The sequence below is a fragment of the Enterococcus sp. VV15 genome, from assembly GCF_005236045.1.
Lineage (GTDB): Bacteria > Bacillota > Bacilli > Lactobacillales > Enterococcaceae > Enterococcus_B > Enterococcus_B durans.
The window spans coordinates 1-52,219 of sequence record NZ_QPTY01000019.1; the positions used below are offsets into that span (position 1 = coordinate 1).

Here is a 52,219-nt window from a genome sequence, read left to right on the forward strand (position 1 = left end):
AATGTTTGTTGTCTTGAATCAATCAAGACGCCCTACACATTTGGTTTGTCTTACTTTGTTCAGTTTTCAAAGGTCTACTTGAATTGCCGTAGCAACTTTTACATCATATCAGAGCGACAAGTGAATGTCAACTGTCTTCTTAAAAGTTATTTCGATTTCGTTTTTAGAAATCTTTCAGCAACTCGTATATCATAACTTATCTTTTGTTATTTGTCAAGAACTTTTTTGAAGTTTTTCTTGATTAGATCAAGCTTTTCAATAGGTTCTTTTCAAACGACTTAGTTATCTTATCATGTGGTCACCCACACGTCAAGAACTTTTTTTAGTTATTTGTGAAGTGTTTCGCGCTCTTTCGAACACATAATAATATACCAACATCAAAATAGAAAGTCAATAAGAAAATGCTGTTTTATCAACATTCATAGCATATTCGACCATTCCCCTCTAATTGCTTTTCAATGTTCGTATTTTCGTTTTTTTTTAGCCTTTATTTACCTTGATTTCCATTAAATGTTCAGGTTTTGTTTTCCTTGGTACATAGTTATTTCCTGAACCTTCTAAAATTTTTGTTAACAAAGCGTTGCTTTTATCTATTTACGCTTTTTTTTGCTAATATATATAGTAAATAGCTACATTATAATCTTGGAGGAACGATCAATGAAAATATTAATTGCTGATGACGATAAAGAAATCGTTGAATTACTAAGTATCTATATTCACAACGAAGGCTATGAAGCTGTGAAAGCTTACGACGGAAAAGAAGCCTTATCAAAAATCCGTACCATTCCCGATATCGAACTGCTTATCTTGGATATCATGATGCCTGAAATGGATGGAATGCAAGTAGTAAAAGAATTGCGTAAAGAATCACAGATCCCGATCATCATGCTTACAGCTAAAACTACAGATATGGATAAAATCAAAGGTCTGGTAGCAGGTGCTGATGATTATGTAACTAAACCATTCAATCCTTTGGAAGTGATGGCTCGTGTAAAATCATTACTTCGTCGGACAAAAATGCAAGTTACCCCTGACCAACCAGATATATTAGAAGTAAATTCTTTGATCATCAATAAAGATTCACATGAAGTAAAAACGATTGATGGTACAGAGATCCAATTAACAGCACTAGAATTTGGAATCCTCTATTTATTAGCAAGTCACCCAAACCGCGTATTCAGCGCAGATGAAATTTTTGAACGTGTGTGGAAACAGGAAAGTATTGTTTCTGCTAAAACAGTCATGGTACACGTAAGTCACTTAAGAGATAAAATTGAAGAAGCAACTGGTGGAGAAAAAGTCATTCAAACCGTTTGGGGAGTGGGCTATAAAATTGATGCACGATAAAACAAGAGGTACAGAAAAGCGTCGGCGGATCAACTTAACTTCTAAAGAAATCAGCGAATTATTAGCAGAAGGAATCATCACAGTTATCTTACTTCTTCTATTAAATGTCGCAATATTGGTTGTTCTTAGTTCAGTAATCAGTAGTTCCCCTTCATTGACAAATGCCATTTGGGATTCAAAAAACATTTTTGCTGAACGTTTGAATAGCGATTTATTTTGGAATGGCCGAAACTTTATCTTCCCTCTCTTCTTTCTTTTAGATATTGGTGTCTTATATTGGCGACTGATTCGTCGGTATCGTCAAATGCAGCTGCGACACATCATCAGTGAACTGCATTATATCGCAAATGGTAACTATGACCACCGAATTCCTTTTGAATTGAGCGGTGACCTTAGTCGGGTAGTCACTAGTATCAATGGTTTAGTAGACAGTACTGTCGCAGCCATTGAGGATGAACGCAAAATCGAAAAATCAAAAGATGAATTGATTACCAACGTCAGTCACGATATACGCACACCTCTAACATCGATTATTGGTTATCTTGGTCTGATCGAAGACGGGCAATATCAAACAGAAGAAGATATTTTAAAATATACACACACAGCTTACATCAAAGCTAAACAAATGAAATCACTGGTAGACGACCTCTTTGAGTACACAAAGGTTCGGCAACCAGCCGTTCCTATTAATTTTTCTGCTTTTGATTTGATCCAACTAATCGAGCAATTAGCAGCTGATTTTGAATTAGAGGCTTCCAAAAAACATATTCAAATCGTTGTGACAAGCCAAGTGGATTCTCTGATCATGGATGGAGATACTGAAAAATTAGTCCGCGTCTTCAATAATTTACTGACGAATGCTTTAAAGTACGGAAAAGGTGCAACAAAAATCGTGATTGAGGTTGAAAAGATCGGTTCAGAAGTGGTTGCAACTGTAAAAAACAATGGGGCGATGATTCCTCAACAAGCGATCGATAACCTTTTTGACCGCTTTTACCGTGTTGAAGAATCACGTTCACAAGAAACTGGTGGAACAGGATTAGGCCTTGCGATCGCCCAGAGCATCGTTGCTCTACACGGTGGGTACATCTATGCCAAATCAGATGAACATTGGACCTCTTTTATCATGCACTTGCCACTAAGAAAAAATGAAAAGTTACCCATTGAAAGCTAGGAAACCATTGACGAACGCTAAAATATCCGATATTCTTATTACAATCATGGATAATTGATGAAACACAGAACCCAGTACATTTTATTTTTTTCAAGAGAGCTGATGGCTGCTGAAAATCAGTAAAAAATAATTTGGAAGTTCCAGTTCTATGACGTGTACCTTTCGAAATAAGAAAGGTCGGCAAACAGCCGTTATCTGTTAGCAAGAGCAACACTGATCATGTGTTGAACTCGGGTGGTACCGCGAATGTTAGACTGATTCGTCCCAAGAATACATTGGGATGGATCGGTCTTTTTTATTTATACTAAGGAGGAATAGGAATGTTAGATGTAAAAATGATGCGCCAAAATTTTGACTATGTACAAGAAAAACTAATGACTCGTGGCGTGAAAAAAGAAACGTTAGCTGAATTTATGGAACTTGACGAAAATCGTAGAAAATTACTTGTCAAAAGTGAAGAGCTGAAGAAATACCGTAATGATGTTTCTGGTGAAATTGCACAACTAAAAAGAAATAAAGAAGATGCTACAGCTAAAATCAATGAAATGAAAGAAGTTGGGGGAAATATCAAAGCCCTTGACGAAGAAGTCGCACAAGTAGATGAAAAATTAAAAGAAATTGCAACTACTTTGCCAAACTTACCAAATGATTCTGTCCCTATCGGAAAAGATGAAGACGACAATGTCGAAGTGCGTCGTTGGAATGAACCTCGTAACTTCTCTTTTGAACCCAAACCTCATTGGGAAATCGCTGAAAATCTTGGCATCTTAGATTTTGAACGTGGAGCAAAAGTATCAGGTAGCCGTTTTGTTTATTACAAGGGATTGGGCGCTCGTTTAGAACGTGCCGTCTATAACTTTATGCTAGATCAACATATTTATGAACATGGTTATACTGAAATGATCACTCCTTACATGGTAAACAGCCGTGCAATGTTTGGTACAGGACAATTCCCTAAATTCAAAGAGGATGTTTTCCAATTAGAGGATACAGATTTGACACTGATCCCAACTGCAGAAGTTCCGTTAACGAACTATTACAATGACGAAATTTTAGACGGTCAAGACCTACCGATCTATTTCACTGCCCTTAGTCCAGCTTTTCGTTCTGAAGCAGGAAGTGCTGGCCGAGATACTCGTGGATTGATTCGCCTACACCAATTCAATAAAGTTGAAATGGTCAAATTCTCTGATGCAGAACATTCATATGAAGAACTTGAAAAAATGACAGCTGATGCAGAAGATATTCTTAAAAAATTGCATTTACCTTATCGTGTCGTTGCTTTATCAACTGGAGATATGGGCTTCTCAGCTGCCAAAACTTATGACTTAGAAGTTTGGATACCAGCCCAAGATATGTATCGTGAAATCAGCTCATGTTCAAACTGTGAAGATTTCCAAGCACGTCGCGCAATGATCCGTTACCGTGATGAAGATGGAAAAATCCATTACGCACACACACTAAACGGTTCTGGTTTAGCTGTTGGCCGAACAGTGGCAGCTATTCTTGAGAATTACCAAAATGAAGACGGTTCTGTCACAGTTCCTGAAGCGCTTGTTCCTTACATGGGGAATTTGAAAATCATCAAATAAAATTAGCCTTTAAGACAACTATTCAAGCTTGCAATGCGTTCGTGTGCTATCAAAAACGAATACACACTACGTGATATCGAAGCTACAGGCAAAGAAACGTCCCGCAAAAATCAGACCAAAAATCTAACTTTTGCGGGACATTTTAAATTATTTTCGAGTAACTCGCTTTTTATTCAATTTAAGCAGTTTAAGCAGTCGAACTGACTAAAGATAACGGTCTCCTACAAATAGCTTCTCTGAAAACGAAGCCGAGATTTCACAGAAATTCAAAAGCAACGTCTGGGAAATCCTTTCTTATGTCTTGTAGCCAATCTGTTCTGTTATGACTTAAGATTCAACTGAATAGTTTGGTGCTTCTTTTGTGATCTGTACGTCATGTGGATGTGATTCTTTCAATCCGCTACCACTCATTTGGATAAATTGTGCTTCGTCACGTAATTGTTTCAAATTGCCTGCTCCTACATAACCCATACCAGATTTTAACCCACCGATCATTTGGAAAATGATGTCTGCAACGCTTCCTTTATAAGCTACGCGCCCTTCGATTCCTTCTGGAACTAATTTATTGGCTTCATTGACACTTCCTTGGAAGTAACGATCTTTCGAACCTTTTTCCATTGCGCCTAATGAACCCATACCACGATAAGTCTTGAAACGACGTCCTTGGAAAATTTCAAATTCACCTGGTGACTCATCTGTACCAGCCAACATACTTCCTAACATCACTGCATGTCCGCCAGCAGCCAATGCTTTGACGATATCGCCAGAATATTTGATACCACCATCTGCAATAATTGCTTTTCCATATTGACGAGCCACAGAAGCAGCATCATAAATCGCTGTTAATTGTGGAACACCCACACCAGCTACGACACGTGTCGTACAAATCGAACCAGGTCCGATCCCTACTTTTACAACATCCACACCAGCATCATACAATGCCTTTGTTGCTTCGGCTGTGGCCACATTCCCTGCAATTAGCGTTGCGTCTTTGAAGGTTGAACGGATTTCTTGGATTTTACGAATGACACCAGCACTATGTCCATGTGCTGTATCAATAACGATTGCATCTACACCAGCTTCTAACAATGCGCCGGCACGTTCGAAAGTATCACTTGTGACACCTACAGCAGCAGCAACTAATAAACGTCCATGTTCATCCTTCGCTGCGTTAGGAAATTCAATCACTTTTTCAATATCTTTGATGGTGATCAAACCACTCAAACGACCTTCATCGTCAACGATCGGTAATTTTTCTATTTTATGTTTTTGCAGAATTTTTTCTGCATCTTTTAGAGAAGTACCTACTGGGGCTGTTACTAAGTTTTCTTTTGTCATCACATCATTGATTGCTATATGATAGTCAGTCACAAAGCGCATATCACGGTTCGTAATAATACCAACCAATTTTCTGTTTTCTAAAGTTTCAACGATTGGCACTCCGCTAATACGGTATTTGCTCATTAGTTCTTCTGCATCTGCTACTAGATGTTGCGGCGTTAAGAAGAAAGGATCGATGATCACACCACTTTCAGAACGTTTTACTTTACGCACTTCATCGGCTTGCTGACTGATCGTCATATTTTTGTGAATAACACCTAATCCGCCTTGTCTTGCCATGGCAATTGCCATTTTACTATCAGTAACAGTATCCATACTTGCACTGATGATCGGAATATTCAACTTAATATTTTTTGTTAATTGTACGCTCATATCCACTTCGTTTGGTAACACGTGACTTTCTGCTGGTATCAATAAGACATCGTCGAAAGTAAACCCTTTTTTCGTGAACTTTGTTTCCCAGTTGGACATTTTTAGTACCACTCCTCTGTTTTAGTTTATCTACTAAAATAATCGATTTTCTTTATTAAGTCAACAGTCTTCCCGTAATCCCTATCTTTTCTAAGAAGATATTTATTGTAATCGTTTACGTATAGATGATTTATTACTTCACTCTTAGCAGTTTTCTCTAAAAAAAACAGTCAGAATTTTTTATCCTCCCAAAAGAGACTTCAAAAATTCTGACTAATTCCTTATTTTTTGTTTATCTTCTAGGTACTGATAGACTACCAACAATACCGTATTTCTTCTTCAAGTAGTAACGTAATGCAAGTGCGAACCCGCCGATGATCACGATGATTACGGGATCTAGTAGTGGGTTCAGGACTGGTGGAAGCAACGTTGTAGCGGAAAAGGCGATAACCCAGATCAGCGTTGTTCCCCCTAAAATAAGCAATGTTTTACCCATACCTGGTTTTTTACTGCGATCTGCTCCAGGATATTCATACTGATAAATGTATTTATACATCAGATAAAATACCCAACCACCGACTGCAGAACCTAAAATAAGAGTCGAAATTCCATAAGCCGGCGTTGTTCCACGTGAAAACAATCCAGTGATCGCAACCATGATACTCAACAGACCAAGTAGTAATAATGCGTTATCTAGCCACATCAAGACTGGTTTTGCATTTACTTTTACTTCAGCTGGTTTATTGATGATTGCTTCTGTTCGTTCTGAAACAGTACCGAATAGTTGTCTCGCTGTTCTTCCGCCCTTTTGCTCAGAAACTAAAGTCGGAAGGATGTCATGAAAGGCTGTGACTTTTTCCTCTTCGGATAAGTTAGCCGCTTCTAAAGATTTTTTCAAATCAAAAATATATTGTTGGTTTCTTTTCGTCAACTTTTCTTCTAAACTATTGTTTTCTTTTACGATCTCGCGTAATTGTTCTGGTTCCATGATCTAATAGTCCTCCTTAGCCGTTACTCTAACGGTTGTCACAAAAGACATTCTAACATACTATACGTACAGTTTGATAGCCCTTTTATACATTAAAACGGAATAACATAACGTCGCCATCTTGGACTACATAATCTTTACCTTCTAGACGAACGCGACCTGCTTCTTTTGCGGCATGCATGTTGCCATAATGATCCAAATCTTCAAAAGAGACTGTTTCTGCACGGATGAAGCCTCGTTCAAAATCTGAATGGATGATTCCAGCTGCTTGAGGAGCTTTGATTCCTTTTTTGAACGTCCAAGCTCGTACTTCTTGTTCTCCAGCAGTAAAGTAAGTAGCCAATCCCAATAAATCATAGGCTGCACGGATCAATTGATCTAAGCCAGATTCTTCGATTCCCAATGCTTCTAAGAATTCAGCCTTATCTTCATCATCTAACTCGGCGATTTCTTCCTCTGCACGCGCGCTAACAACGATTACTTCTGCTTTTTCTTCTGCCGCAAAGTTACGTACTTCTTGAACGTAGTGATTGGATTCTGCTTCTGCTACTTCGTCTTCTGCCACATTTGCTACATATAAGATTGGTTTTGTTGTTAATAAGAACAACGATTTAACGATTTTTTGTTCTTCTTCTGTAAATTCGATCGAACGTGCAGAACGACCGTCTTCTAAAACAGGTTTGATTTTATCTAGCACTGCTAATTCTGCTACAGCATCTTTATCCTTTGTTTTAGCAACTTTTGCCACTCGTGTATAGCGTTTAGTAATTGAGTCAAGATCAGCTAACACAAGCTCTAAATTGATCGTATCAATATCAGCTAAAGGATCAACTCGTCCTTCCACGTGAGTGATGTTGTCATCATCAAAACAACGGACGACATGACAGATTGCATCTACTTGGCGGATATGACTCAAAAATTGGTTACCTAAGCCCTCACCTTTACTTGCACCTTTTACGATACCAGCGATATCTGTAAATTCAAAAGTAGTTGGAACAGTTTTCTTTGGATGAACTAATTCCGTCAACCGTTGTAAACGCCAGTCTGGTACTTCTACCATTCCTACATTTGGATCAATCGTTGCAAAAGGATAGTTTGCTGCTTCTGCTCCAGCTTTAGTAATTGCATTAAATAAAGTCGATTTTCCGACATTGGGTAAACCTACGATTCCAGCAGTTAATGCCATAAATTTATTCACTCTTTCTCTGCATTTTTTTCAAGTATTTTTTTTAGTTTTTTTTCAAATTCGCGACGAGTCATCATAACGATATGTCCACAATTCACACATTTGATCTTGATGTCAGCACCCATTCGAATGATCTCCCAACGGTTCGTCTGACACGCATGAGGTTTTTTCATTTCAACGATATCATGTAAGTCGTACATAAAAGTCCCCTCCTTTTTGAAAAAAATATCTGAACGCTTGCTTTATTAATCGAAGCGCAATGATGGATTCTCTATTATTGAAAGTAATAGGACAAAACCTAAGATTTTTGTTTCTCAGTTTTATTCGTCAAATTGAATATTAAGAATATCCAGGATTCTTGTCAAATCATTTTGTGACAGATATTCAATTTCGATTTTTCCTTTTCCATCTTTTTCTTGGATAGCGACACTTGTGCCGAACTTATCCATTAAACGATCTTCGCTTTCACGGATATAGTAAGGTTTTTCTTTTGCTAAACGTGGAATTTTTTTCTTTTCTTTTCCATCATTTTCATTTAATTGTGACACAATTTGTTCTAATTGACGAACAGTCAGATTCTCCGTTACTGCTCGATTTGCTAATTTTAGTATCAAGCTTTTATTTTTCAAGCCTAAGAGTGTACGTGCTTGTCCCATCGAAAGGCGTTGATCTTGGACCATTTCTTTGACAAGATCGGGTAACGTCAACAAACGCAAGTAATTCGCAATATAAGGCCGACTCTTGCCTAAGCGATTTGCCACTTCTGCTTGTGTCAATTTGAGATTTTTCATCAGCATATCATATGCTTCCGCCTCTTCTAGCGGATTTAAATCTTCCCGTTGTAGATTTTCTAGAACGGCAACTTGCATCATTGCTTCTTCATCAAAGTCTCTAACGATTGCTGGGATGGTTTCTTTTTTAGCCAATTTAGAAGCTCGAAAACGGCGTTCTCCGGCAATGATCTCATAGCCTTTTACTGATGATCGGCGAACAATTATAGGTTGAAAAACACCTGATTGCTCAATTGAATTCGCTAATTCTTGTAAAGAAACCTCTTCAAAAGTTTTCCGTGGTTGATACGGATTGGGACGTAATTCATTCAATGGCAACTGGATCACGGTCTCATCTTTTACATCTACGGTTTCTAAATTTTCTAAGTCTTGGAACAATGCGTCGATTCCTCGACCTAATCCTTTATTTTTCTTCACGATTAACCACTTCCTTTGCCAATGCTTGGTAGACTTCAGCTCCTCTAGAACGTGGATCATAATCGATAATAGGCATTCCATGACTTGGCGCTTCTGAAAGACGGATATTTCTTGGAATAATCGTTTCATACACTTTTTCACGGAAATATTTACGAACTTCTGCCACTACTTCATTCCCTAAGTTTGTACGGGCATCGTACATCGTAAGTAGCACTCCTTCGATCTCTAACTCAGGATTGAAATGCTTTTGGACAAGACGAACAGTATTCAATAATTGGCTTAATCCCTCTAGTGCGTAATACTCACATTGAACAGGGATCAAAATCGAACCACTAGCTGTAAATGAATTGATTGTCAGATGCCCTAAAGAAGGTGGGCAATCGATCAAGATATAATCATATAAGTCAGTGACTTCAGCTAATGAACCTTTTAGGCGAGATTCTCTGGCCATCATTGAGGTTAATTCGATCTCAGCTCCTGCTAATTGGAGAGTTGCTGGCACAATGCTTAGATTTTCGTGTTCCGTGACAAGTGTTGCGTCAGCGATAGGTAACTCGTTGACTAACACATCATAGATATCTTGTGTCACATCAGGTTTGCGGATACCTACGCCACTTGTCGCATTTCCTTGCGCGTCCATATCTACTAATAGAACTTTTTTCCCAAGACTAGCTAGACATGCGCCTAAATTTACCGTTGTCGTTGTTTTACCGACTCCGCCTTTTTGATTTGCAACAGATATTATTTGTGCCATCTCTTCTCCTCCTACTTGATTGGTTGCTTGTTAGGCAATCCAGGTTTTCTTGGATATTTTTTCGGTGTGACCTTCTTTTTCTGAATCATAAGAATGTGCCGTTTATCCGTTACGTTAGGTAATTCAACCGTGTATTCTTTGATGAATTTACCGCCTAAAAGAGCAATTGCCGATTTTGCTTCCAGTAACTCTTCTTCACTTTTAGCTGCTTTTAGCGCATAAAAATAGCCTTCTTGTTTTACTAAGGGTAAACACAATTCAGCTAGGACGTTCAATCGAGCTACTGCACGCGCCGTTACGTAATCGAAAGACGCACGAAATTGCGGATTTTGTCCAAATGTTTCAGCTCGATCATGGTAAAGATTTGCAGCAATACCTAACTCTTTCGTTAATTCCGTTAAAAAAGTAATCCGTTTATTCAAAGAGTCAACAATCGTGATCTGCAATTCTGGAAAAACGATTTTTAATGGAATACTTGGAAAGCCGGCGCCAGAGCCAACATCACAAAGTGTACCATCTTTTGAAAAGTCCCCATCAAACGCTAGAGTCAATGAATCATAAAAATGTTTCAAATAAACATCTTTCTTTTCTGTGATTGCTGTCAAATTCATTTTTTCGTTCCACTCTACTAACAATTGATAGTAACGTTCAAATTGAGTCATTTGTTGATCCGTTAACTGGATACCTTTTTCTGCCAAAATCTGATGAAATTCTTCTGGTGTCATAGTTTGTCCTTTCATTGTGAAACAGTTACATTGTTTCACGAAATCTCTTCTTACTTTAACGCAAAATGTCAGGAGTTGCAATCTTTCCAATAGAAATTTAAACAGAAAAAAGAGAGGAAAAATAATTTTAACTATTCCAATGTAAGTTAAAAAATGAAGAATCAAAAAAAAAGGGATATGGCAAAAAGCTTTGTCATATTTCCTCTCCAGATCACCTTATTCATTGATGGTGTACTGAATCAAACATTCTTTTCTATATTGCGTTAAAAACGTGTCAAAAAAGAGTAAGATGATGGCATACATTACAAGGGACTTTATTCATTTTTTTAATCAGCAACTAACAAGCATAAAAAAGGCTTATCATCAAGCCTTTTCCTCTGTCACTTTCGCAATCTTCCCTTATTCGATGTAGACCCAAATTGATCTATCAATAATTATCAAACTGAGTCATATAGAGACAAAAATTTCAAAAATGACCTGTTAAATGGTCATTGAATAACATTTAAAATCAATAAAACGGAGTCAGACACGGAGTCAAAAACGCTGAGAGTAAAATATACAGTCCCATAGGTAAAGTACCACAGGGCTGTATATTTTTTATTTCAGATTGCCTGAAATGATTCCATTTACTTTTTATCTCATTTTTTCCTACTAGTTAGTATCAAATACTCTCCTATTTTTTCAATAAACTATTTTTGACTACATGGTATCTGAAACAACTAAAAACTTGCTGTTACAGCAAAAAATCACTTTATCTCCGTTTCATTTCAGATACATTTCACTTAAGCGGATTCCAAAAAAGCAAAAGAAAAAGGAACCCCTAGTTAGCCCATGCTTTTTATTGGTTCCTCTCGAAACACGGTCATATACCAACGGGGTGGGGTAAATGAATGAAAAAGGTGGAGGAAACATTATTCAATAGCTGTCTTAAATACTTCGTTATAAAATGTGAACAAATAAAAGACATCCTGCAACTGCAGAATGCCTCAAGACATCTATCCCTATTTTCTACACTTCCACTTTACTACCATCTTTGAATCGTACAATTTTCTTAACTCTTCTCGTTTACCTCAATTCATTTTCAAGAGGAATCAACTTATCATCTAACATTTTACGCCATGCTCGCTTCATTTCTTGTGGGTATTTAAATGGCTTCGCTTCTGGATGTTTGGCTTTATAACCTTCGTAATCCTTACTGTTGATAATTGCTTTCATATTAGGAATTGGATCTTCACCTGGCATATATTGCAGATTAGAAGCATGTAATTCTTTCTCAGAAACAAGCCACTCATTGGAAAAGGCATGAATCAAATCATCACTTGCTTGTGTAAAATAGCGACGTTTAATGACAAAGATATCTTCATTACTATCTAAAGTCCCCACATCAAATGCATTTAAAATTTGTCGGTAAACTTCTTTGACTCCTTCTGTTTTATTCAATTTAGCCAAAGCTTTTTCAATTTCTTCTCGTGCATCTGAACTATTCGCAGCATAAGTTCCTAGTAATTGATCAATATAAGTAGAATCAATATCATACAACTTCGTGGTATTTTCACTATAAAATTCGATCGTTGAAAAATCTTCTCCTTCTTTTTCTGGTTCTTCCTCTATTAATGAACCCTTCACGGTCTCATATACACCAATTTGTTCTTCCAAAAGTTGAATTTGATTGTTCAAGGTTGGGGATTTCACCATATCATCATTATAGTCATCATAAGTCACTAACGATTCATACGCACGATTCAATTCTTGAAATGCTTTGACATATTCGATACGAGTTTCAAGTGGCGTATGTTCATCCATGGATTCCATGGATGAAACCTCTTTTAACTTACGATATGCTTGCTTGAATCTTTTTTTGGATTCCTGATAACTTGGATAAATCAAACCCGATTCTTCTTTTGCTTCTGAATACAGCTTTGTCGCATCCTCGACATTCTTCTCCATTGTGGCTGGCTTACGAAACGTCACAATCAATCCTTTTGTCTTATCAGGATACGTACGATTCGTACGTGAAAAAGCTTGGATCAATCCTGCATACTCTAGATTACGATCCACAAATAGGGTTTGAATCGTAGGGGCGTCAAAACCTGTCAATAGACGATCCACTACAATCACTAAATCGATTTGTTTCCCAAATTGTTTGAATTCCGCTCTTTTTCGTGCCAAACGATTATTGATGTCTCCGTTATAACGCTCAATGTCTGCTAATGACCAGGCAGTATCATAATACTGATTATATTCCTCAATAATTTTTTGCATTTCTTCTTGTTTGGCACTTGAATCTTGGCTATTTTCTTCTAATGAATAGGTAATAGCGATTCGTGGAAAATCAGGATCCTCCATCGTTCGTCCTTCACGAATGAGCTGATTGGGAAACTCTTTTGTTAACCAGTCAGGCTCTTTCGTCATCTCTTTGATGGCTCGATAATACTTTTTGGCCATGTCAATAGAACTCGTAGTTAAGATTGCAGACTTCGTTGGACGGCCATTTCGAAAATCAAATTTTGTATAGGCATTATCTGGACGGAACATTTTATGAATGACTTTTTGGATATGTTCATCTGCTTCAAAAACAGCAGGCTCCAAATAACTTTCTTTTTTAACAGGCTCCATTTGATCGATCATACGATTGATCTGTTCCGATGAATAATCTGCGTATGTTTCTACTTCTTTTAATTTCCGATAGATTTTATTCTCTAGTGAAGTCGGCTCCACGGTGTTTTCATGCTCTACTTGAAATCCTAAGACAGAGCCATCTTCTAGCGCATTCTTAATGGTATAGGTGTGCAAGACCTCTCCATACTGGTCATGGGTCGTGCGTGCCAATTGACCTTTTGCTTGTTTCCGATTCTCAGGGAAAATCGGTGTACCTGTAAAGCCAAACCAAGTGGATTTCGGAAACATTTTTTTGATTTCTTCCATATTTTCAGCACTTAACGCTCGATGACACTCATCTACTACAAACACGATATGTTGCCCCATTAATTTTTGGAAGCGATTGGTTCCTTTTTTCTCTTCTTGTTTCTTTGCATATTTCAATGCCGCATCTAGCTTTTGACGAGTTGTAATGATCACAACATTCGCATTGGCATCTGCCAACAGGGTTTCACTTAATTCTTTGGCACTTCCTGTTCCCACGATCAAGCTATTCGCTTTGGCGTTCCCGGAAGAAATTCCCGTATTAAATTCCGAAGCAAATTTCGTAAACTCTGTGGTGGTTTGATTATCTAAATCTTTGCGGTCCACTAACATAATCGTCCGATCGATCCCCGATTTTCGTGCTAAAAGCTTAGTAGATACAAAACTAGTCAACGTCTTTCCTGAACCAGTCGCATGCCACACATACCCTGATTGATGTTTATTTGCAGCAATAAACAAGGCTTGAATCGCATGCACTTGATAAGGATGTAACACCATGAGGGTTTTATTGTCTTGATCTTCACTGACAATCGTATAATCCGCAATCAAGCGATGGGCATCCGGGATATTTAGCACTTGTTTACAAAACTCATATAAGTTTTCTACCTTTTTATTATCTTTCGTTCGCCAACTAAATAAAAACTTAGGGTGCAAATCCTTTGGTAAGGCATTTGCAAAATAACGAGTGGTTTGTTCATTGGAAACCACAAACAACTGTAAGGTCGAAAAGATATTGTTCCGAAACATGCCTTCTTCTGCATACTTTTTGATTTGATTAAATGCCTGATAAACACCATCTTTTGCGGTTACTTGTTTCAACTCGATTTGGACAATCGGTAAACCATTGATCAATAAGGTAACGTCAAAACGTCGATCCCGTGCGTCTATGTTACTTCCACGTTTTGCAATTTGATGAACCACTTCATAAGTAGAGATTCCTCCACCAATGTCTTGATTGGAATAAAGGATAAGTGAGACAGAACCCAATTGCGAATCTTCCCGTTCAATCGTGATCCGAGCCATCCCATTTTCACCTTTTAACCATTTCGCAGCATCGAATGGGGTTTTCGTTCGCAGTAATAATTCGGTTTTGATCGTTTCAAACTCTTTATCGGTCAAGGGAGAATCATTCAACTCTGCTTGATTATTTGAGATGATTTTTTGGCGTAAATTGTCCCAAAGATCTTCTTCTGATTTTAGATCTGGACGATACGTCCACTGATTATGTCCTTCCCCCAGTACACGGATCAACTGTTCTTCGACTTCCGCTTCCTCACGATGACTAATTTTCATTTTTCTTCCCTCCTAGACAAACATTTTTTGTAAGAAGCCTTTTTTCGTTTCCTTCAGCAAATCTAACTTACGTTGATGCAGAGCGATAGTGTCGTCGAGTTGTTTGAAGAATGTGCCGATTTTTTGTTGTTCTTCTCCGGTTGGAATAGTAATTAGAGCTTCTCTAATATCATTTGATTTAATACTTTCAAATGTTGATCCTGTACTGAATCGATTCCAATAGCCAGACTCTTTCATTTTCCCAAGTTGTTGGAAAATGAAATCATTTCCTTTAATTGCTGCAACTCCACGTCCTAGAACTACATCATAATCAGTTTTTCCGATGTCTCCAACTGGAGCTCGAACACTTAAAATAAGGTCACCTTTTTCTGCTTGTTTTGTAATTTGCGTAGTCCAAACTCTTGGTACAACTCTATTGTTTTTCATATCAGCATTTCCTTGAACCAAAATATAGTCCTCTGGATTCTCTGTATAATTTTCCGAATTTGGAGATTGCCCCATGGTAATTTGAACGATTTCTCCCAACTTCCGCTGTTCCCAATCTTCCGTAAAACCAGAAAACCGAATTTCTGGCACTTTTGCTCCGTTTTTAGGGAACATTTTTTGTAAGAATCCTTTTTTCGTTTCCTTCAGCAAATCTAATTTGCGCTGATGAAGAGCGATAGATTTATCAAGCTGGATAAAAAACTGGCCAATTTGTTTTTGTTCTGATTCCTTTTTAGGATAACTTACTGAACATTGAGCTATTTCAACTAAATTTATTTTTTTTGGAAAAGCTGTATGGATAATCCTTTTGTGCAATTCATGTTTGAAATATGGAGTATTAATATATTTTTCTAAATAAAGAAAATTAATTTTTTTGGAGCGTATTAGTGCAAGACTAACATAGTAAGCCAGTGGTGAATCATTTGTGATAATAGCAGTGTCACCAATAATACCAGCAGTAATCCTAGTCATTAATATATCATTTTTTTTAGGCTTAATTTTGAAGTTAGTCTCAAAATCATCCTCAGATATATATTTGCCAGTGCCCAAAATATTTTGAATATTTTCAACAGATACAAATGGAATTCCTGATTTAGTATATTTAGGTGTTTGATGTGTTCCATCATAGTATTCAGCAACTTCCCCCAACTTACTCTGTTCCCAAGCTTCCGTAAATCCAGGAAACCGAATTTCTGGTCGTGGTCGTGTATCATTGCTCATGTTTGAACACCTCCAGCGCACCTTGTAACCACGCTTCGTTTTCAGGTGTTGTTTGCAGGGAAGAGATAGTTTCCAATAGTTCTTTTTCTAGCACTTGCTGTTCTTGTCGTATCTTCTTGATGTCATTTCCGACATGAACCATATCAATTGGTTCTTCTTCTTCGAACGTATCGACATAGCGTGGGATATTTAAGTTATAGTTATTTTCTTTGATTTCATCAAAGGTTGCCAAATGAGCGTATTTCTCGACATCTTTTCTTTCAGCGTAGGTTTCAAGGATTTTTTGAATGTTTTCTTCTGATAGTTTATTTTGATTTTTCCCTTTGACAAATTCTCGACTAGCGTCAATGAATAATACATCGCGAGTTTGACGATTCTTCTTCAATACAATCACCGTCGTTGGAATAGATGTACCAAAGAACAAGTTCGCAGGCATACCGATCACAGCATAAATACTGCCGTCTTCTAATAATTTTTGACGAATGACCCCTTCTGCAGCGCCACGGAATAAAACTCCGTGTGGCAAGACGATGGCCATGGTCCCTGTTTCCTTCAAATGATAGAACCCATGAAGAAGAAACGCAAAGTCTGCTTTGGATTTTGGCGCTAATTTCCCATAACGATTAAACCGAGAATCGTCTAAGAAAGTCGTATCTGCTGACCAGTTAGCCGAATAAGGTGGATTCATCACTACTGCATCAAATGTGTAAGGTTCATCTGTTGGCCAGTCCTTATTCAGCGTATCCCCATTGCGGAGATTCATTTCTTCGGCATCTACCCCATGTAAAATCAAGTTCATTTTTGCTAGATTGTATGTCGTTGTATTTAATTCTTGCCCATGATATTTAACGTTATCTGGGTGAGTTAAGTAGTTACGCACATTTAACATCAGTGAACCTGAACCCATGGTTGGGTCAAAGACACTAAAGAAAGGGCGTTCTTTTTGATCTAGTGTCACGATTTGTGCCATCATATCAGAAACCATGTGAGGTGTATAAAATTCTCCAGCTTTCTTCCCTGCTTCTGAAGCAAATTGACTGATTAGAAACTCATAAGCATCCCCGATCACATCCCCATCGTGACCTAAAACTTCCACGTCATTCAATTTCTTAATGACTTCGGTAATCGTCACATTTCGTTGTTGCTCATCTGTTCCTAGTTTTTTTGATTGGAGATCCACATCATCAAATAACCCATTAAATTGATTGTAGGTAGATGCCAATTGCACAAAGGCTTTATTTAAATCATTCAATTGAAAGATCGCTTGTTTTGCTTGATCTGCTAATACATTGAAAAGATACTCTGGTGCAATCGCATACCCCAAAATATCAACGATTGTGGAGATCAGATCTTCTTTTGATTCCTCATCTGAAAGTAATTCACGATACAACATCGTTTGTTTGCTTACTGTGTCATATTCCTCTAAGGATTCATCTGCTAAAAGAACCACTTGTTCCAACAAACGGTCGGATAAATATTTATAGAAAATCAGCCCCAATAAATAATTTTTATATTCTGACGCATCCATTTTACTGCGGAGATTATCTGCCGCACTAAATAACTTCTGATTTAATTCTGCACCCAAAAAGATACACTCCTATCTCTTATTTAAAGTTGCTATATACCCTCTTATTTTAGCATACTCAGTTTTATAAAAAGCAAAAAAAAAGAAAGAAGCTTATTCTTGATAACAAGCTACGTGACGTATATCCCTGACACAAAAATAGCCATATCCTTTGGTTTGGATACGGCTATTTGATATTGCTCATTTAATTGTCAGATCACAGCAGGCGTGAATTTCCTTGTACTCAACTCCTAGCGATGTCATACTTGTAAAATCACCACAAACAGAAAGACTGAAAATAGTAAAAATACATAGAATTACTAATACATTTTTTCATAACTACCACCTCTATATAACTACACAAAAATTCACGAAGAATTAGTCAACTTTACTTTTTCTCACTAAATTAATATTCCATAGCCGTAGGTATTCCTAATTACTAAAATCATTCTTTTTACTTGTAACCTAACCTCAAAGTTGGTCACTTTTTTTGATATTTTATACACTGGAAATCTGTCGAAATATCCCCTGCCCTTACCAATAATATAGATAAAACCTGTCTCTTCACCAGACTTTATGTTCTCTATCTTAGACTTAATATAGTATCACCATTTAAAGTTATTTCGTACATTTTTATACTCTATTTTAAACTGCAAACCGCCTTTCTTCTGCTAAATTATCTGTCGGCTAACAGTACCCAGTAAATCTTTGTCTTATTTATCAAAAAATACTTAGACAGAAACCTGTCGCCGGCTAAACTAATTATCATCAATCCTACAAAATAAAAAAATAAGCTGCTTTCCAAATTTTCCTTAACTATCATCATATTTGATATTTCCACTTATACGGCGGAAACCATAGAAACTCCCTAGTGTATTTGCACCTTTGGAAGTTTCTATTCGGACGGTATATATAATAAATTTAAATCAGTTTAACATTAATATCTCAGTATATGGTATCTCTACATATACGCGGTCTTTCTTTGGATAGTATTCAATATTTATATTTATTGCACTCCCATTGTCTAACGTAGCTTTAGCCCGGTATGTATTATCTCCATTTTCATGAGTGATTGTCACATCCTCACATACTAAAAGGACTCATGTTAAAAAATGAGTCCTTTAGTATCAATAATTTAAGCTTCGACTTTCTCAATCTTCCCTTGTTCGATGTAGACCATCAAAATACTTAAATCAGCTGGATTTACGCCGCTGATTCGACTTGCTTGTGCAATCGTTTCAGGTTGGATTTTTTGTAATTTTTGTTTTGCTTCGGTTGCCAAGCCGTTAATTGCCGCATAGTCGATATGTTCTGGTATCTTTTTGGCTTCCATCCGTTTTAATTTTTCTACTTTTTCAAGTGCCTTTTTGATATATCCTTCATATTTGATCTGGATTTCTGCTTGTTCGATTTCTTTGCGTGTCAATGCTTCATTCGCAGGAATAAACTGCAATAGATCCTGGTAGCTGATCTCTGGACGTCTTAAGAAATCACTTGCTAAAACACCATCTTTTAATGGAGCTGCATTAATTGTTGCTAAGAAAGCTTGAACTTCTTCTGTTGGTTTGATACGAACGCTCATCAAACGTTTGATTTCTTCTTCAACAGCGGCTTTCTTTTTCAAATATGCATTGTATTGGTCTTCTTTGACCAAACCTACTTGGTGGCCCATTTCAGTAAGACGTAGATCCGCGTTATCATGACGTAAGAGCAAACGGTATTCTGCGCGAGAAGTCAATAAACGGTAAGGTTCGTTTGTTCCTTTTGTGACTAAATCATCGATCATCACACCGATATAACCATCACTTCGTTTGATTACCAACGGTTCTTTTCCTTGCACTTTCAATGCAGCATTGATCCCAGCAATCAAGCCTTGTCCAGCTGCTTCTTCGTAGCCGCTTGTTCCATTTGTTTGTCCGGCCGTGTAAAGATTTTCAACGACTTTCGTTTCTAGTGTTGGACGTAATTGGTGTGGTTCAACGACATCATATTCGATCGCATAACCGGTACGCATCATCTCTACTTTTTCCAAACCAGCAATCGAATGTAACACATCTACTTGGACATCTTCTGGCAAAGAAGTTGATAATCCTTGTACATAGACTTCTTCCGTATGCAATCCTTCTGGTTCCAAGAATAATTGATGACGTGGTTTGTCAGCAAAACGAACGATCTTATCTTCGATTGATGGGCAATAGCGTGCGCCCACACCTTCTACGATCCCAGTAAACATCGGCGCGCGATGCAAGTTATCACGGATGATTTGGTGGGTCGTTTCTCCAGTATAAGTTAGCCAGCAAGATTCTTGATCTAAATTATATGCACTGTCAGGTGTACTGAAACTAAAATGATTGGGTTCCTTGTCACCTGGTTGTTCTTCTGTGACTGAATAATCGATCGTGCTTGATTTAACACGTGGCGGTGTTCCTGTTTTGAACCGTTCAATGGCAAAACCAAGCTCTTTCAAATTATTCGCTAAGCCAACAGAAGGTTGGGAGTTATTAGGACCAGAAGAATATTTTAATTCTCCGATGATGATTTCGCCACGTAGTGCTGTTCCAGCAGTGATGACAACAGCCTTCGCACGATAACTCGCTCCAGTAGAGGTGATTACACCACAGCAAACACCATCTTCAACGATCAATTCTTCGACAATTCCTTGACGCAAAGTCAAATTTGGTTCTTTTTCGATCGTATGTTTCATTTCTGCGGAATAAGCATGTTTGTCTGCTTGCGCACGTAATGCTCTGACAGCTGGGCCTTTCCCAGTATTCAACATGCGCATTTGAATATAGGTCTTATCGATATTTTTACCCATTTCCCCGCCTAATGCGTCGATTTCGCGGACAACGACTCCTTTGGCAGGTCCGCCAACGGACGGATTACATGGCATAAAAGCAACCATATCCAAATTGATGGTTAATAGTAATGTTTTTGAGCCCATTCTTGCTGCGGCTAATGCGGCTTCAGACCCCGCATGTCCAGCACCGACAACGATCACGTCATAGGCATCTGCTTGATAATGATTCAAAAGATTTTCCTCCTTATTTTCCTAAACAAAATTGACTAAATAATTGAGTAATCAGTTCATCTTGTACACTGTCTCCGACCACTTCACCTAAGTAATCCCAACAGCGAGTCATGTCGATTTGCACTAAGTCTACAGGCATACCAGCTGCGATGCCCTCGATGACTTCCTCTAATGAAATAGCTGCTTTTTCAAGCAAAGCGATGTGACGCGTATTTGAGACGTATGTCGCATCACGTTCTCCTGTTTGACCACCAAAGAATAAATCTGAAATTGCTGTTTCTAAACGATCCAAACCATCATTTTTAGTCACAGAGACAGCAAAGACTGGTTCATTTTCTACCCATTGTTCAAGTTTTTCTGTTTCTAATTTCGGTGGTAGGTCTGTTTTATTTAGAAGAATGATCCGTTTCAACCCCTTCGTGGCCTCTAGCAATTGTTCATCTTCTCTCGTTAAAGGTTCACTTTGATTCAAGACTAATAAAATCAAATCTGATTCAGCGAGTGCTTTGCGGCTTCGTTCCACGCCGATCCGTTCCACAACATCTTCTGTTTCACGGATACCTGCTGTATCGATCAATTTCAATGGTACCCCGCGGACATTGACATATTCTTCGATGACGTCTCGCGTCGTTCCTGCGATGTCAGTGACAATTGCTTTTTCTTCTCGTAATAAGTGATTCAAGAGACTTGATTTTCCTACATTTGGTCGTCCAATGATTGCTGTACTCAAACCTTCACGAAGAACTTTTCCTTGCTTCGAAGTAGCTAGCAACGCTTGGATTCTTTCTTGGATCATCGTGGCTTTTTCTAATAATAATTTTGTTGTCAATTCTTCTACATCATCATATTCAGGATAATCAATATTGACTTCGACTTGTGCTAATGTTTCTAAAATTTCTTGTCGTAACGAACGGATCAATGCAGACAGATTCCCATCTAACTGGTTCAACGCTAAACCCATTGCCTTGTCGGTTTTCGCACGAATCAGATCCATCACTGCTTCAGCTTGGGATAGATCTACACGTCCATTTAAGAAGGCCCGTTTTGTAAATTCACCAGGTTCCGCTAGCCTTGCACCTTCACGCAATAATAATTGTAAGATTTGGTTTACTACAACGATTCCGCCATGGCAATTGATTTCTACTACATCTTCACGAGTAAATGTTTTGGGTGCTAACATGACAGAAACCATGACTTCATCAACTAACTGTTCATTTTTAGGATCAACGATATGTCCATAATGGATGGTATGACTTGGGACTTCAAGTAAACTTTTCTTTCCACAACTGTATACTTTATCTGCTAACGCTACTGCTTGATCTCCGCTGAGGCGGACAATACTGATGGCGCCTTCTCCAGGTGGAGTCGAAATTGCAGCAATCGTATCAAATTCTAAAGTAATTTCAACCATTTTCTCACTTCCTCTTTCATTTTACGCACAAAAAAAGCGCCCACTTCACCCTTTGTAATAAATGGTGAACTTAGCACTTTGACTGCTTGTTCTCGATTAAATTCTGGTCATAGGTTATCACATCTAATAGAAGGAATCAAGGATTTTTAATCGGAGACTGGCTTTATCTTTACTAGGACTTTCATGTTTTTAGGTAAACTTTACCTGATTTATCTTAGCTGATTCTTTTCACTTTTTTCGCAACATGGAAGTGGGCTATTTCTTGAGTCGTTCTCTTTTATTACCGGGGTTGCTCTATCTTTAACTCTTGTGACCTTAGTGTTTTTTGTAGTCACACACGGTGCGTCTCTTTTCCTTTTTTTAGTTTATAAGGAATTTTTTCTTGCTGAGGTACTTCGGTACGTTTACTTTTTTCATCTAGGTATGTCACTAGTGCCTGTTGCAGTATTTTTTAATGTTTTACTAGAAGCTCCACTGTTTTTCAAATGAACTATCGCTAACTTAGCCAATTCTTCTTTGAAATCTCCATTAGATAAATTAGGAATACTTGATTTATAAAATATTTATTTTGACCTGTTTCTTGACCCCTAAAATATATTTCATTGCACCATTTAAATTATTGACCATACAATTATCTTGGACATATTGTGAGGTTGCCAGATCCTTGGAATAATATTCTTTCTTTGCACAACGACTGAACAAATGAAGCGGACGATATTCTTCAAATGGTCCTTTTATTAATTCGTTTCGTTCAAATCAATTCAGATGTAGCCGTCCTATACGCAATGCCTGAGTGATTGCCCTGATCTTTTGTGGTGAATTTTTGATTTTATAGATATAAATCGGTGTAATCTGTTTCTTTTAGTCATCTATGTAAACAGCTGCCCTTAATTTTTTTTGAATGGATTGGCATCAATTCAATCACGGCATTAGGCACTTTTTTCATTTTTTCCTGGATCGGATTTCCCATTAGATTTAAATTCTGAATAATTCTGCTGCATATGTTTTTCACGTACTCTTCACTGTTTAGGTACCTTTGACGTTTTCGCATAACTAATCGTAAAAGTTTCGCCTGCTTTCTTTCTCTAAATAAATCGTAAATACCCAAAGATCATCACCTCGATCTAGTATTTTAGAGTGTGGGACAAATCTAAAAATCAGGTTTGCTACAGACCCTCGAATAAACGGCGTACAAAAGTCAAGCTTTTCGGAAATTTCAAAAAAACGATCAATACAAAAAGCGTATTGTTCATTTTTTTCTCCAATTTTTCAAACCTAAACGACTTTTATCTCAACCTCTTCTCAAGTGTAGCAGTATTATTTTTAGTTTAAAATCTGTCTTTTCCCTAACTAGAAATAATCGTTGCTCTTTCTTACATACTCCTTTATCTTTCTTTAAAAAAAAGGTACACTAAAATGGTAGCGCTATCTACCTACACTTTGTTTTATCGAAAGGAGAACCTTATGGGCCAGTTTAATCCTGTTTCATTTGACGGTGAAGATGACCCGCGCATCAATGATGTCGTGTTGTCCACGGGAAATATCAACCAAAAATATATTGTACGTGATATTGTTTTTGTGGTGGAATGCTTTGAAGCTGACTTGTTTGACCCAAATTTTAATACTGAGGATCTGTTTTTAACAACGAAACGAAAGTTAAAAAAGAAAGTGCTGGAATACGGGGCAAACGCAGTGATCAATTGTCATTTTGACTATCAGCAGCGCTCACTTGGCGAAAAACAGTACTTGGAATTATTTGCCTACGGAACGGTCATCCAATTTGTCCAAACTACGATTGGCTGATTACCTGATACAATTAGTACATCTTAATGCAAAAAAGCACATGAAGCGAGACTTCATGTGCTTTTTCTATCAAAGTAAGACTACTTGAACATCGTATACTCCGATAAGAATGATTTCTAATAAAATATACTTGGTTTAAAAAAGTTTGTCAATGAGTATTCATTATTTCTAGAAATCATCCTTCTGTTACAAGCGTTTTTTCACTGGCTCAACGACCAAATAACGATAAGGTTCATCACCTTCTGAATGAGTTTGGACAACTTCATTTTTACTCAATACCGCATGGATCTGCTTTCGTTCAAAAGCAGGCATTGGTTCTAAAAATACCGGTTGTCCCGTACGACTGACTTTATCCGCTGTACGTTCTGCAAGTCGTTGGATGATTTCTTGGCGTTTCTCCCGATAATTGCCTACATTCACTACCACAGAAAGCTTATTTTCAGCTACACGATGAATAAATACTTGGGATAAATATTGTAAGGCATTCAGCGTTTTTCCATGTTTTCCGATCAATAGCCCTTGTTTTTGAGTATCCAATTGAAAAACGATCATGTTTGCTTCTCGTTTGATTTTTACTACAGCTGGTGCATCCAATTGTTTCGTAATTTCAGTGAGATAAACTGCTAATTCCGTTAAAGCTGCTTCATCACCTAATTCACTTAGTTCTTTTTTAGGCACTTCTGCTTGAGATTCTTCTTCGTAAACAATTTCTGTTATTTCAGGTTTTTCTTCTAAAACTTCTTCCACTGTTTCTTCGATCGTCTCTGAAACAGTTTCACTGATTGAAGGCTTGATCATCAAACGGGCATTCTTTTTTCCTAGACCTAAGAATCCTTTTTTACCTTCATCAAGTATCTCGATCTCTACGTTGTCTTTTGATAGACCCAAATCATCCAGTCCGAGTTGGACCGCTTCATCTATTGTCGCAGCTTCATAAATTGGCATTAGCATTACCTCCCTTATTTTCTACGTTTTTTCTTAGGATTCATTGCTTTCTTCATTGCTCGTTCTTTTTCACGAATACGTTTTGCTTCTTCTTCACGTTCTTTTCTGATTTTAAATGGATTGTTGATCAATAGCGTTTGTAGTACTTGGAACGCATTTGAGACTACCCAGTATAATGAAAGACCACTGGCTAAATTGACACCCATCACTAAAATCATCACAGGCATCACGAAGTTCATGATCTTCATTGATGCATTCGACTCAAGTTGGCTCATACTACTTAAATAAGTACTTGCGAACGTAAAGATAGCCGCTAGAATCGGCAAAATAAATGTTGGATCAGCAGTTCCTAGGTTCAACCATAAAAAGTGTCCTTGTTTTAATTCTGGTACACGTGAAATGGATTGCCACAACGCCATCAAGATTGGCATTTGTACTAATAATGGTAAACAACCTGCATACGGGTTCACATTATTTTCTGCATATAGACGTTGTTGCTCTTCACGTAATTTTCTTTGTGTATCTGGATCTTTTGCACTATATTCTTGTTGTAATGCTTTTAGTTTAGGTTGAAGCTCTTGCGTTTTACGCATGCTCTTTGTCTGAAAATGCATCAAAGGCATCAATATCACACGGATGATCAAGGTGAACAAAATGATCCCGATCCCCACGTTACCAAATGACAATGCCTTGATCGCTTCTGCAAAATAATAAACGATGTAGCGATCCCAAATTCCTGTGCTTTGCGCACTCACTTCTCCAGTTCCACAACCGGATAAGACGACGGCAAGACCTACGATACCTGCCATCAAAAGTAAACGTTTGTATTTCTTCACTTACTCTTTTCCTCTCTATCGATTATTTTTGCAAGTTTTAAGACATGGACTAGATTGGAACGAATCTCATCGTAAGTCAACCCTTTGACACTTGGTCTGGCAATCACAATAAAATCCAATTCCGGGTCGATCTCTTCTTTTAAAGAATAAATCGCTGCACGGAGCTTGCGCTTTACATCATTGCGACATACGGCATTGCCTACTTTTTTACCTACTGAAAGCCCTACACGAAAATGTGGTTGGTCCTTTTTCTCTAAGCGGTAGATGACAAATTTACGATTAGCAAATGATGCTCCTGTTTGGAACACAGCTTGAAATTCTCGTTCTTTTTTAACACGATACGCTTTTTTCATTCGTTTTCTTTCCTTTTCTATCTCTCACTTACGTCAATAATCATACCATATTTCATGTCACTCTTTTACACTTTCGCAAAAAAAGGGCATAAAAAAAACCACTGAAACCCCAGTGGCTTAAGCTGAAAGAACTTTTCTTCCTTTACGACGACGGCTTGCTAAAACACGACGACCATTTTTAGTGCTCATACGTTTACGGAATCCGTGAACTTTTTGACGTTTACGTTTATTTGGTTGGTATGTTCTTTTCATGTATTCCACCTCCAAAATTTCTTATCTACTGATTAAACACAGACATACTTTGATAGTATAACGACAACTAAGGTATTTTGTCAATATAAAATAGAACGATTCTTGTTAAAATACGTATTCTATTTTTCCACAGAACTATTTTTTGCAATGTGTTTTGTATGTGGAAAAAGTTATGCACACGAATTATCCACAGCATTTTCCATGCCCTTTTTACACAGAATAAACACCTGTAAAAAAAATAATCCACAGATAGGGCAAAACTTGTGAATTTCTTGCTGAACAATATGATAAATATAGATTTATTATCCACAGATACTTCTGGATAATTTCTCCAAAACAACACTTATCCACCTGTTGATTACTCATGTGGATAAGTGTTTTTCCCACCCGTGTTTTTTTCTTCTCATTCACCTCTTGATTTTGTGGATAAATGTAAAATAAAAATTTTTTCTTTTCTTTCTGTGGAAAACTTCAGCGAAAAATGATAAATTAGTACTAGTTATTCACTTTTTAATGAAGGAGGAGGCCTTATATGGTATCCCTCGATGCTTTATGGAACGAATTAAAAACCACTTACCAAAAAGATTTATCGCCTGCAAGTTATAATACTTGGATCGAAACCGCTCAACCAAGATCGTTGGATCAAAGCCAGTTAGTTGTAGAAGTTCCTAGTAAAATTCATAAAGAATATTGGGAAAAAAACCTAGCGACAAAGATCGTCGAAGTCGGTTATATGCTGACAGGTAAAGAGATCATCCCGCGTTTTGTTACCGGGGAAGAAGCAGAACAAGAAATCATTGAAGACGTCCAAAGTCCAAAAATACCTGTAGCGAATCCCATAAAAAAAGCGATGTTGAATCCTAAATATACCTTTGACACGTTTGTTATTGGGAAAGGAAACCAAATGGCGCATGCTGCGGCATTAGTCGTTGCAGAAGATCCGGGCTCTATTTACAACCCGTTATTCTTTTATGGAGGCGTTGGTCTTGGTAAGACCCATTTGATGCATGCAATTGGTCATCAGATGCTGTTGAGCCAACCTGATGCGAAGGTCAAATACGTTAGTAGTGAAACATTTGCGAATGATTTCATCAACTCGATCCAGAACAAAACAGCAGAAGAGTTTCGTCAAGAATACCGAAATGTTGATCTTTTATTAGTTGATGACATTCAATTCTTTGCAGAAAAAGAAGCTACACAGGAAGAATTTTTCCATACATTCAATGCACTTTACAATGAAGGAAAGCAGATCGTTCTAACAAGTGATCGCTTGCCAAACGAGATACCAAAACTGCAAGAACGTTTAGTATCACGCTTTGCATGGGGGCTTTCCGTTGACATCACGCCACCTGATCTAGAAACACGAACAGCGATTTTGAGAAAGAAAGCCGCTGCTGAACGATTAGAGATCCCCGACGATACGTTAAGTTATATCGCGGGCCAAATCGATTCGAATATCCGTGAATTAGAAGGAGCTCTGGTGCGTGTCCAAGCATTTGCTGCGATGAATAGTGAAGATATTTCAACCAGTTTAGCTGCTGATGCACTGAAAACACTGAAATCTGGCAAAGGACACCCACAACTTTCGATCCTACAGATCCAAGAAGAGGTTGCAAAGTATTACCATATTCAATTAAAGGATCTAAAAGGGAAAAAACGAGTGAAATCGATCGTTGTCCCACGTCAAATCGCAATGTATCTAGCAAGAGAGTTGACTGACAGTTCGCTGCCAAAAATCGGAGCCGAATTTGGCGGAAAAGATCACACCACAGTCATCCATGCGCACGAAAAAATCCAACACTTAGTTGATTCAAGCGTAAGCATGCAGAATGAAGTATCGGAAATCAAAAATTTTCTTTTAAATTAATCAAACCAAAGGAAAAAACGCTTTGTGGATAAAAGTGAAAAAAACAAAAAAGTTATGCACACCTTTTCCACAGCTGTTTTTTCTTTTCTTTCTTGCATTTTTTTAGTTTTCCACAGAATCAACAGTACCTAATACTTTTATTATTTTATATTAACTAATAATAAATACATGTCTAAAGGAGAAACATCATGAAAGTTACCTTAAATCGAGCAAGTTTTATGCAAGAGTTGCAAACTGTTCAACGAGCTATATCAAGTAAAACAACTATTCCCATTTTGACAGGGGTCAAAATCACTCTGACACAAGAAGGATTGACATTAACTGGTAGCAATGCAGATATTTCAATCGAAACACTTTTATCGGTCGAAAATGAAAAAGCACAAATGCAAATTGAATCTACTGGATCAATTGTTTTACAAGCTCGTTTCTTTAGTGAGATCATTCGCCGTTTACCAGAAGAGACATTCACTTTAGAAGTTTTAGAAAATAAACAAGTAGCGATCACTTCAGGTAAAGCCAACTTTTTAGTCAATGGATTAGATGCAGACAATTACCCACATCTACCGATAGTAGAAAGTCATAACCAAATGAAATTACCTGTGCATGTCTTGACGAAACTGATCAACGAAACAGTTTTTGCCGTTTCACAACATGAAAGCCGCCCAATTCTTACAGGGGTCCACTTTATTTTAGAAGGCAATTCTTTGTTAGCTGTCGCAACAGACTCACATCGGTTGAGTCAACGAGTGATCCCAGTTGAACAAGCAGTAGATCAATTCGATATTGTCATTCCTGGTAAAAGTTTAACGGAACTTTCTCGTTCACTAACAAATGAAGAGGAAATCGTTGAAATCAGCATCATGGAAAATCAAGTATTGTTCAAAACAGAAAATATGTACTTTTATTCACGCTTGTTAGAAGGGAACTATCCTGATACGAATCGTTTGATTCCTTCAAGTTTCAATACAGAAGTTGAATTTTCAGTACCTAGCTTCTTAGCAGCGATCGAACGTGCTTCTTTATTGTCACATGAAGGACGTAACAACATCGTTCGTCTATCTATCACTTCAGATTCTGTAGTTCTTTACGGAAATTCTCCTGAAATTGGTAAAGTCGAGGAAAGTTTGAACTATGTGACAAGTAGTGGCGATCCTTTAGAGATCTCTTTCAACCCTGATTACATGAAAGCTGCATTGCGTGCTTTTGGCGATATGAGTATCAAAGTGAAGTTTATTTCTTCTATTCGTCCATTTACTTTAGAACCAACAGAAGACGGTGTTCAATTTATCCAATTGATTACGCCTGTACGTACAAATTAAGCAAATTTCTTGATAGATTGAAAAATTAGATGAAAAGAAACAGAAAAGAAGCAAAAAGCCCTAAAATCAATTTTAAGGCTTTTTGTTTCTTTTTGTTTAAAATACCTTTTTTTGCTTAAATCGTCTTATATGGAAAAATATATGGATAAATTTGTTTTATTGATTAAAAAAAGGTATAATAGAGTATACATTTATAATGAAAATGAGGGATGAAGAGTGAAACAACAAGTCATTCTAAAAACAGAATTTATGACGTTGGGTCAAATGCTAAAAGAAGTCACGGTGATCAGCAGTGGTGGACAAGCAAAATGGTATTTAGCTGAGAACACTGTCTTAGTAGATGGCGAACCTGAGAATCGCCGTGGACGAAAACTTTATCCCGGTATGATGGTTGAAGTTCCAGAAGTAGGAACTTTTTTTATGGTAAAAAAAGGGAAAAAAGATAATGAGGCTGAATAAGCTCTATTTAAAAAATTATCGTAACTATCAGGAATTACAAATAGAGTTTTCGAAAAATCTCGTCATTTTCTTAGGTGAAAATGCGCAAGGAAAGACGAATCTTTTGGAAAGTATTTATGTTTTAGCTATGACTAGAAGTCATCGTACAAGTAGTGAACAAGAATTGATCGGTTGGAATGATGACCAAGCATTGATTCAAGGAGAAATCACGAAAGGTACATCTAAAATCCCTCTAGAAATCTTACTTTCAAAAAAAGGGCGCAAAACAAAAATCAATCATATCGAGCAAAAGAAGTTAAGCAGTTATGTTGGACAATTGAACGTCATCTTATTTGCACCGGAAGACCTTTCTCTAGTCAAAGGTAGTCCTCAGATAAGACGAAAATTTCTTGATATGGAATTAGGCCAAATCAATCCGATCTATCTTTATGATCTGGTTCAATATCAAGGAATCTTAAAACAAAGAAACCAATATTTAAAACAATTGAACGAAAAAAAGCAAACAGATCTACTTTACTTAGATATTTTATCTGAGCAGTTAGCCGAATTTGGCAGTAAAATCTTGAAAGCTCGTGCGCAATTTGTTCAGCGATTAGAATTTTGGGCAAACACGTTGCATCAACAAATCACCCATCAAAAAGAACAATTAGAGATTGAATACGTAACAGCGATTTCTTCTTTGCATTCACAAACACAAGAAGAGATCCAAACACAGTTTTTGGCATTGCTAGATCAGAATAAAAAGAAAGATTTGTTTCGAGGGACAACAACGATAGGGCCCCATCGTGATGACCTTTCTTTTTTCGTCAATCAAAAAAACGTGCAGAATTATGGGTCTCAAGGACAACAGCGAACCACAGCTTTGAGCGTCAAATTAGCTGAAATCGACTTGATCAAAGAAGAAACAGGGGAATATCCAATTCTCTTGCTTGATGATGTGATGAGTGAATTAGATGATAATCGCCAACTGCACTTGCTAGAAACGATTGAAGGTAAAGTCCAAACTTTCTTGACAACAACCACACTTGATCATGTAAAAAATAAAATGACCGTTGAACCTGAGATTTTTTATGTTCAGCAAGGAAAAATAGAAGGAGAAGAAAGTTAAATGACAGATGAGAGAAGTTTAATTGAACGCGCTAAAGAATATGATGCCAGTCAGATTCAAGTCCTTGAAGGATTAGAAGCCGTTCGAAAACGTCCAGGAATGTACATCGGATCTACTAGTTCTGAAGGATTACATCACTTGGTATGGGAAATCGTCGATAATTCGATCGATGAAGTGTTGGCAGGATTTGCTACTAAGATCCAAGTCGTAATTGAAGAGGATAACAGCATCACTGTAATCGATGATGGCCGTGGGATTCCCGTAGATATCCAAGCAAAAACTGGTCGTCCGGCTGTAGAAACTGTTTTTACCGTGCTTCATGCAGGGGGAAAATTCGGCGGAGGCGGATATAAAGTATCTGGTGGACTGCATGGTGTTGGTTCATCCGTCGTTAATGCGTTATCGTCACAATTAGATGTAAAAGTTTATAAAGACGGCAATGTTTATTACCAACAATATCGTCGTGGTGCTGTTGTTGATGATTTAAAAATCATTGAACAAAGTGACCGCCACGGAACAACTGTCCATTTTATTCCAGATCCAGAAATTTTTACAGAGACAACCGTTTTTGATTTCAATAAATTAGCGACTCGTATTCGTGAATTGGCTTTCTTGAATCGCGGCATGCACATCTCGATCGAGGACAGACGCGAAGAAAAAACAGTAGTAAAAGAATACCATTATGACGGTGGGATCAAGAGCTATGTCGAGTATTTAAATGCAAACAAGGTAGTACTTTTCCCAGAGCCAGTTTATTTAGAAGGCGAACAGCAAGATATCACGGTCGAAGTTTCGATGCAATATACCGATGGTTACCATTCAAACATCATGAGTTTTGCGAACAATATCCACACATATGAAGGTGGGACACATGAGTCTGGATTCAAAACAGCATTGACTCGTGTCATCAATGATTATGCGCGTAAACAAAAGCTGATGAAAGAAAACGATGATAATTTGACAGGGGAAGATGTAAGAGAAGGCTTAACAGCAGTCATTTCTATCAAACATCCCGATCCTCAATTTGAAGGACAAACCAAAACAAAACTGGGAAATTCAGAAGTTCGTACTGTAACTGACCGTTTATTCAGCGAGCACTTCATGAAGTTCTTGTTAGAAAATCCAAGTGTCGGACGCCAAATCATCGAAAAAGGATTATTGGCTTCTAAAGCCCGATTAGCTGCTAAACGTGCAAGAGAAGTGACAAGACGAAAAGGTGCGTTGGAAATCAGTAATCTGCCAGGTAAATTGGCCGATTGCTCAAGCAATGATCCTGAAAAATGTGAATTATTCATCGTCGAAGGAGATTCTGCCGGTGGTTCTGCAAAACAAGGACGAAATCGTGAATTCCAAGCGATTTTACCGATCCGTGGGAAAATCCTGAATGTTGAAAAAGCCAGCATGGACAAAATTTTAGCGAATGAAGAAATCCGTTCTTTATTTACAGCGATGGGCACCGGTTTTGGAGAAGATTTTGATGTTTCTAAAGCCCGTTACCATAAATTAGTTATCATGACGGATGCCGATGTCGATGGCGCACATATTCGGACATTACTGTTGACACTATTTTATCGTTATATGCGACCTATCGTGGAAGCAGGATATGTTTATATTGCGCAACCACCATTGTATGGCGTAAAACAAGGGAAAAAAATCACGTACGTTCAGCCAGGTAAAACTGCTGAAGAAGATTTGAAAGAAGTTGTTGCTTCTTTACCAGCGACACCAAAACCTAGTGTACAGCGTTACAAAGGCTTGGGAGAAATGGACGATCATCAATTATGGGAAACAACGATGGACCCTAGCAATCGAATGATGGCTCGCGTCAGCGTGGATGATGCAATTGCAGCCGATCAGATTTTCGAAATGCTGATGGGTGACCGTGTTGAACCACGCCGTGCGTTCATTGAAGAAAATGCCCATTACGTGAAAAACTTAGATATTTAATCATGAAGGAGGAATAAAGATGAGTGAAGAAATCAGAGAGAACATCCATGATGTCAATCTAACTAGCGAAATGAAAGACTCCTTCATCGATTATGCGATGAGTGTTATTGTAGCTCGTGCACTACCGGATGTTCGAGACGGCTTGAAGCCTGTTCATCGCCGTATCTTATACGGAATGAATGAATTAGGTGTGACGCCAGATAAAGCACATAAAAAATCAGCCAGAATCGTTGGGGATGTCATGGGTAAGTATCATCCCCACGGTGATAGTGCGATCTATGAATCGATGGTCCGTATGGCACAGCCATTTAGTTACCGCTACATGTTGGTAGACGGTCACGGAAACTTTGGTTCAGTCGATGGAGATGGGGCTGCTGCGATGCGTTATACCGAAGCGCGTATGAGCAAAATCGCCACAGAGATGCTCCGTGACATCAATAAAAATACAGTCGATTTCCAAAGCAACTATGATGATACAGAAAAAGAACCTGTTGTGTTACCAGCCCGCTTTCCTAACCTTTTGGTAAATGGAACAACTGGTATTGCTGTAGGGATGGCAACGAATATTCCACCTCATAATTTGTCAGAGGTCGTGGCGGCTATTGACCTGTTGATGGAAAATCCAGATGTAACAACGAATGAATTGATGGAAGTACTTCCTGGCCCAGATTTCCCAACAGGCGGTTTAGTTATGGGTAAATCAGGTATCCGTCGTGCCTACGAAACAGGTAAAGGATCAATTACAGTTCGTGCGAAAGTGGAAATCACAGAGATGCCAAACGGTAAAGAACGTATCCTTGTGACGGAATTACCCTATATGGTCAATAAGGCCAAATTGATCGAACGTATCTCTGAATTACACAGAGATAAACGGATCGAAGGAATCACTGATTTGCGTGATGAATCTTCTCGTGAAGGCATGCGGATCGTCATCGATGTTCGTCGTGATGCAAGTGCATCAGTTATTCTAAACAATTTGTATAAATTGACTTCTTTACAAAATTCATTTGGTTTCAATATGTTAGCCATCGAAAAAGGTGTTCCTAAAGTATTAAGCTTGAAGCAAATCCTTGAAAACTATGTTGAACATCAACGTGAAGTGATTACACGTCGTACGATTTTCGAAAAAGAAAAAGCCGAAGCACGTGCTCATATTTTAGAAGGTTTACGTATTGCTTTAGACCATATTGACGAAATCATTGCGATCATCCGTGGCTCTAAATCAGATGATGAAGCAAAAACAACGATGATCGAACGATTCAAACTTTCAGATCGTCAAGCACAAGCGATTTTAGACATGCGTTTACGCCGCTTGACCGGTTTGGAACGTGAAAAAATCGAAAATGAATACCAAGAATTGTTAAAACTGATTACTGACTTAACAGATATTCTTGCTCGTCCAGAACGGGTAACTGATATCATCAAAACAGAATTGGCAGACTTGAACCAACGTTTTGGTGACAAACGCCGTACGGAATTATTGGTAGGCGAAGTATTGAGTCTGGAAGACGAAGACTTGATCGAAGAAGAAGAAATCGTGATCACACTAACAAATAATGGGTATATCAAACGATTAGCAAATAACGAATTCCGAGCACAACGTCGTGGCGGTCGCGGTGTCCAAGGGATGGGTGTCCACAATGACGACTTTGTCAAGAATCTGGTTTCTTGTTCGACCCATGATACATTGCTTTTCTTCACAAACAACGGAAAAGTATATCGTGCAAAAGGCTATGAAATCCCAGAATATGGTCGTACAGCCAAAGGGATTCCGATCATCAATCTATTGGGAATCGATTCAAGCGAAAAAATCCAAGCAATCATCGCTGTAACTGGGCAAGCAGAAGAAGGACATTATCTATTCTTTACAACGCGCCAAGGAACGGTAAAACGAACCACTGTGACAGCATTCGCTAATATCAGAAGCAATGGCTTGATTGCTATCGGTTTGAAAGAAGATGATGAATTAGTCAATGTTCTGCTAACGGATGGTCGATCCAATATCATCATTGGTACACATAACGGGTATTCTGTAACATTCTCTGAAGAGGCCGTTCGTGATATGGGACGTACAGCTTCAGGTGTGAGAGGAATTCGTTTACGTGAAGAAGATTATGTAGTCGGTGCAGCCTTGATGAATGAAGATCACGAAGTACTGATCATCACAGAAAAAGGGTACGGTAAACGAACAAAAGTTTCTGAGTATCCAGTAAAAGGTCGTGGTGGTAAAGGAATCAAAACAGCCAATATCACAGAAAAAAATGGTCCATTAGCTGGTCTAGCGACTGTGGTTGGAGATGAAGACATCATGTTGATCACTGATAAAGGGGTCATCATTCGTTTCAACGTAGCAACCGTTTCTCAAACAGGACGTGCAACTTTAGGGGTACGCTTGATCAAGATGGAAGCTGATACGAAAGTAGTAACGATGGCGACCGTCGAACCTGAAAGTCCAGAAGAGGCTACAAGTGAAGAAGTAGATGTATCAACGGAAACAATGGACGATCAATCGGAGGAATAATCATCAAGATGAAAAAACAGTCAAGAGAAATCTTGACTGCTTTTTCTTTTTGTCCTCTTGCTTTAACTGTTTATTTCGTGTATAATCAAGGATTGTGAGTAGTCTAATTTATTAGAAAACTCTCCTTGCTCTTGGGAACCTAAGAGCCGAAAGTCCATAGGGAGGTGAATATCAATGGAAAATACGAAATATGAAATCATGTATATTATTCGTCCAAACATTGATGAAGAAGCAAAAACTGCTTTAATCGAACGTTTCGATACAATCTTAAAAGATAACGGAGCTGAAGTTATCGAATCTAAAGATTGGGAAAAACGCCGTTTAGCGTATGAAATGAACGGTTACCGTGAAGGTATCTATCACATCGTTAAAGTAACTTCTCCATCATCAGCAGCTGCTGTCAATGAATTTGACCGTCTTGCTAAAATCAACGACGATATTATTCGTCACATGATTGTTAAAGAAGAAGCTTAATCATTGTTTCATGTGGAACAATGGAAAACGATGAGAGGAGATGACAATTTTGATTAATAATGTTGTACTAGTTGGACGTCTAACGAAAGATCCAGATTTACGATATACATCAAGTGGCACTGCAGTTGCAACGTTCACTTTAGCTGTCAATCGTAATTTTACTAGCCAAAACGGCAATCGTGAGGCTGACTTTATCAACTGTGTGATTTGGCGTAAATCAGCAGAAACATTAGCAAACTATGCTCGCAAAGGTACTCTTTTAGGTGTTACCGGACGTATCCAAACTCGTTCTTATGATAATCAACAAGGACAACGTGTATATGTAACAGAAGTAGTTGCTGAAAATTTCCAATTATTGGAAAGTCGTTCTGCATCTGAAAATCGTCAACAAAGCGGCGGTTCTCAAAGCTCTGGTCAATCGGCAAATAATTTTGGCGGAAGTAATAACTATAATCAAACATCTCAATCATCCAACGGTATGCCTGATTTTGATCGTGACAATTCTGATCCATTTGGCTCAAGTTCAACGATCGACATTTCAGACGATGATTTACCATTCTAAACGAATTTGATAGGAGGGAAATAGAATGGCACAACAAAGAAGAGGCGGACGTAAACGTCGTAAAGTAGACTATATCGCTGCTAACCATATTGAATATATCGATTATAAAGATATTGAATTACTAAAAAGATTTATCTCAGAACGCGGTAAAATTTTGCCACGTCGTGTAACAGGTACTGGCGCTAAGAACCAACGTAAAATTACAATTGCTATCAAACGCGCACGTATCATGGGCTTACTACCTTTTGTAAGCGAAGACTAAGAATGAAAATCAGACGACAGTCGCTAAGACTGTTGTCTTTTTTTACCCCTGGAAATTTAGTAAAGAGCGTAGATTCAACTACAAACGATCTCTTTTCTGTACGCTTTTGCCTAAAGGACAAGCGATATAAAAATCAGATCGTTTAAACATACTAAAATTAGAAAAAAATCCTTGCCCATTTTTTTAATCGCTTGAATGACGAAAGTTATGGTAAAATTAAACTAATCAAATATGGGAGGAAGACGATGGAAAAAGAAAATACAAACTTAACCCCTAGACCTCTCTGCATTATTTTATTCATATTAATCGAAATACTGGTTATCTTATTTATGCCATTTCGGTTTGTTAGCGCTTTGGTTGTTTTAGTTTTGAATATCTTGTGGCTTCGCTACTGGCTGAAAGTGAAACGCTGGCTGACACTGCGAAATCGTGAAAAGATCCAACAAGCTTCAACGGTTGCCGAAACACACTTAGCTTATGTTTCAGAGATCATGCCAGTCGGGATCATTTCTTACCAGCCGATGACTCAAAAAATCGATTGGATGAATCCTTTTGCATTAGGGATCAAGGATCAAAGTGCGTTATCAGAAGATGAACTACTGGATGCGTTTTTTGCTGCAAAAGAAAAGAAAAAGAATCAGCTGTACTTAGCGGATAAAACATTTCAATTCGATTTAGATACTGTTAAGGGCGTAGTCTATTTTAGTGATGTCACGCAAACACAATTACTGAAACTGCACCAAACCAACAGCCAGCCGGTAATTGGCATACTATCGATCGACAACTATGCCGATGCGATCGATAAACTGGACGACAAAGAAATTTCTTACCTGAATTCTTTTGTGACAACGTTGGTTTCAGATTGGATGAATGAGTACCATGTTTTCTTTAAACGAATCAATTCAGAACGTTTTTTCTTTTTCACTCAATTGAATGTGCTAAAGAAAATGATGGATAAGAAATTTGATTTGCTGGATCGCTTACGTGAAGAAGCGGAGAAACAAAATCTGCCGATCACTCTTAGTATGGGGATTGCGTATGGTCAAGATCCACTCGATGAAATTGGTGCAGAAGCACAAAACAATCTGGATGTAGCGCTAGTTAGAGGTGGCGACCAAGTTGTCGTCAAAGAGATGCGTGAAGGAGCGAAACCGGTCTATTACGGTGGAAGATCAGCAAAAACAGTGAAGCGGACACGGGTGAGATCCAGAGCGATGAGTACGGCTTTACGAAGAATTTTTGATGAAACAGGCGATGTATTTATCATGGGTCATAAGTTTCCAGATATGGATGCGATTGGCTCAGCATTTGGCGTGAGTTGTTTAGCACGCTTTAATCAGAAAAAAGCTTATGTGGTCATAGATGAAACAGAAATTATTCTAGACGTTGAACGTTGTTTGGAAGAAATCCATAAACATCCAGATTTGGAAGCACAATTGATCTCGCCTAAACGAGCGATGGAGCTGAAAAAAAATGAGGACTTACTTGTGATGGTCGACTACCATAAACCTTCGCTATCGATCTCTCAGAGCCTTTATGAGCAGTTTGATAAGATCGTGATCATCGATCATCATCGACGTGGGGAAGAATTCCCAAGTAAACCATTATTGACGTACATTGAATCCTCAGCTTCTTCAGCTTCAGAATTAGTCACAGAGCTAATTCAGTATCAAAGCAGTCGAGCCAATCGTTTAGATCGGTTTGAAGCTACATTGTTGCTTGCTGGGATGACGGTCGATACGAATAGTTTCAATGTACGGACGACCGCTCGAACTTTTGATGTAGCAAGCTATTTAAAGGCTTGTGGAGCTGACACTTCCCTAGTACAATATTTATTGAGTTCAGATTTAGAAACTTACTTGGAGATCAGTGATTTGATCGCCCAAAGTGAGTATGTGACATCAGATATTGTGGTAGCGACAGGGACAGATGAAAAAGAGTATAATAGTGTCATAGCCGCAAAAACAGCGGACACACTCTTATCAATGATCAATATCAATGGTGCATTCGTCATTACGAAACGAACGGATGGATTAGTCGGTATCAGTGCACGCAGTACGGGCACGATCAACGTGCAATTGATCATGGAGTCGCTAGGTGGCGGTGGACATTTCACGAATGCTGCTACGCAATTGGAAAATGTCACAGTTGAAGAAACCAAACAGCGTTTATTAGCTGTAATCAACGAGAACATGAATCAACTATATGATAAGGAGTAATTGCTATGAAAGTCATTTTCTTACAAGATGTAAAAGGTAAAGGAAAAAAAGGTGATGTAAAAGAAGTTCCGACAGGATATGCTCAAAATTACCTATTAAAAAACAATCTAGCAAAAGAAGCAACAAAAAGTAGCATCAGCCAATTAGCTGGTCAGAAAAAAGCACAAGAAAAATATGAAGCAGAAATTTTAGAAGAAGCAAAAAAACTGAAAGAGTTTTTAGAAAAAGAAGATACGGTTGTTGAATTAAAAGCAAAAGCTGGAGAAGACAGCCGCTTATTCGGCTCAATTCCTTCTAAACAAATCGCAGAAGGATTGAACAAACAGTACAAAGTGAAACTAGATAAACGTAAGATCGAACTAGGAAATCCAATCCGTACATTAGGTTACACGAATGTACCAGTCAAATTGCATCATGAAGTGACAGCAACGATCAAAGTACACGTTGTACAAGAATAAGTTAGTAAAATCAATTATGAGAGGGTCGAGACAAAAATCGTTTAGGTTTGAGAAATTTCAAAAAAACGAACAATACGTTTTTTGTATTGCTCGTTTTTTTTGAAATTTCCGAAAAACCTGGCTTTTGGCCGCCGTTTATTCAGAATTAGAGTCTGTAGCAAAACTGATTGTTAGATTTGTCCCACATTCTCTAAACATGAATAAACAAGGAGTAGCATCTTCAAAAATAACCTGAAATCACAAAGTAGGAAAGACGATTTTCCAAAATCCCTAGTTATTTCTCGGAGTGAAATACTTCTGTACTAAACTCTTATATTTGAATAGGGAAAAAGGCAATGTTTTTGAACGATAAAGCCAACGTACAAATACAGTGGAATGATTTTCCGCGTGAAGATACAATGAATTTTCCACTTTTTAGGGTGACTTTTTGACTATTTTCTTGTAAAATGAAGCAATTGAAGACAAGGAGCGATATGTATGAATGAAGTGTGGCAGGATCGAATTCCACCGCAAAATATTGAAGCCGAACAAGCGGTTTTAGGGTCAGTTTTTTTAGATGCTGAAACGATCATTGATGCCATGGAGTACATAGAACCGAAAGACTTTTATCGTCGGGGACATCAAATCATTTTTGAAACAATGATCGAATTGAATGATCGTAGTGAAGCAATCGATGTGGTCACTGTCAAAGATCGTTTGGAACAAGGAAATCTATTAGAAGATGCTGGGGGCTTGAGTTATCTTTCCGATTTAGCATTGGCTGTTCCTACAGCGGCGAACATCGTTTATTATGCAAAGATCGTAGAAGAAAAATCATTATTGCGTAATTTGATCCAAACAGCGACAGGAATTGTTACTCGTGGATTTGAACAGGGAGAAGAAGTCCAATCGATATTAGATGATGCAGAACGTAGCATCCTTGAAGTATCCGAAAAAAGAAACCGGAGCGGATTTTTATCGATCGCAGAAGTCTTGAATTCAACGATCGAAAATATTGACCAGTTAGCACAAAACAACGAAGAAATCACAGGACTTCCTACTGGCTATCAAGGATTAGATAAGATGACAGCAGGTTTCCAACCAGAAGAATTGATCATCTTGGCAGCTCGACCAGCTGTCGGGAAAACGGCTTTTGCATTGAATATCGCACAAAATGTCGGTACCAAAACGGATCGTTCCGTAGCTATCTTCAGTTTGGAAATGGGGGCAGAATCCCTGGTTAATCGGATGCTTTGTGCGGAAGGATCGATTGAAGCGAGCCATTTGCGTACAGGTCAGCTTTCTGAAGAAGAATGGTCCAATCTGATCGTTGCGATGGGGAGCTTGTCACGGGCGAATATCTTTATTGACGATACTCCTGGGATCAAAATCTCTGAAATACGCGCAAAGTGCCGCAAACTCGCACAGGAAAAAGGCAATCTCGGCTTGATCTTGATCGACTATCTTCAATTGATTGAAGGGAATGGCAGAGAAAATCGTCAACAAGAAGTTTCTGATATTTCCCGTCAGTTAAAGAAACTGGCGAAAGAATTGAAAGTGCCTGTTATCGCATTATCACAGCTTTCTCGTGGTGTTGAACAGCGGCAAGATAAACGACCTGTTTTAAGTGATATCCGGGAATCAGGTTCTATCGAACAAGACGCAGATATCGTCGCGTTCTTGTACCGTGATGATTATTATGAAAGAGAAGGCGGCGAAGACAATGACGGCGCTGAAGCGCAAAATGACAACGTGATCGAAGTCATCATCGAAAAAAACCGTAGTGGTGCCCGAGGAACTGTTGAATTACTATTCATCAAAGAATACAACAAGTTTTCGTCGTTATCACCAAGAGAAGAATACTAGAAGAGACAGAAGTGTTCCACTTCAAGAAATGAAGTCATAGCAGATGATTTTCATTCCTATCCTATCTCTATCAATGCCAATGAGCATCATTTATGAAGAAAATGATCTATGATGAAGCAGTCTGCAATGTCAGTAGTTGTTACAAAATAGCGAAATAAATCAGAAAAAATGAGTTCGAGACAAAAGTCGTTTAGGTTTGAAAAATTGGATAAAAAAAGAACAATACGTTTTTTGTATTGTTCTTTTTTTTTTGAAATTTCCGAAAATCCTGACTTGTGGACGCCGTTTATTCGAGAGTATGTAGCAAAACTAACTTTTAAATTTGTCCTATATTATTTGTTCATCTTCTAAGTCAAGCCTTTGTTATTCCCTATACTCTTTTGAGGGAATAATTTTTCAAATACGTTTATTGTTCGTTTTTTAAGCGTTTTTATAAAATAAATAAAAGTATCATTCGATTTTAGTTGAATAAATAGCGAGTTATTGATACAATAATTCAGGATTAAATAATATAAAACGAGGTGTTCAGATGTCATCTGTAGTAGTAGTAGGTACACAATGGGGCGACGAAGGGAAAGGAAAGATTACTGACTTTCTTAGTGAAAATGCTGAGGTGATCGCACGGTACCAAGGTGGCGACAATGCAGGACACACAATCAAATTCAATGGTGTTACTTACAAACTGCATTTGATTCCTTCTGGGATTTTTTATAAAGATAAAATCAGTGTAATCGGAAATGGCGTAGTGGTGAATCCTAAATCATTAGTGACGGAATTAGCGTATTTGCACGAAAAAGGTGTAGCGACAGAGAATTTACGTATTTCAGATCGTGCGCATGTCATTTTGCCTTACCATATCAAATTGGATCAATTACAAGAAGATTCAAAAGGTGAAAACAAGATCGGTACAACGATCAAAGGGATCGGACCAGCTTATATGGATAAAGCTGCTCGTGTCGGTATCCGTATTGCAGACTTATTAGATAAAGAGATTTTTGAAGAACGTCTGCGTTTGAACTTAGAAGATAAAAATCGTCAATTTGTGAAGATGTTCGATTCTGAACCATTGGTATTTGAGGATATTTTCGAAGAATACTATGAATATGGCCAACAAATCAAACAATATGTCACTGATACATCAGTCATCTTAAATGATGCTCTAGATGCAGGAAAACGTGTCTTGTTTGAAGGTGCCCAAGGCGTGATGTTGGATATCGATCAAGGAACGTATCCATTTGTGACTTCTTCTAATCCAGTAGCTGGTGGAGTAACGATCGGTAGTGGCGTTGGCCCTTCAAAGATCAATAAAGTCGTTGGTGTATGTAAAGCTTATACTTCTCGTGTAGGAGATGGTCCATTCCCAACAGAACTATTTGACGAAACAGGTCAACAAATCCGTGAAGTCGGTCGTGAATATGGTACGACAACAGGTCGACCTCGTCGTGTCGGTTGGTTTGATACAGTCGTGATGCGCCATTCAAAACGTGTATCAGGAATCACTAACCTATCATTGAATTCAATCGATGTATTAAGCGGACTAGAAACAGTAAAAATCTGTACAGCGTATGAATTAGATGGAGAAATGATCTACCATTACCCAGCAAGCCTGAAAGAATTGAAACGTTGCAAACCAGTATACGAAGAACTTCCTGGTTGGTCTGAAGATATTACAGCATGTAAAACACTTGCTGAACTACCAGAAAATGCCCGTAACTATGTTAGACGTATCTCAGAGCTTGTAGGAGTCCGTATTTCAACATTCTCAGTTGGACCTGACCGAACACAAACAAATATCTTAGAAAGCGTCTGGGCGCAAATCTAAGTCATTTTAGTAATATTCGTTGAGACAGGACATTCTTGTGCCTTAAAGAGTGAACGAATGTGCTATAGAGTCGAACACCATGAAAGCAGGAAAGAACCTGTTGTCCTTTTGTGGTGTTCGACCTTTTTTTATCGTTTTCTTCACTGTGAACACCGGTAGATGGCCAAAAAAAGTGAGTGAATATTAATTATTTTCTTTTTAGATAGCTAAAGATATTTTGAACGCAAGAGATTTGCTATAATAGGGGGCAAGGGTAAAATGAATGGTGAAGGAGTTGAAGTAGGTGTATCAAATAGTAACAGACTCATGTTGTGATCTTCCTTATCAAGTACTCGCAGCGGCGAATGTTGACTTTTTGTCAATGAAGATCCAGTTAGATGAACAAGAATTAGTGGATGATCTGGGGAAAACATTTAACTATAACAAATATATGGAACAATTGAGAAACGGAGCAACGCCAACCACATCACAGATCAATGTGGGACAATACCTTGAATTCTTCCGTACGTATGCTGAAAGAAAAATCCCAGTTTTATATGTTGCTTTCTCAAGTGCATTGAGTGGCTCTTATAGTAGTGCATTGCAAGCTGTAGAATTACTAAAAGAAGAGTATCCTGACCCTCAGATACATGTATTTGACACGAAAGCTGCTAGTGTTGGTGAAGGCGTGTTGGTATTAGAAGCTGTGCGATTGAAAGATGAAGGAAAAACATTAGAAGAAACGTTAGAGTGGTTAAAAAATAATTATTTAAAAGTACACTCTTGGGTAACCGTCGATGATTTGAAACATCTTGAACGTGGCGGACGTATTTCAAAGGCTAGCGCTACATTAGGAAGTATTCTGAGTGTCAAACCAATTATTACAGTAGATGAAGAAGGGCGTCTGACGAATGTCGATAAGGTGCGTGGCAGAAATAAATCTATCCAAAAAGTCGTAGAAGAAACGATTAAAACGATCGTCGCTCCTTTAGAACAAATCGTCTATATTGCCTATGCAGGGGACTTAGAAAGTGCCGAAAAAGCGAAACGCCTGTTAGAAGAGAACATCAAGATGAAAGAAGTGAAACTTTATCCGTTGGGTCCTACGATCGCTAGTCATACTGGCTATGGCTGTATCGCCATTTTTTCAATGGGAATCAAACGATAGAAGTGTACCATCACTAATCAGAAAGAATAGGTTGCAACAGAAGTATTTCATTCCGAGAAAGAACCAGAGAATCATGGAAATTGTTTTGCAAATTCTGTGAATTTCGGCTTATTTAAGAAGGAGTTGCTTCTGCTCCCACCGTTTATTCGTTTTTAAAGCATGAGACAAAAGTGTTTCTTACTTTTGTCCTATGCTCGTTTTTTTTTTGAAATTTCCAAAAAAACTGACTTGTGGACGCCGTTTATTCGAGAGTCTGTAGCAAAACTGATTTTTAGATTTGTCCCACTTGCTTCTTTGTTGAGGAATTTCAGCATTATGGGTTTTGTATGTGCCCGGAGAATATAAAAAGATGCTGTTCGTTAGACATTTCTAACGAACAGCACCAGTAAGATTCAACAATCAATCAGTCACGAAACAATTGATCCGTTTAGTTCCATAATTCATTTAATTGTTTTTGGATATCTTTGTTTTCCAAAAACTCATCATACGTTGTGTCTGCGCGATCGATGACCCCTTTATCAGAAACAGCAATGATGCGGTTTGCAAGGGTTTGGATAAACTGATGATCGTGTGAAGCAAAGAGAATAGAACCTGTGAAGGCCATTAGCCCATCATTCAATGCAGTGATTGACTCTAGGTCTAAATGGTTCGTTGGATCGTCTAAAACTAAGACATTTGCTTTAGAAAGCATCATTTTAGAAAGCATACAACGGACTTTTTCGCCCCCAGATAGGACATTTACAGGCTTCAAGACGTCTTCACCAGAAAATAGCATTCTACCCAAGAAGCTTCGTAAGAAAGTATTGTCGTCTTCTTCTTTACTTGCATATTGTCTTAACCAGTCTAAAATCGTTAGGTCCGTATCAAATTCTTTCGTTGTATCCTTTGGTAAATAAGCATTGCTTGTTGTGACGCCCCAGCGCACTGTACCTGTATCTGGTGTGATCTCACCCATGATTACTTTGAATAGCGTCGTAGTTGTAATATCATTTTCAGCAACAAAAGCAACCTTGTCTTCTTTACTTAAATTAAATGATATATCATTTAAGATTTTCTTACCATCAATAGTAACACTCACGTTTTCGACTTGTAAAAGGTCGTTGCCGATTTCACGTTCTGGTTTGAAACCAACGAATGGATAGCGACGAGAAGATGGCTGAATGTCATCTAACGTGATTTTTTCTAACATTTTTTTACGAGAAGTCGCTTGTTTTGATTTTGAAGCATTCGCGCTGAAACGAGCGATAAAATCTTGTAATTCTTTGATTTGTTCTTCTTTTTTTGCATTTGCATTTGCTTGCAATTTTGTAGCTAGTTGACTAGATTCTAACCAAAAATCATAGTTGCCGACATATAATTTGATTTTTCCAAAGTCTAGATCCGCCATATGTGTACATACTTTATTCAAGAAATGGCGGTCATGAGAAACGACGATAACTGTATTTTCAAATTCAATCAAGAATTCTTCTAACCAATTGATTGATTGGATATCCAATCCGTTTGTTGGTTCATCTAATAGCAATACATCTGGTTTACCAAATAGTGTTTGGGCTAAAAGGACTTTGATTTTTTGACCACCCGTAAGTTCACTCATTTGTTGGTGATGTAATTCTTCAGGGATATTCAATCCTTGTAATAATACTGCTGCTTCTGGTTCAGCTTCCCAACCATTTAGCTCAGCAAATTCGCCTTCTAATTCGGCTGCTCGGATACCGTCTTCATCTGTAAAGTCTTCTTTCATGTAGATGGCATCTTTTTCTTTCATTACTTCGTACAATCGTTTGTGTCCCATAATAACTGTTTCTAAGACTGTATATTCTTCATAGTCGAAGTGATTTTGTTTCAAGACGGCCATACGTTCATCTGGACCCAAGGAGACAGTACCTGTAGAAGGTTGTAGCTCTCCGGATAATACTTTAAGGAACGTTGATTTACCTGCACCATTTGCACCTATTAAGCCATAGCAATTTCCGGGAGTAAATTTAATATTAACATCATCAAATAGTTTGCGGTCTGAAAAGTGCAAACTTACATCATTTACAGTAATCAATTTTTTTCCTCACTTTATCTTTTAATTGTTTTTGACAAGTCTTCTAGAATTATATAGGGGAAAAGTAAAAGTTTCAAGGTAATCAGCTATTCTTTGTGTTTCACGTGGAACAACGTAACAAAAAAGTAAGAAACAGCTGATGGATAGAAGGTGGATATCTGTATGTATTCATGTATTTTCTAAAAAAAACAATGATCTTGGATAGAAAAAAAGTGGATAATAAATAGTCTTCTCATATGTAAATTGTTTACACTCGGATGTATCAAAAAGTTCGCAATACAATACAATGTCAACAGAGCGATCAATCGTCTTTCAGCATATGTTTTGACGTTATTTAAAGAGAAAGGTAGTATGGATAGTAGATCAAAATGAAAGTAGGTTTGAAAAATGAATGAAAGAAAAACGGTAGATTGGGGTTCTTTGATCTTAGGGATATTATTTGTGATTGTTTCTCTGATGTCTTTCCAAGATCCAGTAGGTAATCTTGTGGCAATTGTGGTCGTATTTGCTATTTTTGCCTTTTTAAAAGGAATTTTTGAATTATTTGTTCGCAATCGCATGAAGGAATTGACTGGCTACAAAGGGAAGACACCACTAGTTGTAGGGATCATCGATATCTTAGTAGGAATATTTTTCTTATTCAATATTGGAGCCGGTGTAGTGGCATTGCCATTCGTATTTGCAGTGTGGTTCATTGCGGATTCCATATTTGCTTTATTGGCTGCTGATTTGGCTAAAGGGGTAAGTAATGGCTATTATTGGTTCACTGTCATCGTAAATATCTTAGGTATCATTTTGGGGATCATGCTATTATTTAATCCTATCTCATCAGCATTGACCCTAAGTTTCTTAGTTGGATTCTATTTTATGCTATTTGGTATTACTCATATCGTTTACGCATTTAGATAAATATTCGACAGTAGTTTATATAAAAAAGAGGCAGGACATTATTATGTCCTGCCTCTTTTTTATGAGTTTATTCGTTTTTTTATAGTGTGCTTTTAGAATAACTTAATCACGTTTTTCATATAGCTCATTTAATACAGGCATATCATGAACTTCATATTTTTCTTTGAAGGCATTGATTTCATCTGTGGAATATTTTCGAGGATCTAAGTGCAAGTCTTCTACAGGTAGTGGTCGTTTATTTTCGATTTTGACATCAATGACTACAGGGCGTGTTGACTTTTGAGCTGCATCAAAGGCTGGTCGTAGTTGATGGTAATCAGTAATCGTGAAACTGTCTGCACCTAATGCTTCACTGGCCTTACCAAAATCTGCATCTTCCAAAAAGACACCGAATTTCTTTTGTTCTGTATCTTCTTGTTCTGCTTCGATAAAACCAAAGGAATCATTCGAGAAGACGACGTTGATGATTGGTAATTGATATTTGACTTGTGTGATGATATCTTGCATGACCATAGCGAATCCGCCATCGCCACTTAGAGTGAACACTTGCTTTTCTGGAAAACTTAACTGAGCAGCAATTCCTCCAGGAACACCATTTCCCATCGTTGCGAACCAACCAGAAGTAGTATGCTTTTGGTTGCCGTTCATATCTAAAAGACGAATCGAGTGGATCGTGGTATTGCCGACATCCGTGACAAAGATTGCATCGTCTTTCGCAATACGATTGATTTCTTTATAAACTGCTTCCGGGCGGATAGGTTGCTCTTCACGATCTTCAAATGATTTCAACCAGTTGCCCCAGTTCGCTTTGTTTTTTTGATTTGCTAGATACCAACGATCTTCAGGTCGAGGTTGGCCAAGTTCTGCTAATCTTTCTAAAGTGGTGTTGGCATCTCCTAGGATTGAAAGAGAAACGGCATGTCTGCGGCCAAATTTTGATGCATCGATATCTACTTGAATAAAGGCAGCATCAGGATTGAAGAAAGCTCGACCAAATGGAAAGTCACTTCCCACGAATAAAATCAAATCAGCTTCAGCAAGTGCTTCGTTTGCAGGTTTCGTCGCAACTCGTCCAGCAAACCCAAGAAAATTTTTATAACTATCAGGAACAATTCCCTTGGCCAGAACAGAAGCAACGACAGGAACTGAAAAGTGTTCTGAAAAGTGTTTGATCTGTTCGAAGCCATTACGCGTGCCTTGCCCAACATACAATACAGGTTTCTTTGCTTTTTCAATGTAAGGAAGCGCAGCCAACAAATCTTTTTCGTCAGGTAAGATATAGCCGGTTTTGTGTGTAGCTGCAGTCGTGAAATCTTGTTCTTCGATTTCAGCAAAACCTAAATCTACAGGAATCGTCACGATAGCAACACCTTTATGTTCGTAAGCAGCTTTGATCGCTTCATCGACTACATGTGGCAAACTTTGTGGCGTCATCACTGTTCGGTTATAGACACTAACATCTGCAAAAATAGGATTTTCATTTAATTCTTGGAAAGAATTATAATTCATCGCTGCAGAAGCTACTTGTCCTAATAGCGCTACGAGAGGGACATGATCCATTTGGGCATCATATAGTCCATTAATCAAATGGGTCGCGCCAGGACCAGCAGAGCCAAACACAGCGCCGACTTTGCCCGTTAGTTTTGCATCGGCAGCTGCGGCTAATGCACCGACTTCTTCATGACGAACTTGGATATATTTGATTTTTTCTTTTTCATGATATAAAGCATCCATGATGGAATTGAATGAACCACTAGGAATTCCGTAAATATGATCGACTCCCCAACTTTCAAGAACTTTTACCATAGCGACACCAGCATTGATTGTTGACATAACTCTCCACTCCCTTAGTGATAAAATTTACTAACTAAAGTATAGTGCTTTGTCAGAAAAACCCCAACTAATACGTCTTTTCGTAAAATAGTAGTCATGCTTTTTTCTATATGCTAGAGTAGTAAGTAAAGGATTGAAAGGAGAAAAATATGGCTGAATGGCTATTAAGATTAGACCCGTGGCAACAGGCATTGGTAGGGACTGGTTTTACCTATTTTATGACTGCACTGGGAGCTGCATTAGTCTTTTTCTTTAAAGAAATCAAGAAAGACGTCTTGAATCTGATGCTTGGTTTTGCATCAGGAGTGATGATCGCTGCAAGTTTTTGGTCGTTGCTAGATCCTGCGATCACGAAAGCAGAAGAAAACGGCGACATTGCTTGGTTAGTGGTAAGTATTGGCTTTGGACTAGGCGGACTTTTCCTTTATATTGCGGATAAGACATTGCCCCACATGCATTTTGGGCCACAACATGAAACAGAGGGCTTACCCACCCACTTGAAGCGGACGATTTTATTGGTATTTTCGATTACATTGCATAATATCCCAGAAGGTTTAGCTGTTGGGGTAGCCTTTGGAGCAGCAACTACCGCAGATAACCCTACAACGGCTGTTTTAGCAGCAATTTCTGTTGCACTAGGAATAGGTATTCAAAACTTTCCAGAAGGAGCCGCCGTTTCTATTCCATTACGGCAAGAAGGATTGAGCCGTACGAAGGCGTTTATGTATGGACAAGCATCAGGTATCGTTGAACCGATTGCTGGTATCGTTGGTGCGATCTTAGTGACGAAGGTATCGATCTTGTTGCCGTACGCGTTGGCATTCGCAGCTGGAGCAATGATCTATGTCGTTGTCGAAGAGCTGATCCCCGAAGCACAGCAAACATTATCAAGTAAGCGGCATTTTGCTGTATTTGGTGTGATGTTAGGATTCATCATCATGATGATCCTTGATGTTGCTTTGGGTTAAACAAATGATATATCATTTAATAGCGGATAGAAAAACACTAAAATGTGTGAAATCATGCTAAAATCCATAAGATCTTGTTGAAGAATATTTAATAAAGAGGTCGAGAAAAAAGTCGTTTAGGTTTGAGAAATTGGAGAGAAAAAACTGACTTTTGGACGCCGTTTATTCGGGAGTCTTTAGCAAACCTGATTTTTAGATTTGTCCCGCACTCTTTTTTTGGGAAGTGTTTCTAGAAGCAGATCTCTTAGCTTTGGATAAAAACAGGAACAGAAAAGCAACCTCTGAAGGTTGTCTAATCTGTTCCTGTTTTTTTGTAGTAAATGTCCGAGTAATCAACTCATTCGAGTATTCGATTAATAGTATTTGCGGTTTCGATCAGCCCCACTAATGGCACGAATCAGCCAAATAATGATAGCTATAGGAATCAGCAATTTGACAGCAAACCATAAGATGCTGCTCAGTACACCAACAAAAAGACTGATGGCAAAACCAGCAACAACCAATACCATGATCAACATGAAGATATTTAAGAAACTATTTCTACGTTGCATAACAACCCCTCTTTTCTTATTTGCATCGACTAGCGGTTACGTTAATATCCTTTACTACAGCAATTGAATTGACCCGGTGCCCGATGAACAAATATGGTAACTTCTTATTGAAAAAAGTATAACAGAATGGATGAACAGCCACATCCATCGTTAGTCTGATTTTTTATTTGGTATTTAGATGTATAAAACAGTTGCTTTTTTTCGTTCTTTTCTACTAAAATAAGGCAAATAAGGAGGCGGAACTTATGTCGAAAAATCGTTTAGAAGCTTTTACCGATGCCGTGATTGCGATTATCATGACAATTCTCGTTTTAGAGTTACATGAACCAAGTTCAGATACTTGGCAAGCATTGTCAGCTTTAGGCTCTCGTTTTTTGATCTACATTATCAGTTTTTTTACTTTAGTTATCTATTGGAACAATCATCATCACATGTTCCAAGTCGTCCATAAAGTAAATGGGAAGGTATTATGGGCAAATAGCTTTTTTCTCTTTGCTTTGTCACTTTTTCCATTTGCGACTTCTTGGATCAGCGAATACACATTTAGTTTAGTTCCTGCAATCACATATGGAGGTGTTTCGTTAGGTGCCAATATCGCGTATTATTTCCTTGCAAGGGAATTGGTCAATTCTGATACGGCCCATAAGAAAGCAATCAAGGAACTATTAGGCAACTATAAAAAATCCTATTTGACCATCTCATTGAATATCATCGGAATCGTTCTAGGCTATCTAGTGACGCCCCTCGCTGTCTTGATTACTAATGGAATCATGTTATTCGGCTGGTTGATGCCAAGTAAGAAAATCGAATCCCATTACGTTGACTAAATAACAATAAGAAAAATTAAGATAAATATAAACAAAAGATAAAAAAATGATCGAATCTATAGAAGAGAATAGTATCCGAAGAGGGATGCTTATGATAGACAGGAAAAAATTAACGATTGGATTGATTACTAGCATGGTAACGATCCTCATTTATCTGGATCAACAGAAATGCGGCTCAGTAGTCATCATTTTATCTTTGCTGCTTACGTTTTTTGTTTCACTGAAAACCAAGGACCAAAGAAAAAACAAATAATCATTTCTGAAAAGAGGTCGAAACAAAAGTCGTTTAAGTTTGAGAAATTGAAGAGAAAAGAGGCTGGGACAGAAGTGTTTCTTACTTTTGTCCCACGCTTTTTTTTTTGAGATTTCCGAAAAACCTGACTTTTGGACGCCGTTTATTCGAGAGTCTGTAGCAAACTTGATTTTTAGATTTGTCTCCCATTCGTTTTTGTGAGCTCCGTAAAAAAGCAAGTTTGGACGTTCATGTGGAAAACTTTAGGTTTAAAAAATTGTTTTCCACATAAAGAGAGGAGGAAGTTAAAGACATAGCTATAAGGGCAAAATCGATTTATACATAGATAACGTATAAATATTAATAGGTTGTATGAGCTAAGAAAAAACAAATAAAAAAATAACTTGCAGCGATAAAAATGATAAAGTCCATATAATTGTGTAAAAGATAAAAGGCCATGTAACAGCCCTTTTACGGTACAATGTTTTTAACCACAA

General features: G+C 38.0%; 41 protein-coding genes and 1 other annotated feature. Of the genes, 22 read left to right on the top strand and 19 right to left on the bottom strand.

What is annotated here, in order from left to right:
* Window positions 1–657 precede the first annotated feature (657 nt).
* From DVW83_RS08140 to serS, 3 genes are all read left to right on the top strand, one after another.
* A complete protein-coding gene (locus DVW83_RS08140; protein WP_005875751.1) occupies window positions 658–1,347 on the top strand; it encodes a response regulator transcription factor in 690 nt (229 codons plus the stop codon).
* Complete coding sequence (locus DVW83_RS08145) at window positions 1,337–2,521, top strand: sensor histidine kinase (protein WP_005875753.1); 1,185 nt, start codon at window positions 1,337–1,339, stop codon at window positions 2,519–2,521. The genes DVW83_RS08140 and DVW83_RS08145 overlap by 11 nt, the downstream gene beginning before the upstream one ends.
* Window positions 2,522–2,578: 57 nt before the next feature.
* Window positions 2,579–2,791 (top strand) — a binding site (T-box leader).
* Window positions 2,792–2,841: 50 nt separating this feature from the next.
* Window positions 2,842–4,113: a serine--tRNA ligase gene (gene serS, locus DVW83_RS08150; protein WP_005875755.1), complete on the top strand. Its 1,272-nt coding sequence runs from the start codon at window positions 2,842–2,844 to the stop codon at window positions 4,111–4,113.
* A 327-nt stretch (window positions 4,114–4,440) separates the two neighbouring features.
* On the opposite strand, the gene guaB is transcribed toward serS, so the two are convergent.
* The 12 genes from guaB to mnmE all read right to left on the bottom strand — a co-directional run bounded on the left by guaB (window position 4,441) and on the right by mnmE (window position 22,153).
* Window positions 4,441–5,925 (bottom strand): IMP dehydrogenase, encoded by a 1,485-nt coding sequence (guaB, locus tag DVW83_RS08155; protein ID WP_005875762.1) that lies wholly within the window; start codon window positions 5,923–5,925, stop codon window positions 4,441–4,443.
* Window positions 5,926–6,157: 232 nt separating this feature from the next.
* Complete coding sequence (locus tag DVW83_RS08160) at window positions 6,158–6,853, bottom strand: DUF1129 domain-containing protein (RefSeq protein ID WP_137239278.1); 696 nt, start codon at window positions 6,851–6,853, stop codon at window positions 6,158–6,160.
* An 85-nt stretch (window positions 6,854–6,938) separates the two neighbouring features.
* Window positions 6,939–8,039 carry a redox-regulated ATPase YchF gene (ychF, locus tag DVW83_RS08165; protein ID WP_081133659.1) on the bottom strand — a complete coding sequence of 367 codons (1,101 nt, stop codon included), beginning with the start codon at window positions 8,037–8,039 and terminating at the stop codon, window positions 6,939–6,941.
* Between the two features lie 8 nt (window positions 8,040–8,047).
* Window positions 8,048–8,239 (bottom strand): DUF951 domain-containing protein, encoded by a 192-nt coding sequence (locus DVW83_RS08170; protein WP_104660237.1) that lies wholly within the window; start codon window positions 8,237–8,239, stop codon window positions 8,048–8,050.
* 120 nt (window positions 8,240–8,359) lie between these two features.
* On the bottom strand, window positions 8,360–9,247 hold the full coding sequence (locus tag DVW83_RS08175) for a ParB/RepB/Spo0J family partition protein (RefSeq protein ID WP_174784271.1): 888 nt from the start codon (window positions 9,245–9,247) through the stop codon (window positions 8,360–8,362).
* Complete coding sequence (locus tag DVW83_RS08180) at window positions 9,234–10,001, bottom strand: ParA family protein (RefSeq protein WP_104660238.1); 768 nt, start codon at window positions 9,999–10,001, stop codon at window positions 9,234–9,236. Before DVW83_RS08180 ends, DVW83_RS08175 begins: the two co-directional genes overlap by 14 nt.
* Before the next feature lie 11 nt (window positions 10,002–10,012).
* A complete protein-coding gene (gene rsmG / locus DVW83_RS08185) occupies window positions 10,013–10,726 on the bottom strand; it encodes a 16S rRNA (guanine(527)-N(7))-methyltransferase RsmG (RefSeq protein ID WP_104660260.1) in 714 nt (237 codons plus the stop codon).
* A gap of 1,065 nt (window positions 10,727–11,791) precedes the next feature.
* Window positions 11,792–14,941 carry a type I restriction endonuclease subunit R gene (locus DVW83_RS08195; protein WP_137239280.1) on the bottom strand — a complete coding sequence of 1,050 codons (3,150 nt, stop codon included), beginning with the start codon at window positions 14,939–14,941 and terminating at the stop codon, window positions 11,792–11,794.
* A 12-nt stretch (window positions 14,942–14,953) separates the two neighbouring features.
* A complete protein-coding gene (locus DVW83_RS08200; RefSeq protein WP_137239282.1) occupies window positions 14,954–16,147 on the bottom strand; it encodes a restriction endonuclease subunit S in 1,194 nt (397 codons plus the stop codon).
* Window positions 16,137–17,732: a type I restriction-modification system subunit M gene (locus tag DVW83_RS08205; RefSeq protein ID WP_104660242.1), complete on the bottom strand. Its 1,596-nt coding sequence runs from the start codon at window positions 17,730–17,732 to the stop codon at window positions 16,137–16,139. The genes DVW83_RS08200 and DVW83_RS08205 overlap by 11 nt, the downstream gene beginning before the upstream one ends.
* Before the next feature lie 1,114 nt (window positions 17,733–18,846).
* Window positions 18,847–20,742: a tRNA uridine-5-carboxymethylaminomethyl(34) synthesis enzyme MnmG gene (gene mnmG / locus DVW83_RS08210; RefSeq protein ID WP_104660243.1), complete on the bottom strand. Its 1,896-nt coding sequence runs from the start codon at window positions 20,740–20,742 to the stop codon at window positions 18,847–18,849.
* Between the two features lie 13 nt (window positions 20,743–20,755).
* A complete protein-coding gene (gene mnmE, locus DVW83_RS08215) occupies window positions 20,756–22,153 on the bottom strand; it encodes a tRNA uridine-5-carboxymethylaminomethyl(34) synthesis GTPase MnmE (RefSeq protein ID WP_104660244.1) in 1,398 nt (465 codons plus the stop codon).
* Window positions 22,154–23,617: 1,464 nt separating this feature from the next.
* Here mnmE and DVW83_RS08225 point away from each other — a divergent pair.
* Window positions 23,618–23,956 carry a heavy metal-binding domain-containing protein gene (locus tag DVW83_RS08225; protein ID WP_104660245.1) on the top strand — a complete coding sequence of 113 codons (339 nt, stop codon included), beginning with the start codon at window positions 23,618–23,620 and terminating at the stop codon, window positions 23,954–23,956.
* Window positions 23,957–24,142: 186 nt separating this feature from the next.
* Here the strand turns inward: DVW83_RS08225 and jag are convergent, their stop codons facing one another.
* From jag to rpmH, 4 genes are all read right to left on the bottom strand, one after another.
* Window positions 24,143–24,901 carry an RNA-binding cell elongation regulator Jag/EloR gene (jag, locus tag DVW83_RS08230; protein ID WP_104660246.1) on the bottom strand — a complete coding sequence of 253 codons (759 nt, stop codon included), beginning with the start codon at window positions 24,899–24,901 and terminating at the stop codon, window positions 24,143–24,145.
* A gap of 14 nt (window positions 24,902–24,915) precedes the next feature.
* Window positions 24,916–25,737: a YidC/Oxa1 family membrane protein insertase gene (locus tag DVW83_RS08235; RefSeq protein ID WP_104660247.1), complete on the bottom strand. Its 822-nt coding sequence runs from the start codon at window positions 25,735–25,737 to the stop codon at window positions 24,916–24,918.
* On the bottom strand, window positions 25,734–26,090 hold the full coding sequence (rnpA, locus tag DVW83_RS08240) for a ribonuclease P protein component (protein WP_005875793.1): 357 nt from the start codon (window positions 26,088–26,090) through the stop codon (window positions 25,734–25,736). Before rnpA ends, DVW83_RS08235 begins: the two co-directional genes overlap by 4 nt.
* 117 nt (window positions 26,091–26,207) lie before the next feature.
* Window positions 26,208–26,342 carry a 50S ribosomal protein L34 gene (gene rpmH / locus DVW83_RS08245; protein ID WP_002293121.1) on the bottom strand — a complete coding sequence of 45 codons (135 nt, stop codon included), beginning with the start codon at window positions 26,340–26,342 and terminating at the stop codon, window positions 26,208–26,210.
* 532 nt (window positions 26,343–26,874) lie between these two features.
* On the opposite strand from rpmH, the gene dnaA reads away from it, so the two are divergent.
* The 14 genes from dnaA (at window position 26,875) to DVW83_RS08315 (ending at window position 44,352) form a co-directional block, all read left to right on the top strand.
* Window positions 26,875–28,209 carry a chromosomal replication initiator protein DnaA gene (dnaA, locus tag DVW83_RS08250; protein ID WP_104660249.1) on the top strand — a complete coding sequence of 445 codons (1,335 nt, stop codon included), beginning with the start codon at window positions 26,875–26,877 and terminating at the stop codon, window positions 28,207–28,209.
* Window positions 28,210–28,397: 188 nt separating this feature from the next.
* Complete coding sequence (gene dnaN / locus DVW83_RS08255) at window positions 28,398–29,528, top strand: DNA polymerase III subunit beta (RefSeq protein WP_104660250.1); 1,131 nt, start codon at window positions 28,398–28,400, stop codon at window positions 29,526–29,528.
* A 216-nt stretch (window positions 29,529–29,744) separates the two neighbouring features.
* Window positions 29,745–29,987, top strand: a complete 243-nt coding sequence (gene yaaA / locus DVW83_RS08260; protein WP_005875799.1) for a S4 domain-containing protein YaaA — start codon at window positions 29,745–29,747, stop codon at window positions 29,985–29,987.
* Entirely contained in the window at window positions 29,974–31,095 is a 1,122-nt protein-coding gene (recF, locus tag DVW83_RS08265) for a DNA replication/repair protein RecF (RefSeq protein WP_005875801.1), read from the top strand. The genes yaaA and recF overlap by 14 nt, the downstream gene beginning before the upstream one ends.
* Window positions 31,096–33,042 (top strand): DNA topoisomerase (ATP-hydrolyzing) subunit B, encoded by a 1,947-nt coding sequence (gene gyrB, locus DVW83_RS08270; protein ID WP_104660252.1) that lies wholly within the window; start codon window positions 31,096–31,098, stop codon window positions 33,040–33,042.
* A gap of 19 nt (window positions 33,043–33,061) precedes the next feature.
* The gene (gene gyrA, locus DVW83_RS08275; RefSeq protein ID WP_104660253.1) at window positions 33,062–35,563 is read left to right on the top strand and encodes a DNA gyrase subunit A; all 2,502 of its coding nucleotides are present in this window, start codon (window positions 33,062–33,064) and stop codon (window positions 35,561–35,563) included.
* Window positions 35,564–35,737: 174 nt separating this feature from the next.
* Window positions 35,738–36,037 carry a 30S ribosomal protein S6 gene (gene rpsF, locus DVW83_RS08280; protein ID WP_005875806.1) on the top strand — a complete coding sequence of 100 codons (300 nt, stop codon included), beginning with the start codon at window positions 35,738–35,740 and terminating at the stop codon, window positions 36,035–36,037.
* A gap of 49 nt (window positions 36,038–36,086) precedes the next feature.
* The gene (gene ssb / locus DVW83_RS08285; protein WP_005875808.1) at window positions 36,087–36,599 is read left to right on the top strand and encodes a single-stranded DNA-binding protein; all 513 of its coding nucleotides are present in this window, start codon (window positions 36,087–36,089) and stop codon (window positions 36,597–36,599) included.
* A gap of 25 nt (window positions 36,600–36,624) precedes the next feature.
* Window positions 36,625–36,861 (top strand): 30S ribosomal protein S18, encoded by a 237-nt coding sequence (gene rpsR / locus DVW83_RS08290; protein WP_005875810.1) that lies wholly within the window; start codon window positions 36,625–36,627, stop codon window positions 36,859–36,861.
* A gap of 245 nt (window positions 36,862–37,106) precedes the next feature.
* The gene (locus DVW83_RS08295; protein ID WP_137239284.1) at window positions 37,107–39,080 is read left to right on the top strand and encodes a DHH family phosphoesterase; all 1,974 of its coding nucleotides are present in this window, start codon (window positions 37,107–37,109) and stop codon (window positions 39,078–39,080) included.
* 5 nt (window positions 39,081–39,085) lie between these two features.
* Window positions 39,086–39,538 (top strand): 50S ribosomal protein L9, encoded by a 453-nt coding sequence (rplI, locus tag DVW83_RS08300; protein ID WP_123863165.1) that lies wholly within the window; start codon window positions 39,086–39,088, stop codon window positions 39,536–39,538.
* A gap of 477 nt (window positions 39,539–40,015) precedes the next feature.
* Window positions 40,016–41,383: a replicative DNA helicase gene (gene dnaB / locus DVW83_RS08305; RefSeq protein ID WP_123863166.1), complete on the top strand. Its 1,368-nt coding sequence runs from the start codon at window positions 40,016–40,018 to the stop codon at window positions 41,381–41,383.
* Window positions 41,384–41,912: 529 nt separating this feature from the next.
* Window positions 41,913–43,205: an adenylosuccinate synthase gene (locus DVW83_RS08310; protein ID WP_104660257.1), complete on the top strand. Its 1,293-nt coding sequence runs from the start codon at window positions 41,913–41,915 to the stop codon at window positions 43,203–43,205.
* 283 nt (window positions 43,206–43,488) lie between these two features.
* Window positions 43,489–44,352: a DegV family protein gene (locus DVW83_RS08315; protein ID WP_104660258.1), complete on the top strand. Its 864-nt coding sequence runs from the start codon at window positions 43,489–43,491 to the stop codon at window positions 44,350–44,352.
* A gap of 427 nt (window positions 44,353–44,779) precedes the next feature.
* Here the strand turns inward: DVW83_RS08315 and DVW83_RS08320 are convergent, their stop codons facing one another.
* Entirely contained in the window at window positions 44,780–46,402 is a 1,623-nt protein-coding gene (locus DVW83_RS08320) for an ABC-F family ATP-binding cassette domain-containing protein (RefSeq protein WP_104660720.1), read from the bottom strand.
* Between the two features lie 387 nt (window positions 46,403–46,789).
* Here DVW83_RS08320 and DVW83_RS08325 point away from each other — a divergent pair, with 387 nt between their 5' ends.
* Window positions 46,790–47,311 (top strand): HdeD family acid-resistance protein, encoded by a 522-nt coding sequence (locus DVW83_RS08325; RefSeq protein ID WP_104660719.1) that lies wholly within the window; start codon window positions 46,790–46,792, stop codon window positions 47,309–47,311.
* Between the two features lie 102 nt (window positions 47,312–47,413).
* On the opposite strand, the gene spxB is transcribed toward DVW83_RS08325, so the two are convergent.
* Window positions 47,414–49,144, bottom strand: coding sequence for a pyruvate oxidase (gene spxB, locus DVW83_RS08330; protein WP_137239286.1), 1,731 nt, complete (start codon window positions 49,142–49,144; stop codon window positions 47,414–47,416).
* 149 nt (window positions 49,145–49,293) lie between these two features.
* Here spxB and DVW83_RS08335 point away from each other — a divergent pair, with 149 nt between their 5' ends.
* Window positions 49,294–50,112, top strand: coding sequence for a ZIP family metal transporter (locus DVW83_RS08335; protein ID WP_104660330.1), 819 nt, complete (start codon window positions 49,294–49,296; stop codon window positions 50,110–50,112).
* A 353-nt stretch (window positions 50,113–50,465) separates the two neighbouring features.
* Here DVW83_RS08335 and DVW83_RS08340 read toward each other — a convergent pair whose 3' ends face one another.
* Complete coding sequence (locus DVW83_RS08340; RefSeq protein ID WP_104660329.1) at window positions 50,466–50,663, bottom strand: hypothetical protein; 198 nt, start codon at window positions 50,661–50,663, stop codon at window positions 50,466–50,468.
* A 245-nt stretch (window positions 50,664–50,908) separates the two neighbouring features.
* Between DVW83_RS08340 and DVW83_RS08345 the strand changes: the two genes are divergently transcribed.
* A complete protein-coding gene (locus DVW83_RS08345; RefSeq protein WP_005877526.1) occupies window positions 50,909–51,490 on the top strand; it encodes a TMEM175 family protein in 582 nt (193 codons plus the stop codon).
* Between the two features lie 91 nt (window positions 51,491–51,581).
* A complete protein-coding gene (locus DVW83_RS15230) occupies window positions 51,582–51,743 on the top strand; it encodes a hypothetical protein (RefSeq protein WP_005877524.1) in 162 nt (53 codons plus the stop codon).
* Window positions 51,744–52,219: the final 476 nt, after the last annotated feature.

Excerpts from the sequence above, each read along its gene's own strand:
- DVW83_RS08140 (WP_005875751.1), top strand. The coding sequence starts at position 658 with ATGAAAATATTAATTGCTGATGACGATAAAGAAATCGTTGAATTACTA.
- DVW83_RS08145 (WP_005875753.1), top strand. The coding sequence starts at position 1,337 with ATGCACGATAAAACAAGAGGTACAGAAAAGCGTCGGCGGATCAACTTA.
- serS (WP_005875755.1), top strand. The coding sequence starts at position 2,842 with ATGTTAGATGTAAAAATGATGCGCCAAAATTTTGACTATGTACAAGAA.
- guaB (WP_005875762.1), bottom strand. The coding sequence starts at position 5,925 with ATGTCCAACTGGGAAACAAAGTTCACGAAAAAAGGGTTTACTTTCGAC.
- DVW83_RS08160 (WP_137239278.1), bottom strand. The coding sequence starts at position 6,853 with ATGGAACCAGAACAATTACGCGAGATCGTAAAAGAAAACAATAGTTTA.
- ychF (WP_081133659.1), bottom strand. The coding sequence starts at position 8,039 with ATGGCATTAACTGCTGGAATCGTAGGTTTACCCAATGTCGGAAAATCG.
- DVW83_RS08170 (WP_104660237.1), bottom strand. The coding sequence starts at position 8,239 with ATGTACGACTTACATGATATCGTTGAAATGAAAAAACCTCATGCGTGT.
- DVW83_RS08180 (WP_104660238.1), bottom strand. The coding sequence starts at position 10,001 with ATGGCACAAATAATATCTGTTGCAAATCAAAAAGGCGGAGTCGGTAAA.
- rsmG (WP_104660260.1), bottom strand. The coding sequence starts at position 10,726 with ATGACACCAGAAGAATTTCATCAGATTTTGGCAGAAAAAGGTATCCAG.
- DVW83_RS08195 (WP_137239280.1), bottom strand. The coding sequence starts at position 14,941 with ATGAAAATTAGTCATCGTGAGGAAGCGGAAGTCGAAGAACAGTTGATC.
- DVW83_RS08200 (WP_137239282.1), bottom strand. The coding sequence starts at position 16,147 with ATGAGCAATGATACACGACCACGACCAGAAATTCGGTTTCCTGGATTT.
- mnmE (WP_104660244.1), bottom strand. The coding sequence starts at position 22,153 with ATGGTTGAAATTACTTTAGAATTTGATACGATTGCTGCAATTTCGACT.
- DVW83_RS08225 (WP_104660245.1), top strand. The coding sequence starts at position 23,618 with ATGGGCCAGTTTAATCCTGTTTCATTTGACGGTGAAGATGACCCGCGC.
- jag (WP_104660246.1), bottom strand. The coding sequence starts at position 24,901 with ATGCCAATTTATGAAGCTGCGACAATAGATGAAGCGGTCCAACTCGGA.
- rnpA (WP_005875793.1), bottom strand. The coding sequence starts at position 26,090 with ATGAAAAAAGCGTATCGTGTTAAAAAAGAACGAGAATTTCAAGCTGTG.
- rpmH (WP_002293121.1), bottom strand. The coding sequence starts at position 26,342 with ATGAAAAGAACATACCAACCAAATAAACGTAAACGTCAAAAAGTTCAC.
- dnaA (WP_104660249.1), top strand. The coding sequence starts at position 26,875 with ATGGTATCCCTCGATGCTTTATGGAACGAATTAAAAACCACTTACCAA.
- dnaN (WP_104660250.1), top strand. The coding sequence starts at position 28,398 with ATGAAAGTTACCTTAAATCGAGCAAGTTTTATGCAAGAGTTGCAAACT.
- recF (WP_005875801.1), top strand. The coding sequence starts at position 29,974 with ATGAGGCTGAATAAGCTCTATTTAAAAAATTATCGTAACTATCAGGAA.
- gyrB (WP_104660252.1), top strand. The coding sequence starts at position 31,096 with ATGACAGATGAGAGAAGTTTAATTGAACGCGCTAAAGAATATGATGCC.
- gyrA (WP_104660253.1), top strand. The coding sequence starts at position 33,062 with ATGAGTGAAGAAATCAGAGAGAACATCCATGATGTCAATCTAACTAGC.
- rpsF (WP_005875806.1), top strand. The coding sequence starts at position 35,738 with ATGGAAAATACGAAATATGAAATCATGTATATTATTCGTCCAAACATT.
- rpsR (WP_005875810.1), top strand. The coding sequence starts at position 36,625 with ATGGCACAACAAAGAAGAGGCGGACGTAAACGTCGTAAAGTAGACTAT.
- DVW83_RS08295 (WP_137239284.1), top strand. The coding sequence starts at position 37,107 with ATGGAAAAAGAAAATACAAACTTAACCCCTAGACCTCTCTGCATTATT.
- rplI (WP_123863165.1), top strand. The coding sequence starts at position 39,086 with ATGAAAGTCATTTTCTTACAAGATGTAAAAGGTAAAGGAAAAAAAGGT.
- dnaB (WP_123863166.1), top strand. The coding sequence starts at position 40,016 with ATGAATGAAGTGTGGCAGGATCGAATTCCACCGCAAAATATTGAAGCC.
- DVW83_RS08310 (WP_104660257.1), top strand. The coding sequence starts at position 41,913 with ATGTCATCTGTAGTAGTAGTAGGTACACAATGGGGCGACGAAGGGAAA.
- DVW83_RS08325 (WP_104660719.1), top strand. The coding sequence starts at position 46,790 with ATGAATGAAAGAAAAACGGTAGATTGGGGTTCTTTGATCTTAGGGATA.
- spxB (WP_137239286.1), bottom strand. The coding sequence starts at position 49,144 with ATGTCAACAATCAATGCTGGTGTCGCTATGGTAAAAGTTCTTGAAAGT.
- DVW83_RS08335 (WP_104660330.1), top strand. The coding sequence starts at position 49,294 with ATGGCTGAATGGCTATTAAGATTAGACCCGTGGCAACAGGCATTGGTA.
- DVW83_RS08340 (WP_104660329.1), bottom strand. The coding sequence starts at position 50,663 with ATGCAACGTAGAAATAGTTTCTTAAATATCTTCATGTTGATCATGGTA.
- DVW83_RS08345 (WP_005877526.1), top strand. The coding sequence starts at position 50,909 with ATGTCGAAAAATCGTTTAGAAGCTTTTACCGATGCCGTGATTGCGATT.
- DVW83_RS15230 (WP_005877524.1), top strand. The coding sequence starts at position 51,582 with ATGATAGACAGGAAAAAATTAACGATTGGATTGATTACTAGCATGGTA.